General features: G+C 69.6%; 56 protein-coding genes and 1 pseudogene (2 of these 57 running past the window's edge). 27 read left to right on the top strand and 30 right to left on the bottom strand.

The window, feature by feature from the left end:
- Nucleotides 1-799 carry the 3' portion of a hypothetical protein gene (locus tag FLL47_RS23815; protein ID WP_144122783.1) on the top strand. It extends 740 nt beyond the left edge of the window, so the window shows 799 of its 1539 coding nt (coding positions 741-1539); the start codon falls outside the window, past its left edge; it ends in the stop codon at nucleotides 797-799.
- Nucleotides 800-845: 46 nt separating this feature from the next.
- On the opposite strand, the gene FLL47_RS23810 is transcribed toward FLL47_RS23815, so the two are convergent.
- Together FLL47_RS23810 and FLL47_RS23805 are read right to left on the bottom strand one after the other, a co-directional pair.
- Nucleotides 846-1325: a GNAT family N-acetyltransferase gene (locus FLL47_RS23810; protein WP_144122782.1), complete on the bottom strand. Its 480-nt coding sequence runs from the start codon at nucleotides 1323-1325 to the stop codon at nucleotides 846-848.
- Between the two features lie 242 nt (nucleotides 1326-1567).
- Nucleotides 1568-2254: a DUF899 domain-containing protein gene (locus FLL47_RS23805; RefSeq protein ID WP_222106168.1), complete on the bottom strand. Its 687-nt coding sequence runs from the start codon at nucleotides 2252-2254 to the stop codon at nucleotides 1568-1570.
- A gap of 147 nt (nucleotides 2255-2401) precedes the next feature.
- Here FLL47_RS23805 and FLL47_RS23800 point away from each other — a divergent pair, with 147 nt between their 5' ends.
- Nucleotides 2402-3250, top strand: a complete 849-nt coding sequence (locus tag FLL47_RS23800) for a TIGR02569 family protein (protein ID WP_222106167.1) — start codon at nucleotides 2402-2404, stop codon at nucleotides 3248-3250.
- A gap of 160 nt (nucleotides 3251-3410) precedes the next feature.
- On the opposite strand, the gene FLL47_RS23795 is transcribed toward FLL47_RS23800, so the two are convergent.
- From FLL47_RS23795 to FLL47_RS23780, 3 genes are all read right to left on the bottom strand, one after another.
- Nucleotides 3411-3851 carry a hypothetical protein gene (locus FLL47_RS23795; RefSeq protein WP_144122781.1) on the bottom strand — a complete coding sequence of 147 codons (441 nt, stop codon included), beginning with the start codon at nucleotides 3849-3851 and terminating at the stop codon, nucleotides 3411-3413.
- 60 nt (nucleotides 3852-3911) lie between these two features.
- Entirely contained in the window at nucleotides 3912-6095 is a 2184-nt protein-coding gene (locus tag FLL47_RS23790; RefSeq protein WP_144122780.1) for a hypothetical protein, read from the bottom strand.
- A 641-nt stretch (nucleotides 6096-6736) separates the two neighbouring features.
- Nucleotides 6737-7573: a hypothetical protein gene (locus FLL47_RS23780; protein ID WP_144122778.1), complete on the bottom strand. Its 837-nt coding sequence runs from the start codon at nucleotides 7571-7573 to the stop codon at nucleotides 6737-6739.
- Nucleotides 7574-7668: 95 nt separating this feature from the next.
- Between FLL47_RS23780 and FLL47_RS23775 the strand changes: the two genes are divergently transcribed.
- The gene (locus tag FLL47_RS23775) at nucleotides 7669-8304 is read left to right on the top strand and encodes an NUDIX hydrolase (protein ID WP_281286743.1); all 636 of its coding nucleotides are present in this window, start codon (nucleotides 7669-7671) and stop codon (nucleotides 8302-8304) included.
- Here FLL47_RS23775 and FLL47_RS23770 read toward each other — a convergent pair.
- From FLL47_RS23770 to FLL47_RS23760, 3 genes are all read right to left on the bottom strand, one after another.
- Nucleotides 8202-8696 (bottom strand): NUDIX domain-containing protein, encoded by a 495-nt coding sequence (locus FLL47_RS23770; RefSeq protein ID WP_144122777.1) that lies wholly within the window; start codon nucleotides 8694-8696, stop codon nucleotides 8202-8204. The two genes, FLL47_RS23775 and FLL47_RS23770, sit on opposite strands and share 103 nt — an antisense overlap.
- 277 nt (nucleotides 8697-8973) lie before the next feature.
- On the bottom strand, nucleotides 8974-10065 hold the full coding sequence (locus FLL47_RS23765; RefSeq protein ID WP_246158512.1) for a sensor histidine kinase: 1092 nt from the start codon (nucleotides 10063-10065) through the stop codon (nucleotides 8974-8976).
- Entirely contained in the window at nucleotides 10062-10724 is a 663-nt protein-coding gene (locus FLL47_RS23760) for a response regulator transcription factor (RefSeq protein ID WP_144122776.1), read from the bottom strand. Before FLL47_RS23760 ends, FLL47_RS23765 begins: the two co-directional genes overlap by 4 nt.
- 118 nt (nucleotides 10725-10842) lie before the next feature.
- Between FLL47_RS23760 and FLL47_RS23755 the strand changes: the two genes are divergently transcribed.
- From FLL47_RS23755 to FLL47_RS23745, 3 genes are read left to right on the top strand one after another with little or no spacing between them, the layout of a single operon-like run.
- The gene (locus FLL47_RS23755; RefSeq protein ID WP_144122775.1) at nucleotides 10843-11763 is read left to right on the top strand and encodes an ATP-binding cassette domain-containing protein; all 921 of its coding nucleotides are present in this window, start codon (nucleotides 10843-10845) and stop codon (nucleotides 11761-11763) included.
- Nucleotides 11760-13298 (top strand): DUF1349 domain-containing protein, encoded by a 1539-nt coding sequence (locus tag FLL47_RS23750; RefSeq protein ID WP_144122774.1) that lies wholly within the window; start codon nucleotides 11760-11762, stop codon nucleotides 13296-13298. The genes FLL47_RS23755 and FLL47_RS23750 overlap by 4 nt, the downstream gene beginning before the upstream one ends.
- Complete coding sequence (locus tag FLL47_RS23745; RefSeq protein ID WP_144122773.1) at nucleotides 13295-14068, top strand: ABC transporter permease; 774 nt, start codon at nucleotides 13295-13297, stop codon at nucleotides 14066-14068. The genes FLL47_RS23750 and FLL47_RS23745 overlap by 4 nt, the downstream gene beginning before the upstream one ends.
- 99 nt (nucleotides 14069-14167) lie before the next feature.
- Here the strand turns inward: FLL47_RS23745 and FLL47_RS23740 are convergent, their stop codons facing one another.
- Nucleotides 14168-15097 carry an SMP-30/gluconolactonase/LRE family protein gene (locus FLL47_RS23740; RefSeq protein ID WP_144122772.1) on the bottom strand — a complete coding sequence of 310 codons (930 nt, stop codon included), beginning with the start codon at nucleotides 15095-15097 and terminating at the stop codon, nucleotides 14168-14170.
- 106 nt (nucleotides 15098-15203) lie between these two features.
- Here FLL47_RS23740 and FLL47_RS23735 point away from each other — a divergent pair, with 106 nt between their 5' ends.
- Nucleotides 15204-15650 (top strand): Lrp/AsnC family transcriptional regulator, encoded by a 447-nt coding sequence (locus FLL47_RS23735; RefSeq protein ID WP_144122771.1) that lies wholly within the window; start codon nucleotides 15204-15206, stop codon nucleotides 15648-15650.
- Nucleotides 15651-15826: 176 nt separating this feature from the next.
- On the opposite strand, the gene FLL47_RS23730 is transcribed toward FLL47_RS23735, so the two are convergent.
- The 4 genes from FLL47_RS23730 to FLL47_RS23715 all read right to left on the bottom strand — a co-directional run bounded on the left by FLL47_RS23730 (nucleotide 15827) and on the right by FLL47_RS23715 (nucleotide 18527).
- Nucleotides 15827-16165 (bottom strand): VOC family protein, encoded by a 339-nt coding sequence (locus tag FLL47_RS23730; protein WP_246158510.1) that lies wholly within the window; start codon nucleotides 16163-16165, stop codon nucleotides 15827-15829.
- Nucleotides 16166-16475: 310 nt separating this feature from the next.
- On the bottom strand, nucleotides 16476-17153 hold the full coding sequence (locus FLL47_RS23725) for an SDR family oxidoreductase (RefSeq protein WP_144122997.1): 678 nt from the start codon (nucleotides 17151-17153) through the stop codon (nucleotides 16476-16478).
- An 80-nt stretch (nucleotides 17154-17233) separates the two neighbouring features.
- The gene (locus FLL47_RS23720) at nucleotides 17234-17824 is read right to left on the bottom strand and encodes a DUF4240 domain-containing protein (RefSeq protein WP_246158551.1); all 591 of its coding nucleotides are present in this window, start codon (nucleotides 17822-17824) and stop codon (nucleotides 17234-17236) included.
- Nucleotides 17814-18527 (bottom strand): SMI1/KNR4 family protein, encoded by a 714-nt coding sequence (locus FLL47_RS23715; RefSeq protein ID WP_144122769.1) that lies wholly within the window; start codon nucleotides 18525-18527, stop codon nucleotides 17814-17816. The genes FLL47_RS23720 and FLL47_RS23715 overlap by 11 nt, the downstream gene beginning before the upstream one ends.
- A 222-nt stretch (nucleotides 18528-18749) precedes the next feature.
- Here FLL47_RS23715 and FLL47_RS23710 point away from each other — a divergent pair, with 222 nt between their 5' ends.
- Nucleotides 18750-19412 (top strand): suppressor of fused domain protein, encoded by a 663-nt coding sequence (locus FLL47_RS23710; protein ID WP_222106165.1) that lies wholly within the window; start codon nucleotides 18750-18752, stop codon nucleotides 19410-19412.
- A 102-nt stretch (nucleotides 19413-19514) separates the two neighbouring features.
- Nucleotides 19515-19703, top strand: coding sequence for a hypothetical protein (locus FLL47_RS23705; RefSeq protein WP_144122768.1), 189 nt, complete (start codon nucleotides 19515-19517; stop codon nucleotides 19701-19703).
- 49 nt (nucleotides 19704-19752) lie between these two features.
- Here FLL47_RS23705 and FLL47_RS23700 read toward each other — a convergent pair whose 3' ends face one another.
- Together FLL47_RS23700 and FLL47_RS23695 are read right to left on the bottom strand one after the other, a co-directional pair.
- Nucleotides 19753-19950 (bottom strand): hypothetical protein, encoded by a 198-nt coding sequence (locus FLL47_RS23700; RefSeq protein ID WP_144122767.1) that lies wholly within the window; start codon nucleotides 19948-19950, stop codon nucleotides 19753-19755.
- Between the two features lie 236 nt (nucleotides 19951-20186).
- Nucleotides 20187-20720 carry a GNAT family N-acetyltransferase gene (locus FLL47_RS23695; protein WP_144122766.1) on the bottom strand — a complete coding sequence of 178 codons (534 nt, stop codon included), beginning with the start codon at nucleotides 20718-20720 and terminating at the stop codon, nucleotides 20187-20189.
- Between the two features lie 146 nt (nucleotides 20721-20866).
- Between FLL47_RS23695 and FLL47_RS23690 the strand changes: the two genes are divergently transcribed.
- Complete coding sequence (locus FLL47_RS23690) at nucleotides 20867-23506, top strand: MGH1-like glycoside hydrolase domain-containing protein (RefSeq protein ID WP_186315874.1); 2640 nt, start codon at nucleotides 20867-20869, stop codon at nucleotides 23504-23506.
- Nucleotides 23507-23535: 29 nt separating this feature from the next.
- Here the strand turns inward: FLL47_RS23690 and FLL47_RS44185 are convergent, their stop codons facing one another.
- From FLL47_RS44185 to FLL47_RS23680, 3 genes and pseudogenes are all read right to left on the bottom strand, one after another.
- On the bottom strand, nucleotides 23536-23895 hold the full coding sequence (locus tag FLL47_RS44185; protein WP_246158508.1) for a sigma-70 family RNA polymerase sigma factor family protein: 360 nt from the start codon (nucleotides 23893-23895) through the stop codon (nucleotides 23536-23538).
- An 88-nt stretch (nucleotides 23896-23983) separates the two neighbouring features.
- A pseudogene (locus FLL47_RS45215) lies at nucleotides 23984-24103 on the bottom strand (sigma factor); the annotation flags it as partial.
- A gap of 103 nt (nucleotides 24104-24206) precedes the next feature.
- Nucleotides 24207-25187 (bottom strand): hypothetical protein, encoded by a 981-nt coding sequence (locus tag FLL47_RS23680; RefSeq protein WP_144122765.1) that lies wholly within the window; start codon nucleotides 25185-25187, stop codon nucleotides 24207-24209.
- 132 nt (nucleotides 25188-25319) lie between these two features.
- Between FLL47_RS23680 and FLL47_RS23675 the strand changes: the two genes are divergently transcribed.
- The gene (locus FLL47_RS23675) at nucleotides 25320-25460 is read left to right on the top strand and encodes a hypothetical protein (protein ID WP_186315873.1); all 141 of its coding nucleotides are present in this window, start codon (nucleotides 25320-25322) and stop codon (nucleotides 25458-25460) included.
- Between the two features lie 5 nt (nucleotides 25461-25465).
- On the opposite strand, the gene FLL47_RS23670 is transcribed toward FLL47_RS23675, so the two are convergent.
- Complete coding sequence (locus FLL47_RS23670) at nucleotides 25466-25870, bottom strand: SHOCT domain-containing protein (protein ID WP_144122764.1); 405 nt, start codon at nucleotides 25868-25870, stop codon at nucleotides 25466-25468.
- A gap of 242 nt (nucleotides 25871-26112) precedes the next feature.
- Between FLL47_RS23670 and FLL47_RS23665 the strand changes: the two genes are divergently transcribed.
- The 8 genes from FLL47_RS23665 (at nucleotide 26113) to FLL47_RS23630 (ending at nucleotide 35711) form a co-directional block, all read left to right on the top strand.
- Nucleotides 26113-26832, top strand: a complete 720-nt coding sequence (locus FLL47_RS23665) for an ester cyclase (protein ID WP_144122763.1) — start codon at nucleotides 26113-26115, stop codon at nucleotides 26830-26832.
- Nucleotides 26833-27201: 369 nt separating this feature from the next.
- Complete coding sequence (locus FLL47_RS23660; protein WP_144122762.1) at nucleotides 27202-28491, top strand: ABC transporter substrate-binding protein; 1290 nt, start codon at nucleotides 27202-27204, stop codon at nucleotides 28489-28491.
- Between the two features lie 269 nt (nucleotides 28492-28760).
- On the top strand, nucleotides 28761-29567 hold the full coding sequence (locus FLL47_RS23655; protein WP_246158507.1) for a carbohydrate ABC transporter permease: 807 nt from the start codon (nucleotides 28761-28763) through the stop codon (nucleotides 29565-29567).
- The gene (locus FLL47_RS23650; protein ID WP_144122760.1) at nucleotides 29564-30487 is read left to right on the top strand and encodes a carbohydrate ABC transporter permease; all 924 of its coding nucleotides are present in this window, start codon (nucleotides 29564-29566) and stop codon (nucleotides 30485-30487) included. Before FLL47_RS23655 ends, FLL47_RS23650 begins: the two co-directional genes overlap by 4 nt.
- Entirely contained in the window at nucleotides 30484-31062 is a 579-nt protein-coding gene (locus FLL47_RS23645) for a hypothetical protein (RefSeq protein ID WP_144122759.1), read from the top strand. Before FLL47_RS23650 ends, FLL47_RS23645 begins: the two co-directional genes overlap by 4 nt.
- Nucleotides 31059-33077, top strand: coding sequence for a beta-galactosidase (locus FLL47_RS23640; protein WP_222106163.1), 2019 nt, complete (start codon nucleotides 31059-31061; stop codon nucleotides 33075-33077). The genes FLL47_RS23645 and FLL47_RS23640 overlap by 4 nt, the downstream gene beginning before the upstream one ends.
- Entirely contained in the window at nucleotides 33074-34537 is a 1464-nt protein-coding gene (locus FLL47_RS23635; protein WP_144122758.1) for an alpha-N-arabinofuranosidase, read from the top strand. Before FLL47_RS23640 ends, FLL47_RS23635 begins: the two co-directional genes overlap by 4 nt.
- 43 nt (nucleotides 34538-34580) lie before the next feature.
- Nucleotides 34581-35711 carry a Gfo/Idh/MocA family protein gene (locus FLL47_RS23630; protein ID WP_144122757.1) on the top strand — a complete coding sequence of 377 codons (1131 nt, stop codon included), beginning with the start codon at nucleotides 34581-34583 and terminating at the stop codon, nucleotides 35709-35711.
- On the opposite strand, the gene FLL47_RS23625 is transcribed toward FLL47_RS23630, so the two are convergent.
- Nucleotides 35677-36042, bottom strand: a complete 366-nt coding sequence (locus FLL47_RS23625) for an L-rhamnose mutarotase (RefSeq protein WP_246158505.1) — start codon at nucleotides 36040-36042, stop codon at nucleotides 35677-35679. The two genes, FLL47_RS23630 and FLL47_RS23625, sit on opposite strands and share 35 nt — an antisense overlap.
- Nucleotides 36043-36113: 71 nt before the next feature.
- Nucleotides 36114-38693 (bottom strand): rhamnogalacturonan lyase, encoded by a 2580-nt coding sequence (locus tag FLL47_RS44800; protein ID WP_186315872.1) that lies wholly within the window; start codon nucleotides 38691-38693, stop codon nucleotides 36114-36116.
- A gap of 445 nt (nucleotides 38694-39138) precedes the next feature.
- Between FLL47_RS44800 and FLL47_RS23615 the strand changes: the two genes are divergently transcribed.
- The gene (locus tag FLL47_RS23615; protein WP_144122756.1) at nucleotides 39139-39840 is read left to right on the top strand and encodes a hypothetical protein; all 702 of its coding nucleotides are present in this window, start codon (nucleotides 39139-39141) and stop codon (nucleotides 39838-39840) included.
- An 84-nt stretch (nucleotides 39841-39924) separates the two neighbouring features.
- On the opposite strand, the gene FLL47_RS23610 is transcribed toward FLL47_RS23615, so the two are convergent.
- Together FLL47_RS23610 and FLL47_RS23605 are read right to left on the bottom strand one after the other, a co-directional pair.
- Entirely contained in the window at nucleotides 39925-40818 is an 894-nt protein-coding gene (locus tag FLL47_RS23610; RefSeq protein ID WP_144122755.1) for a hypothetical protein, read from the bottom strand.
- 409 nt (nucleotides 40819-41227) lie between these two features.
- Nucleotides 41228-41938 (bottom strand): SDR family oxidoreductase, encoded by a 711-nt coding sequence (locus FLL47_RS23605; RefSeq protein ID WP_144122754.1) that lies wholly within the window; start codon nucleotides 41936-41938, stop codon nucleotides 41228-41230.
- A gap of 109 nt (nucleotides 41939-42047) precedes the next feature.
- Here FLL47_RS23605 and FLL47_RS23600 point away from each other — a divergent pair, with 109 nt between their 5' ends.
- Nucleotides 42048-42446 (top strand): MerR family transcriptional regulator, encoded by a 399-nt coding sequence (locus tag FLL47_RS23600; protein WP_144122753.1) that lies wholly within the window; start codon nucleotides 42048-42050, stop codon nucleotides 42444-42446.
- A gap of 103 nt (nucleotides 42447-42549) precedes the next feature.
- Here the strand turns inward: FLL47_RS23600 and FLL47_RS23595 are convergent, their stop codons facing one another.
- The 6 genes from FLL47_RS23595 to FLL47_RS23570 all read right to left on the bottom strand — a co-directional run bounded on the left by FLL47_RS23595 (nucleotide 42550) and on the right by FLL47_RS23570 (nucleotide 47611).
- A complete protein-coding gene (locus tag FLL47_RS23595) occupies nucleotides 42550-42987 on the bottom strand; it encodes a hypothetical protein (protein WP_144122752.1) in 438 nt (145 codons plus the stop codon).
- A 136-nt stretch (nucleotides 42988-43123) separates the two neighbouring features.
- A complete protein-coding gene (locus tag FLL47_RS23590; protein ID WP_222106162.1) occupies nucleotides 43124-43405 on the bottom strand; it encodes an SRPBCC family protein in 282 nt (93 codons plus the stop codon).
- Nucleotides 43406-43432: 27 nt separating this feature from the next.
- Nucleotides 43433-44962 carry an alkaline phosphatase D family protein gene (locus tag FLL47_RS23585; RefSeq protein WP_144122751.1) on the bottom strand — a complete coding sequence of 510 codons (1530 nt, stop codon included), beginning with the start codon at nucleotides 44960-44962 and terminating at the stop codon, nucleotides 43433-43435.
- Entirely contained in the window at nucleotides 44962-46071 is a 1110-nt protein-coding gene (locus tag FLL47_RS23580; protein ID WP_425457754.1) for a hypothetical protein, read from the bottom strand. Before FLL47_RS23580 ends, FLL47_RS23585 begins: the two co-directional genes overlap by 1 nt.
- A gap of 201 nt (nucleotides 46072-46272) precedes the next feature.
- Nucleotides 46273-47067, bottom strand: a complete 795-nt coding sequence (locus FLL47_RS23575) for a DUF6585 family protein (protein ID WP_144122750.1) — start codon at nucleotides 47065-47067, stop codon at nucleotides 46273-46275.
- Between the two features lie 85 nt (nucleotides 47068-47152).
- A complete protein-coding gene (locus FLL47_RS23570; protein WP_144122749.1) occupies nucleotides 47153-47611 on the bottom strand; it encodes a cupin domain-containing protein in 459 nt (152 codons plus the stop codon).
- 265 nt (nucleotides 47612-47876) lie between these two features.
- Between FLL47_RS23570 and FLL47_RS23565 the strand changes: the two genes are divergently transcribed.
- The 5 genes from FLL47_RS23565 (at nucleotide 47877) to FLL47_RS23545 (ending at nucleotide 53293) form a co-directional block, all read left to right on the top strand.
- Entirely contained in the window at nucleotides 47877-48305 is a 429-nt protein-coding gene (locus FLL47_RS23565; RefSeq protein ID WP_186315871.1) for a RidA family protein, read from the top strand.
- A 95-nt stretch (nucleotides 48306-48400) separates the two neighbouring features.
- Nucleotides 48401-51196, top strand: coding sequence for an AfsR/SARP family transcriptional regulator (locus FLL47_RS23560; RefSeq protein WP_144122748.1), 2796 nt, complete (start codon nucleotides 48401-48403; stop codon nucleotides 51194-51196).
- Between the two features lie 159 nt (nucleotides 51197-51355).
- On the top strand, nucleotides 51356-51871 hold the full coding sequence (locus FLL47_RS23555; protein WP_144122747.1) for a hypothetical protein: 516 nt from the start codon (nucleotides 51356-51358) through the stop codon (nucleotides 51869-51871).
- Nucleotides 51872-51983: 112 nt separating this feature from the next.
- Nucleotides 51984-52799 carry a YndJ family protein gene (locus tag FLL47_RS23550; RefSeq protein ID WP_144122746.1) on the top strand — a complete coding sequence of 272 codons (816 nt, stop codon included), beginning with the start codon at nucleotides 51984-51986 and terminating at the stop codon, nucleotides 52797-52799.
- Nucleotides 52796-53293, top strand: a complete 498-nt coding sequence (locus FLL47_RS23545; RefSeq protein ID WP_144122745.1) for a DUF1990 domain-containing protein — start codon at nucleotides 52796-52798, stop codon at nucleotides 53291-53293. The genes FLL47_RS23550 and FLL47_RS23545 overlap by 4 nt, the downstream gene beginning before the upstream one ends.
- Before the next feature lie 67 nt (nucleotides 53294-53360).
- On the opposite strand, the gene FLL47_RS23540 is transcribed toward FLL47_RS23545, so the two are convergent.
- A complete protein-coding gene (locus FLL47_RS23540) occupies nucleotides 53361-53900 on the bottom strand; it encodes a HutD/Ves family protein (protein ID WP_144122744.1) in 540 nt (179 codons plus the stop codon).
- 204 nt (nucleotides 53901-54104) lie between these two features.
- Here FLL47_RS23540 and FLL47_RS23535 point away from each other — a divergent pair, with 204 nt between their 5' ends.
- Nucleotides 54105-55074, top strand: the 5' portion of a protein-coding gene (locus FLL47_RS23535; RefSeq protein WP_144122743.1) for a HEAT repeat domain-containing protein. Its footprint extends 587 nt past the window's final position; the window shows 970 of its 1557 coding nt (coding positions 1-970); its start codon is at nucleotides 54105-54107; the stop codon falls past the right edge of the window.

The following is a 55074-nucleotide window of genomic DNA, read 5'->3' as shown; positions in this document are numbered from 1 at the left end:
CTTCAGCTGGTCGTGGGCCACTGCCGACGAGCCGATCTTCCCTCATCCGCTGGTCGCGCTGCCGGACGACGAGCCGAGCAGCGTACGGCTGACTTCCGGCCCCGACGGCTCCACGCTGCGGCACGAGGCAGTACTGGGCCGGCACGCCTTCGCTCTCGGCCTGGTCTGGGACCATCTGCTCGACGACGCCGGCCGGTATCCGTGGATGGATACGTTCCGCGAGCAGGCCGCTGAGGCGCACGCGCTGGTCGAGAAGACCCGCCGCCGGCGGGCCGAGCGCGACGCCGAGCGGTGGGGAGGCGCCCCACCGTCGGATCGTGTCCGCGGGCTCCCCGGCCAGGCGCAGTCCCTGGCGCGGATCGACCGCCCGCTGCTCGACCGCATCGAGGCGCTGCCTGCCACCCGCCAGCGAGAAACAGCCTGCTGGGCGGCCCGCCGCGCGATGCGTGCGGCCGGGCTGGAGCAGATCGGGTGGATCGCTGAGGCGCTCGCCGCCGCCGAGGCCGCCCGCCCACTGCCCCGATCCTTCACCGAGCAGAGCGGCGCCACCGCCTTCAGGCGGCTTCTGTCCGATCCCGAGGTGCCGCGTACCACCGTGCCGCTCCGACCAGAGCCCGGCGTGTTCGGCCGACAGGGCGTCACCGAGATGTTGCAGCAGGCCGCCGCGTTCCCCGCCCTGATCGCCCTGGCGAGTGACGATCCGCTGGCCGCCGCGATCGACGCCGTCTACAACGCGGCGACTGCCCACGGAGACGACCGCGACCGCTTCCTCGCCGACGCCCACATCGCCCTGCAATGACCCGATTCGGCCTGCAGTCGGGGTGGGTCAGTGCGCCATGCCCAGGTCAGGAGGAAACCCGTCGCGTGTAGTAGCGGACGGGATGGCCGGTGGTGAAACCCTCGGCCTCGTAGAGCGCTTGTGCTGACCGGTTGCTCTCGTCCGTCGAGAGCGTCACCCGCACCACTCCGGCCTCCTCCGCCAGGGCGACAACTGCCCGGATCAGGGCGCGGCCGACGCCGAGAAGTCGGCTCTCGGGCCTGACGTAGAGGTCGTTGAGGACCCAAACCGGAGCACGGCGTACCGAGCTGAAGGTCGGATAGATCTGAGTGAACCCGACATCGTCGGTTCCGGCCCGCGCGAGCAGGACGATTGACTGCTCTCGCGCGATTCTCTCCGCGAGAAACGCCGTCGCCTCCGCCGGCTCACCTGGCGCACCGTAAAATTCAAGGTAGCCCATGAATAGCGCCGTCATCGCGCTCAGGTCCGCCATGCCGGCTCTTCTGACGGTGACCTCTGCCGCGATCGGGCGAACCTTCGCTGCCATTGAATTCATCTATGCCTACCCTGGTTGCGACCAAAAGACACCGTTGCCGTGCAGCAGAAAAATACAGCAACCTCACAGCGCGGGAGATCGCATGTGCGCTGACGCGGTCAGGCCGGGTCGGGCGACCGTGAGCTATTTCGATGCGATCAGCCAGCCGACTTCGCGTCTCCAGCCGGTCCGGCCCGACTTCGCCAACAGTCGAGCTCAACTGACGGCGTTGAACCGGGCCGCCGGAAACGGCATCAGTCGGCGGGACCGTACAGCCGGGCCACGTCGGGCGAGTCGAGCCAGCCGCTGTACGCCGGCCCCTGCGGCCAGCCTTCGGGGGAGTCCTGCCACTCCTCCTGCCGCCCGTAGGGCAGCACATCGACCAGGGCGAACGTGAACGTGAGCTGTTCCACGCCGCGACCGCTCGTGTGCCAGGTGCGGTACACGGTCTCGCCGTCGCGCAGGAAGACGTTGAATGCGAACCCGCCACCGGGCGGTGCGTCGACGTCGGCCCCGAACGGGCTGTCGGCGGTGGAGTACCACGTCATCTTGTTGCCGACGCGTTCGGCGTAGGCGAGGGCCGCCTCGATCGGTCCCTGGGTGACGATCACGAATCGTGCATCGTAGTTTTCGAGGAAGTCCAGCCGGGTGTACGACGACGTGAGACTGGTGCAGCCGCCGCACTGCCACTGCGCGTTCGGATCGGGGTCCCACATGTGGTTGTAGACGATCAACTGCGACCTGCCGTCGAAGACATCGACGAGCCGTACCGGCCCTTCGGCTCCGACCAGGGTGTATTCGGGCACCCTCACCATGGGGAGCCTGCGTCGCTGAGCGGCGATCGCGTCGAGCTCCCTGGTGGCCGCCTTCTCGCGTGCGCGCAGCTCGTCCAGCTCCTTGTGCCAGGTGGCGGAGTCGACAACGGGTGGCAGAGCAGCCATGATCAACATCTCTTTCGTTCGCCTTGGCCAACACTGACCTTCTAGTATAGATACCCGAAGATTCCGTCAGGGTCGTAACCGGCAGCCGCGTGCCGGAGCGGGAACGCCCGGCACGATGGACTTGCGTGTCGGAGCGATGGTCAGAATGTGATCGACTCTGCCGGACCTGGTTACTACGATGCCGTGGTGCTTCGCGAGATTCCACCACCAGCGGTCATGGCAGCATTCGGGGCACGCGAGGACGCGGTGCGGTTGCCGGGCGGTCAGGGCCGGACTTGGCGTTCCGGCGACATCGTGCTCAAGCCCGGCGGGCTGGCGGCGGAGACGGTATGGGTCGCCGAGGTGCTGTCCGCGGTGACCGAGACCGCAGGATTTCGAGTGGCGCGGCCGGTACGGGCGGCCGACGGCGGCTGGGTCGTGAGTGGTTGGCAGGCCTGGCAGTTGACGCCCGGTACGCCCGATGCCCGACGCTGGGACGAGATCCTCGCGGCAGGTGAGGCTTTCCACGAAGCCATTGCCGGACTGGCGCGACCGCCGTTCCTGGATGAGCGCGACGATCCATGGACCTTCGGCGACCGCATCGCGTGGGAAGAGCTTGCCCTGCAGGGCGGTGAGACGATGGCGGAGCTGCTGGAGCCGCTGGCCCTGTCGCGACGGCCGGTGGATCTTCCGGCCCAGCCGGTCCATGGCGATCTGCTCGGCAACGTGATGTTCGCTGACGGCCTGCCTCCGGCGGTGATCGACTGGCCGGTGTACTTCCGGCCGGCGGACTGGGCGCTGGCGGTAGCCGTGGTGGATGCACTGACCTGGCATGGCGCAACGGTTGCGCTGGTGGCGCGGTGGGCCGACCGCGTCGAGTGGGACCAGCTACTGGTTCGGGCGCTCATGTACCGCATCGCCACGAACGAGGGCTGCCGTCGCGCGGGCCTTCCGGTGCGAGAACGGGCAGAGACCTACCTGCCGGTGGTCGACCTGATACTCGACCGGGTGAAGTAGCTGTTGCGGAACTGGTGTCCTGCGCCGGAAATTCGTTGCAGACATCTGCCGAGGGAGTCGGGGATTTCTTCGGCGGTCTTCTTCCATGCGAATGGTTTCGGTTCGGCCAACGCCGACCGATGACACAGCCCGCGTTCTGATTCGATGTCCTGGCTGCCGTCTAAGCCCGCGGCGAATCGCCGAGTCGGCGGAAGACCTCACCGCAGACGTCGAGGCAGTGCGCCAGAACTGTGTCGGCGGTGAGCACCGCGGTCGTGGTGAACAGGAAGACGTTGCGGTCGACGCGTTCGACCGACTCGGTCCACGCCGCGGCCGTCAGCACCTGCTCGAAGATGTCGGTGCCTGGGCGGGACAGGTCGAAGACGATGAGCATGCCGTCTTCGAAGCTGAGGTTCCACTCCCGGCCGTCTTTCGTGCCGACCGACAGATAGCCCGCCAGATCCTCCAGCACAGGGTCCTGCGGAAGGCGCGTGGCCGCCTCGGCCACTGCGGGCTGCCCGGCCAGATCCTCGCCCTCGAAGATGTCCCAGCCGCCGCTGCTGCGGTACGGCTTGACACCATCGACCGCGTAGGCCGGGCGGGATCGTCGTAACCAGCTCATGACTCTCACTATGGCTCAGGGAGGGGCCCGGTGTCGCCACCGGGCCCCCATATGAAGGAATCAGGGCCAGAAGGACCCGTTCGAACCATAGATCTTGTACGGGATCTGGTTCCGGCGCAGACAGTCCAAAAGGTCCTGCGGGACGTCCAGCGACCCGTTTGCATGCGGCATGAAGTGCCACAGCACTTCGGCCACCTGCTCCGTGTCGAGCAGATGCCGGTCCTGGTCACACTGCTTGAGGTAGTGTTTGCCACCCGGGTGAGGCGAACCGGTCTTCACCTCGTGCAACTTGCGCGGCGGGCCGGTCTCCAGGAAGTCCGGCTCACGCGCCGAGTTCGGCCTCGGCACACCAGGCATCTCGATCCGCCCGGCCCGGTTGCGCAGACCCGGCACCCCCGCCATCACCACGTCGGCGAGGTAGTCCTCGCCTGCATCCGCGCCACGCAGCCACGGTGTCGGCGTCGGCGGAGGCGTCACCGCGGTGGTCAACGCGTCCGCAAGCCGTCCCAGGCTGTTGTCGGCCCGGCGGGCCAGCCGCAGGATGACCTCGTCCGACATTCCTACACCGGTCAGCCTGCTGTAGTTGCCCAGCATGATGGTGCGGATGGTCAGCGTCTTGATGCTGTCGGAGATCTTGTCGTACTTGGCGACGAAGTGGATTACCTTGTCGAGCCGGTGGAGGTACCGCGCCACGAATTTCGCGGCCTTGCCCGGGATCGCCACCGCGTCACCGACGTACGGGACCAGGCCCATGATGCTCAGCCCGGCGCCGACCCAATCCTGGTTGATGATCCCGGCGATGGTGTCACGCAGATCTGCCAGACCGCCGAGCACCCAGCCGACCACTGGGATCAGGCTCAAACCACCAGAGCACAGGTAGCCTGCCAGCCACGCCATCGAGTCTTTGGGCGAGAAGTCACCGGCGATCAGGCCGACCACGAAATCGGTTACGTACGTCCAGGTGCTAACGCGCTCGTCCGGGATCCGTGGATCGAGGCCCTGGTCCTCGGCGTGCGCGAGCTCGTAGGCGTCGGTATTCGCGTCACCGTCGGTGTCGGAACTCAGCGGGTCTGTCAGGTACTCGCTGACCTCCATCCCGTCGCTCAGGCCGTCGCCATCGCTGTCCGGGTTCGCTGGATCCGTTTCGTAGTCGTCGACCTCTGTGCTGTCCGCGATGCCGTCACCGTCGGTGTCGGTGTCGGTCGGCGTGGTCTGCACCGGACCGCCCGGCCCTCCGACTGGCGGCGGGCGGCTGTCCGCGACGAGCGGGTTTGTGCCGCGAGCCACCTCGGCACCGTCATTGACGCCGTCACCGTCGGTGTCCGGGTTGGTGGGCGATGTGCCCCGGTTCTGTTCTTGGAGGTTGGTCAGCCCATCGCCGTCGACGTCCTCGGCACCGTCGGCGATGCCGTCGGCGTCGGTGTCGGCCTTGTTCGGCATCGTCCAGCCGGCAAGCTGGTAGATCTCGAACTTGTCGGTCAGTCCCTCGCCGTCGGAGTCGATCAGCAGTGGGCTTGAGCCGAAGCGCAGCTCAACGACGTCGACGACGCCGTCGTTGTCGTGGTCACCGCTGTAGGTGATGCCCAGGCGAGTCAAGACGTTGAACGCGTCCTGCCAGGCTGCTGCGGCATGCACGGTGGCCGGCACCGGGTTGGCTTTGACCAGCATGCTGTCCGCGGTGGCGAAGGAAACCCTGGCCGCGTCGAGATCAGCGAACGCCTCTGCTATTCCGGCCGGCCATGGCGCGGGCGGCGGGCTGGCCCTGAACGGCCCGATCGTCGCCTCAGCGTCCTGGATCGCCGCGTCGGCCATCAGCCGCACCCCGGACAGCGTCCCGACCAGCGCACGGACATGTGCCTGCTCGGCTTCGCCGTTCGGTGGGCTGGCGCCGGTCATGCGGCTTTTGAGGAACGCCTCCAGATGCTTGAGGTTGTCGTATGCCACCTCGGCATTGGCAGCGCTGTTGAACCGGGCTCCGTCGAAGTATTTGTCGCCGACGTCGGCCAGCACCGGATCGATCCGGCTATCACCGAGATCGCTACCCACATAGGGCCGCAGCGCTTCGGTCGCCTCGCTGATGTACGCGCGGGCGTCGCGGGAATACTTGGTGGTGGGGATCTTCGCGACCTCCACCTGCCATTGCGGCGTCTCAACCGCCACCGCCTCAATGCCGGACTGCGCAAGTATTGTGGCCGCTACAAAAGCGGCCAGACCTGTGCGGTGCCATCGTTTACCCAAACCCATGAAACCCTCCCCGTGTCGATGAACGAGCTGCGTTCCCTGCTCTGAGGGTCATCTGCTCCTCACTCGATCGGCACTGCCAAGTACAGATTGGAATCGCAACGATCAGTAGATCGATCTGCCAGGCAGGGCTGATCGCTGGACCGGGCACCACTAAAGGATGACCAACCGTGTCCGCAGCCCCGTTTTGAATGACCGAGTATGTCTGATTAGGACGCTCGTGTAAACCCCCGGGCCACCGGCACGGTGCACGGCGTGTCCTAAATGGTCTCTGTATCTCGGTCGAGTACGCGCTGGCAGTCGTGGGTGTAGTGTCGCCGGGCGTGGGCGATGTTGACGTGACCTGCGGCGCGGAAGGTGCCTATGGCCAGGTCGTGCAGCCCGGCGGTGACGGGGGCGCGTTGCCGGTGCGGATCAGGCTGCGGTCCTCGTCGAAGGTCGTGTCCCGTCACCCTTGTCACCGCCGCGCACTTGTTCGTCACCACGCTGCGCCAAGACCCAAAGGCGGCTGCGCCGGCCTGACCCTCTACAAGGTCATCGGCGAGATCCAGCTACTCCTCGCTACCTGGACCGGAGCCTGCCCCACCTGCCGACGAAGATCAGAACAGTTCGCCGTAAACGCCGACCACCGACCCAACAAAGCACTACTGGGCGGCCGCCGTCACCGCCGCCGTCGGTGCGCCGTCGACCGCGCCCTGCGGGGCGGCTGCCGTGTATGCGTGAGTCAGGGTGAACGCCAGGCACGGCATGAGCAGCAGCACCGGCACGAAGTAGTCCGCGGGGTAGAACGCCGCCTCGGCACCGGCCGCCGGGTCGTACGCGTGCACGATCCCGGTGCGCAGCGCCTCCCAGCCCCACTGCCACGCGGGGCTCGCCGGTTCCAGGCCGGTGAGCCCGATGAGCAGCGCCACCGGGCCGACGGTGAACGCCTGGAGCAGCCCCAGCCCGGCGACCGTGCCCGCGGTTGCCGCCGCGAGGTGATGACCCCGCCGGCGCACGGCATGCACGGCGTGGATGAGCCCGACCGCGCACGCGGCCCAGAGCAGGTAGCACAGCACCCGCCACCAGAAGTGCTCGAAGGGCACCAGCCAGGCCAGGCCGATCAGGGCTGTCGCGGCCACCGGATGCTGCCACCAGTCCGTGCCGGCTCGGCGGCCGAGCCACATCCCGGCCGGCACCGCGACGGTGAGCAGTAGCAGCGGGATCAGCGCCGGATACCAGTCCGGCCGGGCGAGGGCGATCGCCGCGCAGGTGAGCGCGGGTAGGGGTGGCCACCAGCGATGACGGCGTAGCGCGACCATGAACAGGTGCTCCGTCCGCTCGGTCAGTGCGCACTCCAGCAGGTCTGCGAGGTCGCGTAGCGGCGTGGGCGAGCGTGCCAGCAGGTCGATCAGTTCGTCGCCGTACCTCGCGCGCACCGGCCCGGGGTAGAGGCGCAGTGCGGCACGGGCGAGCACGCGCCGTGTCCGGAGTCCGATCACGAGCATCCCCTTTACTACGTTGGACGTAGTATCGAGGTGGGCTGGGGTCGTGTCAATGCGGCGTCGGGTGTGGCACCGTGAGGACCTGGCCGGCCATGGCGCTGATCACGATGCCGTTGTTCGAATCGTTGCGGCTCACGGTCGGCATCGCGGGCTTGGGGAGCGTTACCCTGCGACTCACGTCGATCATTGCGGTGCCGCCCGCACAGGATCAGGAGTCCGCCGTGTCGCTGACCTTTCGCAACGCCGCCCGCGCGATCATCCTCGACGAGGATGATCGCGTCCTGCTATGCCGATTCGTTTCCCCCCACCCGGCGGTCCCGAACGGAGCGCAGGCCGTCTGGGCTGCTCCAGGCGGCGGCATAGAACCAGGCGAGGACGGCCTGTCCGCGCTGCGCCGTGAGTTGCGAGAGGAGACCGGCCTGGTCACCACCGTCGATCCGCCGCACGTCTGGCATCAGGTAATCGTTGCCACAGATTATGCGCCCGGCTTCGACGGCATGGTCAACGACTACTTCCTCGTCCGCGCCGCCCATTTCGAGCCACACGGCGAGCTCACCGACGACCAACTTGCCGCTGATGAGCACCTGGCGGGCTTTCGATGGTGGCAACTCGCTGAGATCACCAACTACACGGGACCTGACTTGTTCTCTCCCCGTGATCTCGCCACACCGCTGACCGACTTGCTCACGTCCGGCATGCCCTCCGCCCCGGTCGCACTGGGCTTGTGACCCCGCATCGCCTCCACCACCGCCGTGCGTACGGGTTCGTGGATGAGCGCAGGCAGCTCCTCCGGCCGGAACCAACGGATCTCGTCGTGCTCATCGGGAGCGGCGTTTGTCGGTGTCCCCTCCCACCCGTCGACAATCCAGGCACTGAAGCGCACGGATTCCTCTCCGCGGCCTACCTCCAGCCGACACAGGTGGACCGCCGCGCCTGTTGTTATCTGCACGCCCAGTTCCTCGTGCATCTCCCTGGCGAGCGCAGCCATCTCTGTCTCGCCTGCATCGACGTGTCCGCCGGGCAGATCCCATACGTCCGGGTAGACAGGGCGGTTCGGACTTCGGTGGACGAGCAGGACTTGACCTTCGCGAACCAGCGCCGCGGTGACGATCCGATGCATGGGCGGGATTGTGGCATGACCAACCGACCGAGAACGTCCGCGTCTGCCTCGACGAGGTATGCCGCAGCGTCGTGAGGAACTACCCGTAAGACCTCACCAGATCATCCATAGCCCTGTGTCATGCATGTCATGAGCCCTCAGCAAGGACTGCAGACAACGCCGATCGGCGGGCTTCCACGGTCGAAGTCGGTCACCTGTCTGCGTCGCGTCGCAGCCGATCGCGACACCTCGTCAGGAATCGGTGTGTCGTCTCGGTCTGTCGGCATCCGACTGAAGATCACCGCCGTTGGCGCGCCGGATCCCCCGGGAAGGTCACCTCGATGTGCAGTCCACCTTCAGCCCGCGCGGTCGCGTGGACGCGTGCGCCGTGTGCGGAGGCGATCGCTCGGACGATGGCCAGCCCCAGGCCGTGCCCATCGTGGTGCAGCCGCTGGCGGCCCAGCCGCCGGAACGGCTCGAAGAGCCCTTCGATCTGCTCAGGTGGGACCACCGGCCCGCTGTTCTCGATGACGACCCGGGCCGTGGCGTCGTCCGCGGCGGTCGTCACCCGGACCTCGCCGCCGCCTGTGTTGTAGCGCAGCGCGTTGTCGAGCAGGTTGGCGATCAGGCTTTCGACCAGGGCCGGATCGCCGGTGACGGGAGCCTGCGCGAGGTCGGTCTGCAGCAGCAGTCCGAGCCGTTCGGCCTCCGGTCGGCGTTCGCGCACGGCCCGGGCCGTGACGTCGGCGAGCTCGATCGGCTCGTGGTGTTCCACGCCCTGTTCACTGGTGGCGAGGGTGAGCAGCCCGGCGATCAGCCGTTCCTGGTGCCGGCCCAGAGCCAGGACCTCTTCGCACGCCGCTCGCAGCGTGGGCGTGTCGGCGTCCGGGTCGGCGAGGGCGACCTGCAGCAGCGCCCGTTCGGCGGTCAGCGGCGTACGAAGCTCGTGCGAGGCGTTCGCCACGAAGTGCCGCTGCGCGTCGAACGAGTGCTGCAGCCGCTCGAAAAGGTCGTCGAGGGTGTGGGCGAGTTCGGCGAACTCGTCCTTGCGGTCCGCGATGCCCAGGCGGCGGTGCAGGTTGGTGGCCGAGATGTCACGCGCGGTTGCGGTGATGACCCGCAGCGGTCGCAGGAACCGCCCGGCGATGAACCAGCCGAGCAGCAGCGACACCACGACCATGACCGCGTAGCCGAGCGCCGACGCGCCCAGCAGCGGGTGCACTTCGGTGTTCGGTTCGACCGGGTGCGGGACGCCGCCGCCCTGGCCGGGTGCGGGTTGCGTCTGGTTCATCCCGACGAGCGGGATGGCCAGCAGCAGCGCGCCGGAGATCATGAACGGGACGGCGTAGAGCAGCGTCAGTTGCAGCTGCAGGGTGCGCCGGCGGATCACGGCTCGCCGATCCGGTAGCCGCCCTCGCGGACGGTGTGGATGACCGGCGGGTCGCCGAGCTTGGTTCGCAGGCGGCGGATCGTGGTCTTCACCGTGGTGGTGAACGGGTCGGCGGCCTCGTCCCAGACGCTTTCGAGCAGTTGCTCGGCCGACACGAGCCGGCCGTCGGCGGCCAGCAGGCACTCCAGCAGCGCGAACTCCTTCGGAGTCAGGTCCAGGCGGCGACCGGCCCGGGTCGCTGTCCTCCGGCCGGGGTCGAGGCTGAGGTCGCGGTAGGTGAGCGTCGGTGGCACCGCGTCGGCGCTGCGCCGTGCCAGCGCCCGCACCCGGGCGACCAGCTCGGTGAAGTCGAACGGTTTGGGCAGGTAGTCGTCGGCGCCGAGGCTGAGGCCGTCCACCCGCTGGGCGACCGTCGCGGCGGCGGTGAGCATCAGCACCCGGCTGCGCCCGTGGCCGGCCACGATCTGGCGGCACACGTCGTCGCCGTGCACGGCCGGCAGGTCACGGTCGAGGACGACGACGTCGTAGCGGTTGACCGCGAGCCGGGCCAGCGCGTCCGCGCCGTCGAGGACGACGTCGACGGCCATGCCCTCGCGGCGCAGACCGGTCCCGATCGTACGCGCCAGGATCTCGAAGTCCTCCACCACCAGCACCCGCATGCCCACCACCTTGCCAGGTCCCCGGTGTCAGCCCGGTGTCATGCGGTGACACCGCGCTGACACCGGCCGGGGCGTAGACCTGAGCCCGTCAGGCGACACCATCGGAGAGGAAGAACAGATGATCGTCGTGAACGGGCTGCGTAAGCGGTTCGGCCCGAAGACCGCACTGGACGGGATGTCCTTCACGGTCGCGGCGGGGCAGGTCACCGGTTTCATCGGGCCCAACGGCGCCGGCAAGTCCACCACCATGCGGGTGATCCTCGACCTGGACGCCGCCGACGAGGGCACGGCGCTGATCGACGGGCGGCGCTACCGCAGCCTGCACCGGCCGCTGACACACGTCGGGTCCCTGCTGGACGCCTCGGCGCTGCAGCCGAGCCGGACCGCCCGCAACCACCTGCTGTGGCTGGCGCACTCGCAGGGCCTGGGCGCAGGTCGGGTCGACGAGGTGCTGCAGCGGGTGGGCCTTTCCGCGGCCGCGCGGCAGCGGGCCGGCGGGTTCTCCCTCGGTATGCGCCAGCGGTTGGGCATCGCCGCGGCGCTGCTCGGTGATCCGCGCGCGCTGATGCTCGACGAGCCCTTCAACGGCATGGACCCCGAGGGGATCATCTGGATGCGCGGGTTCCTGCGGGCGCTGGCCGGCGAGGGGCGGGCCGTGCTCGTCTCCAGCCACCTGATGAGCGAGCTGCAGGACACCGCTGATCATGTCGTGGTGGCGGGCCGGGGTCGGGTCATCGCCGACGCCACCGTCGCCGAGCTGCGCGCGGCGGTCTCCGACGGGCGGGTCGTGGTGCGTACGCCGTCGGCCGACGCGGGCGTGGCGCTGATCGCGGCCGGTGCGTCGGTGATCGCCGCCGACGGTGACACCCTGACCGTCGTCGGTCTGGCCGCGCAGGACGTGACGGCGGTGCTGGCTGGGAAAGGTGTGCCGTTTTCGGAGGTGTCGGCGCATCGGCCGAGCCTGGAGGAGGCATACGTCGAACTGACCCGCGACGTGGTCGAGTACCGGGCCGGCGACGCGCCGGAGGGGGTCCGATGAGCGCGGGGTTCGGGCGGCTGCTGCACGCGGAATGGACGAAGTTCCGCACCGTACGCGGCTGGCTCTTCGGGGTCGCGGCCGCCGCCGCGGCAGTCATCGGCTTCGGCGTGCTGCCGGGCATGAGCGGCAGCTGCCATGATCACGCGTGCAGGCTGCCGACCGGACCGGACGGCACCGAGGTCACCGACAGTTTCACGTTCGCGCACCGGTCGCTGACCGGCGACGGCAGCATCACCGCCCGCCTCGCCTCGCTGACCGGGATACTTCCCCCGGACCCGGGCGACGACCAGCCCCAGGGCGAAGGCCCGTCGCACGGGCCGGCGACGCCCGGCCAGGGCCGGCCGGGCCTGGTCCCGTGGGCCAAAGCAGGCCTGATCATCAGGGCCGGGTCCGCGCCCGGCGCCGGCTACGCGGCGGTCATGCTCACCGGCACGCAGGGCGTACGCATGCAGCACGACTACATCCACGACGTAGCCGGGCCGGCCGCCTCCGCCGACGCCCCGCGCTGGCTGCGCCTGACCCGGACCGGGGACACCGTGACCGGGCAGACCTCGGCCGACGGCAGCACCTGGACCCAGGTCGCGACGGTGCGGCTGCCCGGCCTGCCCGCCACCGTGGAGGCAGGCATGTTCGCCACGTCGCCGCAGTACACCGAGTCGACCAGCGAGGTGTTCGGTCTCACCGGTGCAGGTGGCGGCCCCACCCGGGCCACCGGCAGCTTCGACCGGATCGTGGCGCAGGGCGGCTGGAGCGCGGGCACGTGGCAGCCGGACAAGATCGGCGGCCCCGACGACGCGCCACGCCACGGCGCCGTCGTGGACGGCGACCAGGTCACCATCACCGGATCCGGTGACCTCGCGCCGGCCGTGTCCGGCGCGGCCGGACTGGGCACCACCATCACGCAGACGCTCGTCGGCACGTTCGCCGGGCTGATCATCGTCGTCGTGATCGCCACCATGTTCGTGACCGCCGAATACGGGCACGGCCTGATGCGTACCACCATGGCGGCCAACCCGCGGCGGGGCCGGATCCTGGCCGCGAAAACCGTGGTCATCGGCACCGTCACCTTCGTCACGGCCCTGGCGTCGGCGGCGACGACCGTGACCGTCGGGCGGCGCGTGCTCGAGGCCAACGGCGTCTACGTGCACTCGGTGTCCGCGCTCACCCAGGTCCGGGTCATCGTCGGCACAGCGGCGCTGCTGGCGCTGGCGTCGGTGCTGGCCCTGGCGCTCGGCGTGATCCTGCGCCGCAGTGCCGCCGCCGTCACCACCGCCGTGCTCGGCATCGTCATGCCGTACCTGCTGGCCGTCAGCGTGCTGCCGGCCACCGCAGGGCAGTGGCTGCTGCGGGTGACCCCCGCTGCCGCCTTCGCGCTGCAGCAGAGCACCCTCGAGTACCCGCAGGTGATCAACATCTACACGCCGGTGAACGGCTACTACCCGCTGCCGCCCTGGGCGGGCCTGGCCGTGCTGTGCGCGTGGACCGGCCTGGCGCTCGGCGTCGCCGCAGCCCTGCTGCGCCGGAGGGACGCGTGAGGACCGCACTGCACGCCGAGTGGACGAAGCTGCGCACCTCACCGGCAACGATATGGCTGCTGCTGGCCGCGGTCACGCTCACCGCCGGTGTCAGCGCCGCAGCAGCGGCCACCATCCCCTGCAAGACGGCTGCCTGCCTCGGCGACCCCGCCCAGATCAGTCTCACCGGCGTCCAACTTGGCCAGGCCGTCGTCGTGATCCTCGCAGTGCTGGCCGTCAGCGGCGAACACGCCACCGGCATGATCCGCACCAGCCTGACCGCCGTTCCCCGGCGGAGCACCCTGCTGGCGGCCAAGGCCGTCGCAGTCACCGGCGTGACCATGGTGACCGCCACGGTCGCCGTCGGCACCTCGGTCCTGGCCGGGCGGCTGCTACTGCCGGGTAGCGGATACACCGCCGCACACGGATTCACACCCCTGTCACCGACCGACGGGCCGACGCTGCGCGCAGCGGGCGGGTCCATGCTCTACCTGTGCCTGATCGCCCTGCTCGCCGTCGGCGTCGCCACCGTCGTACGCGACACCGGCGCGTCCATCGGCGTCATGCTGGCACTGCTCTACCTCGTACCCATCGTCACCCAGGCGCTGACCGACCCCGACTGGAAACGCCACCTCCAGCAGGCCACACCCACCGCTGGGCTGGCGATCCAGGCCACCCGGCACCTGGACACCGTGGCGATCCCACCGTGGCACGGACTCGCGGTGCTGGCGGCATGGGCCGCGGGAGCGCTGCTCGCCGCAGCCGTCCTGATACGAACCCGGGACACCTGAGCCGGTAAAGAACCTCGTTGAGAACGTCGGGTCAGCTCGAGCCGCCACCCGCTCGAGCTGACCCGGCCGGCCAGCCCGGTGCCGGGTGGGCCGCGCTCATCACTGCACCGCCTCGGTCGGCCGGGGATAGCGGGTGCCGTTGAACGTGACCCGCAGCGTGTACACCGACGCGCCGGCGGTGATGAACAGGTGGTTGAGTTTCGGGCCACCGAAGGTGAGGTTGGAGACGGACTCGGGCAGCAGCAGCTTGCCGATGAGGGTCCCGTCGGTGTCGAAGCAGTGCACCCCGTCCCAGGCTGCCGCCCAGATCCGTCCCTTCTCGTCGACACGCATGCCGTCGAAGCGCCCGAAATCGCAGGTGGCGAAGATGTCGCCGCCGGTGAGACGTCCGTCGGCGGTCACGTCGAACACGCGGATGTGGCTGGGTTGCTGCCGGGTGTCGACGATGTACAGCTGCTGCTCGTCGGGGGAGAACGCCAGCCCGTTGGGGCGGCAGAAGTCGTCGGCGACGATGCTGAGGTCACCGGTCGCCGGGTCGAGGCGGAAGACGTAGCAGGCGTCACCGAACTCGCTGTCGCCGCGGTTGCCCTCGTAGTCGCCGCCGATGCCGTAGCTCGGGTCGGTGAACCAGATCGTGCCGTCGGCCCGGACCACGACGTCGTTGGGGCTGTTGAGACGCTTGCCCTGGTAGCGGTCGGCGAGCACGGTGACGGTGCCGTCGTGTTCGGTCCGGGTGACGCGCCGGTTGCCCTGCTCGCAGGTGATCAGCCGGCCCTGCCGGTCGACGGTGTTGCCGTTGGCGTACCCGGAGCCGTGCCGGAAGACGCCCACAGCGCCGGTGGTCTCGTCCCAGCGCAGCATCCGGTCGTTGGGGATGTCGCTCCACACCAGGTAGCGGCCCGCGGGGAAGTAGGCCGGACCTTCGGATTTGCGGGCGCCGGTGTGCAGGCGTTCGACGACGAAGTCGCCGTCGCAGGTGCCGAACCGCTGGTCGATCAGCTTGAACTCGGCCGGGATCGTGGGGTTCATGCTCGTGACTCCTCTGGATGATGTTCGACTTGAGCCTAGTCTCACCGATCCTGGTATGGTCAACGGGCGCGTTGTATGGATCACATTCGGAGGAGGCGAGATTCGTATGGTGGACGAGGTCGACCGCAAGTTGCTCAAACTGCTGCAGGAAGACGCGACACAGTCCTATGCCGTGCTGGGCAGGGCGGTGGGCCTGTCTGCGGGTTCGGCCCATGACCGGGTACGCAAACTGCGCGAACGTGCAGTGATCCGCCGTACGACCATCGACGTCGACCCGGCCGCCGTCGGCCAGGGCGTGTCCGCGTTCGTGATGGTCAACGCCAACGTATGGGTGGGCGACCAGCCCACCCGCGACGCGCTGCTGGCCATATCCGGCATCCAGGAGGCGCACATCGTCGCCGGAGCCGCCTCGCTGCTCGTGAAGGTCCGCACCGCGACCACCGAAAAGTTGCAGGCGACGCTACGCGAGATCTTCGCGGTGGACGGCGTGACCGGCACCGAGACCATCGTCGTCTTGGAGAGCTGCTTCGAACGACCGGTCGACGTGAGGTAGGAGATCGCTCTGCCAGGACGCCGAGGCAACCGCCCAGGTAGCGGCCATCAACGAGGGGCTGTGACCAGCACATCTGACGCCATGCCCGCTCCGAGGCGGCCGGCAGCTGATGAACCGCTCGCCCAAGCCTGAGCGCCACGGCGTCTCACGGGGGACACCTGTCGGCGCCGGTGACGTCAGGTAGACGTCAGGCAGAAGGGGTGGCCAGCAGGATCCAGCAGTACCCGCCAGCGTCCGTCGCCGGGCTGATGGTCCGGTTTGGCCGCGCCGAGTTCCAGGGCCAGCTCTTCCACCGCATCGAGGTCGTCAGCGCGGAAATCCAGGTGGAACTGTTGTGGTACGTCCTGACCGGGCCACTGCGGAGCCCGGTATCCGTCAACCCGCTGGAACCCCAGATCACAGCCGGAGTCGTCCGTCAGAGCGACGAACTCGTCCGTACTGAACAGTTCGCGCATCCCGGTCAGTGCACCGTAGAAGCCCGCCAGCGTCTGCGGGTCGGCACAGTCCAGAGTCACCCCTCGCAGTACAGCGCCTGGCACCATTCGCTCCTTAGCGTCCGCGCGTCTGTCCCCGTGAGCCGCCGCTGCACGCGATCACCGGCCACTGCGACACCGTACTCGCCACATCCACCGCTGAAGTAGCGGTTTACCGCTGCCTCAGCGCAACGGGTGGCTGTGACCGGCGCTTTCGATACACGCCCTCGTACTCCAGCCGGCGCTTGGTCTGCCAGCCGTAGCCCTGGAAGGTCTTGGAGTTCGCTGTTCGCGACAAAGCCCGAACTTGCCCTGGCCATGGTCGACGCCGCGACGTCCGGCCGTCGTGGAGTTACCGGCGGGGCATGGGCAGTACCGACACCTCCGGAAGGCACGCATCGTCGCGCATGTCCAGGACGGTCAGCACGACTGATGCGAGCGTTGCCGGCTGGATGCAGTCGGCAGCGCGGTACGGCCTGCCAAACTGGGCTCGTACCGTCTGCAGCAGCTCCGTCGCCGTGCCGCCCGGGTAGATCGTGGTCACCCGCAGCCCGTTGCGGGCTTCTTCCGCACGCAGCGAATCGGCCAGCTCGCGCAGCGCGGCCTTGCTCGCTGTGTAGGCCGACCACCGAGGCACGGCATGCAGGTTCGGCGCGGCGTTGACGAACACGACGTGGCCGACCGCTTCGCGCAGCGCGGGTAACAGGGCGCGCGTGAGTTCGGCGGCGGCCACGACGTTGACGGCCAAAGTCTCCGACCACATCGAATACGACGTCTCTTCGACGCTCGCGACGTCGGCGACTCCTGCGCAGTGCACCACCGCGTCCAGGCGACCGAGCCCGGCCAGTGGCTGAGGCAGGTCGGCCGGGTTTCGCAGATCAAGCAGCACCGGGCTGGTTCCTGGTACACCGCCGCACACCTGATCGAGTCGTGCAGCGTCTCGGCCGGCGGCCATCACATGGTAGCCGCGGTCCGTCGCGGCCCTTACCACGGCTGCGCCGATACCGCCGGTCGCACCCGTGACCAGCATCGTCCTCGCCACCCGGCTGATCTTTCCACACTCGCCGTATCCAGGCACCGCGGCGACGACGGAGGTCGTCTGGCCGGTGCTCAGCCGGTGCGCAAGCTACGCATGGCGCGGTCGTGGAACAGCTCGGTGAGGCGCGGCAGCGCCGCGAACATCCGGCCCCGGTCGGTCCTCTTGATCGGACGGCCGGCCGGAAGCGGCACGCGATCTCGCATGACCCGGTACTCCCGGCGCTCCAGTTCGTACCAGAGGCCCTCCTCCTCGGTGCCGGTGACGCGGTCCCAGGCGCACTCGGCGACGTGGAGGAACTCCTGGCAGTCGGCGACGTCGTTGCCCGTCGCGGTCACGGCCGTCGCGGCGGGCACGTCGGCGAGGCTGTCGGGGTCGGCGAGCGCGGCCTCGTACACCGCGCGGCCCTGCACGAGCAGCCAGTTGCGGAAGTAGAGGAACACGTCGTCGGAGTCGAACCCGCCGTTGATCAGAAAGCAGGCTGCCCGGAGGTCCTCGCGGTACGCCTCGTGTTCGAAGCGGTCGTGCAGCTGCGCGAAGTCGGCGATCTCAGCCGTCGGCAGCCAGCTGAGCGTCCTGGCCACGATCGCGGGAACACCGGACCAGTCCCCGCCGCAGCGGCGCCGGGCACCCCCGATGACGTTCCAGAAGCCGTCAACGTCCATCGCCGTCACGGGGTGTCAGCATGGCCCGGCCGGCGGCTCTCTCCTCGGCCGACGCCAGCCAGTTCAGGTACCACGCTCCGAAACCGACGGGTTCGTCGCCGTCGCCGAGCATCGGCGCCAGGTCATGCTCGTCGCACCGGTGGTCCCACCACATCTGCCCACGGGCCGGTCCGGTGACCACCAGCCAGGCCCGCTGCGCGCAGCCGTAGTGCACCAGGCAGATCGCACCGCTGTCCATCCCCGGCTCGGCGAGGACCGCGTACAGCCGCTCCTGCCACTGCTCCATGGCGGTGTCGAAGTTCTCGATCTCGTCGAATGCCTCCTCGTCGGGGCACTCGTCGGCCAACCGGTCCAGGATCTCGCCGTACGGGCGGTCCACCTGGAACGGCACCTTGACCAGGTCGTGCCGGGTCATGTCGGCGCCGTCGCCGTGCCAGCGCCAGGAGCCCGAGTCGTCGCGCCGGACCGGAAACACGCCGTACGCCGGACCGGCGCCGCCTGCCGAGACCTGGGTCAGGAACGTGCGGTAGTCCTCGGGCAGGCTCACGCCGAGGTGCCGCTCCAGGTCGTCGAGCTCGTCGGCGCTGAGCGGGGGTTCGAGGCGCATCTGGTGGTCTTCGGCGCCGAAGATCGCGTCGCGGTGGGGATGGCGGCTCAGGGACTCGACGCGTTCGCGTGCGCCGGACCAGTCGGTGTGCTGCATGCCGGCCTCTCGGGGCGTCAGTCGGACAGGGGGATGGCGGGGCGTACCAGCATCTGGTCCAGGTCCTCGGCGTCGTCCAGTGCCGTCCAGCGATCCCACGTGATTTCCACGCGCGCATCATGCCCCGACCCGCCGACATCGCGCGGCCCGGCAGGCTCCACGGCTTGCGGCTACCGACGACTAGAGGACCCAGCCGGGCTGCGGCCGTGGCACGATGTCGCGGTGGATCACGCCCTGACGCCTTCCGCAAACCATCTCCTCAAGCATCTGCGTGCCCGTTTTCCCGGGCGGGAGGCGATGGTGCTGGGTGCGCCGGACGGCCCGATCCACCGCCGTGTCCCCGGCTTCCATGTGATCCGGCTGGGCCCGGCACCGGGGGAGTACGGCTGGATCCACGTCACCGCGGGCCTGTGGGAGGCCACTCAGCACCATGGTCACGCGCTGGAGTTCGTGCTGCACGCACCGGAGGCATCGGACCGGCACGTTCAGACGCTGGCGATGTTGTCCTACTATCACGCGTCCGGTGGGAGTTTCGCGCTGGACCACGGCCACACCGTGCCCATCGGGCGGCCCTGGGTATCCGGCTCCGCCTGCGACCACATTCTGGTGAGCCTGCCCTACCCCTGGGGCCCTAGTTTGGAGGACTGCCAACTGCCAGACGGTGGGCACATCCGGGTGCTATGGCTGCTGCCGATCACCAAGGCCGAGCGGCAGTTCAAACGCGCCAACGGGCTGGAAGCGCTGGAATCACGCCTGGAGCAGGCCGGGATCGTGCCGACCGACCCGCACCGTGCATCAGTCGTCGACTCGCCGGGCCTGCTGCGCCGCGTCACGAGCCGTCTGCGAAGAGGACCAGCGTCCGACCCGCATCCATGGCGATCATGATCCGGGCTGGGCGGATGGACGACGCCGGTGACGTCGGAGTCGGTGGGTCGGCGCCCACCCGGTCAGGAGCAGCGGCGTGATGCTGCTCGGATGGGATGTGCGTTGAGCAGGCGTCGGTATGTAGCCCGCGGTGTCCCCGGCGGTTACCGGATTTGGGACAACCGAGCCCGTCGCTGGTGGGGCGAACTGTACGAGCTGTGCCCCGACGAACTGCTCACCGAGCTCAACGGTGAGGCGAACCACGAGAAGATCACTGCGCTGCTCAAGCGCTACCGGGCGCAGAAGCGCTGAAACCGGTTCTGCTGCCGTCGGACATGATCTCGAGTCTCGGGGCGAGCCGTCAGTCGCGCCTGGCGCGGCGGGAGCTGCGCTCGAAGTCGTCGGCGATCAGCACCGTGGCGACCAGGCCGGCGACGACGATGCTCAAGAACCACGTGGCGTCGTCGGTCAGCCAGGCTGTGAACGGTGCATACGCCGCCATCAGCAGGAACGCGGTCCACAGACCGCGCCGCTGCACAAGGCTCAGAAATCCAGTCATCGGGAAAGGGTGCCATCGTCGTATTACGATCGCGGACACTCTTTCGGATGATTCTGCGGTCAATCAGGTTTACCGGCCGGGCTCGACGGCAACAGCTGGGGGGCAATCGGTCAGGCGTCGGCGGCCAGGAGGGCCACTCCGGCAATAGCTCGCGCAGCCGCGGCGCCGAAATCCAAGTCCTGGCAGAGCGGCGGCCGTCGTGAACCGGCCGCATCGCCAGGGCCCTGGCAGTGGCGTCACGATCGCGGGTGGACAGGTGGCGGTGCGGCGAACACCGCCACAGGTGGATCGTCGGGGTCGTAGCGGTCCGACAGACCTTCGAAGGCCATGCCGGCCTTCTCGGCGACTCGGCGTGAGGCCACATGATCAGCGTGGATGAGCGCCACCAGCCGGTCGATGCCGTTGCGCCGGGCATGGGCCATCACCCCTAGCGCGATCTCAGTCGCGTAGCCATGCCCCCAATGGGGTCGGGCCAGGTGCCAGCCGACCTCGTGCTCCCCGGCGGGGCCGTTGACCGGGCGCACGCAGACGTCACCGACGAACACTCCATCGCGGGTCGTGACGGCCCAGAATCCGCAGCCCGGGCCGCGGTCGGCGACCGCCTGCCAGCGTGGAATGTCGGCGACGATGACTTCGACGTCGCGGGGTGGTTCGTCGCCGGTGAAGCGGCAGACCTCAGGGTCCGACCACATCGCGAAGGCTGCGGCGGCGTCGGCGTGGTCGAATGGCCGGACCGATAGCCGCTCGGTGCTGAAGACGACGGTGGACATCAGGGAAGGCTACGGGCAGCTGCCCGCCGGGCTCCGGCGCACCTCGTGCCCGGCGTATCGGGAATCTGGCGAGCCATCGGTGAACTGCGGGATCGGGAAGATGTGAATCCGTGATGTCGTTGTCGGTCATCGCCGATGATGGCCAAATGACGTCGAAATCTGAGTTAACCTCTGAAAAGGGTCGACTTGCCGAAGCCGATTCCGGTGCGCTGCCGTGGCGGGCCTGGGGGCCGTACCTGTCCGAACGCGCCTGGGGCACGGTGCGCGAGGACTACAGCGCGACCGGCGAGGCCTGGTCCTTCTTCCCACACGAGCACGCCCGGTCGCGGACCTACCGCTGGAACGAAGACGGCATGGCCGGCATCTGCGACGACGGCCAGCGGTTCTGCTTCGCGCTCGCGCTCTGGAACGGCCAGGACCCGATCCTCAAGGAACGCATGTTCGGCCTCACCGGCGCGGAGGGCAATCACGGCGAGGACGTCAAGGACTACTGGTGGTACGAGGATTCGACCCCGACCCACTCCCACATGAGCTGGCGCTACCACTACCCGCAGTCGGCGTTCCCGTATCGGGAACTGGTCGAGGTCAACGGCCGCCGGGGCAAGCACGAGCCCGAGTTCGAGCTGCTCGACACCGGTGTCTTCGCCGACGACCGGTACTGGTCGGTCACCGCCGACTACGCGAAGGCGTCCCCGACCGACATGTGCATCGTCGTGACGGTCGCCAACCGCGGGCCGGACGCGGCGACGATCCACGTCCTGCCGACGCTGTGGTTCCGCAACACCTGGGCCTGGGGCCGGCCCGGTCACGACGCGGTGCCGACGATCACCGGAGGCGGTGGCCGCCTCACCGCCGAGCACGAGGACCTGGGCACGATCGAACTGCTCGGCGACGGTACGCCGACGGCGCTGTTCTGCGACAACGAGACCAACACCGAGCTGCTGTGGAACGTGCCCGGCCGGTCGGCGTACCCGAAGGACGGCATCAACGATCACGTCGTCCGTGGGGCCGACACCGTCAACCCGGCGATGACCGGTACGAAGGCGGCGTTGCACTACGTGCTCGAGGTCCCGGCCGGTGAGTCGCGCCGGATCCGGTTGCGGCTGGCACAGCCCGCCGAAGACTCCACCGACCTCGGGGCGGGATTCACGAAGGTCATGGCCGACCGGCGGGCCGAGTCCGACGCGTTCTTCGCCGACCTGATGCCGGCCGGGACGACCGACGAGGAGGCTCGCGTCGTCCGCGGTGCGATCGCCGGCCTGATGTGGGGCAAGCAGTACTACCGCTACGACGTCGGCCTGTGGCTGGGCGGGGACCGGACCACCCTGACGCCGCCGGCCGAGCGGTTGAGCGGGCGCAACTCCGCCTGGTGGCACATGGCCGCCGCCGACGTCATCTCCATGCCCGACCCCTGGGAATACCCGTGGTTCGCGGCGTGGGACCTGGCGTTTCACTGCGTCGCGATAGCCCGCGTCGATCCGGCGTTCGCCAAAGAGCAGCTGCTCCTGCTCGTCCGCGACTGGTACATGCATCCCGAGGGTCAGATCCCCGCGTACGAGTGGGCGTTCGGTGACGTGAATCCGCCGGTGCACGCGTGGGCGGCACTGCGCGTGTTCGACCTCGACGGCGGCCGTGACTTCGGCTTCCTCGAACGGATCATGCACAAGCTGATGCTCAACTTCAACTGGTGGGTCAACCGCAAGGACGCCGACGGCGACAACGTCTTCGAGGGCGGTTTCCTCGGCCTGGACAACATCGGCCCGTTCGACCGGTCCGCGCCGCTGCCCGTGGCCGGCCGGCTCGAACAGTCCGACGGCACCGGCTGGATGGCGATGTACGCGGCGAACCTGCTCGAGATGGCCGTCCGCCTCGCCGTGCAGAACCCCAGCTACGTGGACATGGCGACGAAGTTCTTCGAGCACTTCGCGTACATCGCCTCGTCGGCGCGGACGCTGTGGAACGAGAAGGACGGCTTCTACTGCGACACGATCCGGATCGGTGGCGGAGAGCCGATCCCGATGCGGGTGTTCTCGATCGTCGGCCTGATCCCGCTCGTGGCGACGGTGACGTGGCGGGAGGGGACGTTCGGGCAGCTGTCGGAGCTGGTCGGCCGGGTCAACTGGTTCCTCGAGCACAAGTCGGCGTACGCGGCCGTCGTCGGCGAGCACCGGACCAGCGGATCCGGTGACCGGCACCGGCTGCTGTCGATGGTGACCATGGACCAGCTCGGGCCGATCATGTCCCGGATGCTCGACGAGGCCGAGTTCCTCAGCCCGTACGGCCTGCGCAGCATCTCGCGCATCCACGCCGCCGAACCGTTCGTGGTCAACCTTGGTGGACAGGACTACAGCGTCGACTACGAACCGGCCGAGTCCACGATCGGCGCGTTCGGCGGCAACTCCAACTGGCGCGGGCCGATCTGGATGCCGGTGAACTACCTGCTGATCGGCGCCCTGAAACAGTTCGGAGACTTCCTGGGGGACTCGGCGACGTTCGAGTATCCGACCGGGTCCGGGACCCGGCGCCGACTCGACGAGATCGCCGACGACCTGTCCGAGCGGATCATCGACATCTTCCTGCGGGATCAGGACGGCCGGCGGGCGCTCTACGGCGGGACCGAGCTGCTGCAGACCCACCCGGACTGGTGCGACCGCCTGATCTACCCGGAGTATTTCCACGGCGACAACGGCGCGGCGCTCGGCGCGTCGCACCAGACCGGCTGGACCGCGCTCGTCGCCGACCTGATCCTCGGCCGCCGCCCGGACCGCCGCCCGCACCTTCGCTGACGACCCTGAACGGGAGGGGGTCGTCGGCGTCAGGCGTCCTGCCCGGGTCGGCGACCCCCTCTCACCTGCAGGCCCAGCTCGCTGACCTGGCCGAGGTGCCGCAGCTTGTCAGGATTGACGATCGAGTGGATCGTCTGGACCCGCCCGTCGATGATGCCGAGCACAAGGACACCGACGAGCCGGTCCTGCGCGTCGAACGCCATGGCGCCCGGCTCGCCGTTGACCTCGATCAGCTGGATCCGCGCGCCGAAGCGCGCCAACGCCGACATCCCGGCCGCCATGGTCCGCGCCACCCGCTGCCTGCCGTCGACCGGCCGACCCAGCGCGGGCACCTTGCCACCGCCGTCGGCGTGCAACCTCACGTCCTGTGCCAGCAGTTCCTCCAGCACCCGCAGGTCGCCCTGCCCGGCGGCGGCGAAGAAGCTCTGCGCCAGTTCCTCTCGCTGCCGCCGAGAGCTCGTCGCGCTGCAGCGTCTGATGCGTGCACAGGAATGCCTCCTGCACCACGTCCTCGGCCTCGCTGACGCTGCCGAGCATCCGGTAGGCGATGGCGAGCGCCGTGGGACGCAGCTCGCCGTACAGCTCCGAGACGATCATCTGACCGAGCCGTGACGTGCCCTCGGCCTACCGGACGGCCGCACACCCGCCCGGTGGACCGGCGACCTGGCCGGTGGTGCGAGCACACCCGCCCGGCGGCCTGTTATGCCAGCTCGGGCAGGAAGGCGGCCAGGGCGCTGGTGGCCAGCGGCACGAAGGCGCTCAGCGCGGTCAGCGGCGAGCGCAGCAGTGACACGTCCAACTGCAGCAGTCCTTCCCATCGCTGGCGCTGCTCGTCCCATGCGGCATCGACGGCCAGCGTCGACGGGATCGGCGCGATCGCCTCGACCGCCAGGGTGGCCCGGGCCCGCCATGCGGCGAGCATCGGCACGGTCACCAGCAGCAGAACGAACGCGAACGCCGCGCCGTAGAGCAGCACGTGCACAGACGGGAAGGGATCTGGACCGTCCTTCTGGGGCGGGAACGCCTCCAGCGTGACGCCGCGCATGGCTCCGGTGGTGACGATGGCGGCGACGACGGCGAGTGCGAAGGCCAGCACACAGCGCGTGATCACCTCCCACAGCGCGAGGAGCTGCTGCAGCGGCGCATACAGCGGCGACGGCTCGGTTTGTGCCGGGGCGGGTTCGGCCGACACCCGCTCGATCTCCAGGCCGAGGTCACGGGTGCGCGCGTGCACCAGCCACACCTGCGCCAGCCATGGCACCAGGGCGAGCGCGCCGATGGCGACCAGGCCGGAGGTCCGCACGGTGACGTAGCCGATCGGCACCGGCTCACGCCGCGCGGCCACGGCGAGCGCGGCCAGGGTGACTCCGGTGGCGGCGACCGCCACGAAGAGCGCCGCCAGCCAGGTGAACACCGTGATACGCCGCCGGCCGGCCGGATCGGCCTCCCGCCGGCTCTGTCGCAGCTGGGCCACGCCGCGCGAGCCGACGACGAGGAACAGCAGCAGGCTGGCGGCGCCGACCCCCCGCCAGAGCAGCCAGCTCGTCGAGCCGGTCACCGCATGGCTGTGCGCGGTGCCCGTGTCGGCACGCCAGCCCAACAGCGGCACCGCAGTGACCAGCACCGCCACGGCTGCCAGGGTGTTGACCGCGGGCGCGAACGGCGCGAACTTCGACGACATGGCCGATCCTCGGGTCAGCGCGACATGACTGCCGGTGACTTTACGGTCTGCCGTCCACAGTGGCCATCCGTCATCGGAGCCGGTGCACCCGGACGATCGTGGCAAGGCCTTGCGCGCATCGAACTCGGCCGCATGTTCGAGCAGGTCACTTACCTGTACGAGCACGAACTCGCCGCGACGAACGAGGTGCCGGGCGTGACGGCGTTGTTCGTGCCTGCCCGGCCGGAGCCGGTCGCGATGTCGTCCACCGCCGTGCGGGCTCTACGAGGCTGAAGTGCTCAGGACGCCAGCGCTTTGGCCTTGAGGGCATCGAACTCGGCCTGGGTGATCGCTCCCGTGTCGAGCAGGGACTTGGCCTGCGCGATCTGGTCGGTGGGCGACATGCCCGTGCCGACAGCGGAGCGGATCTGCGCGTCCATCTGCTGCTTCATGGCCTGCTGCTGCTTCAGACTGCGCTCGGCCATCCCTCGGCCACGCACGATGACGTAGAGGAGGATGCCCAGGAAAGGCAGGAAGACGAGCAGGATGACCCACAGTGCCTTCACCCAGCCCGATATCGCGTGATCTCGGAAGAGGTCCGAGAAGATCATGATCAGCAGCCAGAACCAGATCACGAACAGGAAGAACTCGAACATCCAGAGAAGAAAGTCGCCGTTGCCGAACGACGACTGAGCCAAGGTCATCATTTGCTTCCCCGGACGTCGAAGGTCAATGACCCGGAGGGCTGTCGTCACCGGGTCCTTTCCACGCTATGGCACATCCGGCAACCATGTGACCAAACGGCTCAGAAGGGCCATTTCTGCGGCTGGTGCGGGCTGGCGAGCCGCCACACGGGAGGGTCGCCCCGGCGCAACGGCATAACCTGGGGAGAGGCCGCGTATCGGCCAAGGTGCGCGGTCCCGGAGCAGGAGCAGGGAGGCACACCATGACATTCATGCAGATCATCGACTGCAAGACCGAACGTCCCGATGACCTCAACCGGCTCATGGACACGTGGGTCGCGCAGACCGTCGGCAAGCGAACGGCCACCCACACGCTCATCGGCCGCGATCGCGACGATGCCGGCCACTACCTCGAGATCGTCGAGTTCCCGTCGTACGAGGAGGCCATGCGCAACTCGCAGCTGCCGGAGACCAGCCGGATCTTCGATGAGATCGTGGCGCTGTGCGGTGAGCCGCCGACCTTCACCAACCTGGACGTCATCCGCGACGAGCAGCTGAACAAGATGAACGCCCGGGTGTTCTTCGATCTGATCGCCTCCGAGGGCCGGCTGGAGCTGCTGCCGGACCTGTTCGCCGACGACTACTTCGGCCACGACCCCGCCGGCGAGGGCGAAACGGTCGGCATCGACGCACTGCGCGCACAGGTGGAGGGCTACCGCCGCGGGTTCGACTGCCAGTTCACCGTCGGGGCACAGGTCGCCGAGGGCGACGAGGTGGCCACCCGGTGGAGCTGGGCGGGAATGCACCACGGCGAGTTCCGGGGCGTGGCAGCGACGGGCCGGGAGTGCACCATGACCGGCATCGCGATCTTCCGGTTCGAGGACGGCAAGGTCAAGGAGGCGTGGTGGAACTGGGACAACCTGAGCCTGTACCGGCAACTCGGCCTTGTCCCGGAAGCTTCACCTATGCGAACCCAGTCATGAACGAGCGGGATCGAGCGCATCTTCCGGGGGAACTGCGGGACCGTCGGTGCGGGTATCCGTGAATGGCCGAGCTGGGAGAAAGTGCGTCCACCGACATTGGCGGACGTGCAGGCACCCGAGGCTGTTGGAGTCCTACCGCGAGCGCCGTCGGTGGCTGACCTTGATCCGATGCGTGCTCGGGGGGCGTTCGTTTCTGCAACGTTCGGGATACATCACACCTTGACTCCAGTCAGGGCGTTTATGTCCTTACGGGCCGCTCTTGTGTAAGACATAGGCCTTCACTACTGTGGGCCAGCAAGCGCTTTCCGGGCGGCGTGGCAGATTCGGCGGCTGCCCTCGGGAGCCGTGCGTCCAGAAAGGACACTTTTTATGAAACGATTCAAAATCGCTATGGCGGCTGTCGCGAGCGCGGCGCTGCTGCTCGCCGGTTGCGGCGGCGAACCCGAGGGGCCGAGCTCCGACTTCGATCCGAACGCACCGGTCACCCTCGATCTCGCGTTCTGGGGCAACGACACCCGGGCCGGCTTCTACAAGAACGCGATCGCGAAGTTCAACGAGAAGTACCCGAACATCACCGTCAACTCCACCTTCCTGCCCTTCCCGGAGTTCTGGGAGAAGCGCCAGATCGAGGCCGCAGGCCGTGACCTGCCCGACGTGATGCAGTTCGACTACGCGTACCTGCGCCAGTACTCGCAGAACAAACTCCTGCTCGACCTGAAGCCCTACCTGGGCAAGTACATCAAGACCGACGGGTTCGCCGAGTCGACGCTGGGCATCGGCGTCGTCAACGGCGTGACGACCGCGCTGCCGATCGGCACCAACGCGTGGGCGATGTTCACCAACACCGCTCTGATCAGCAAGTCCGGTGCCGGTGCGTACACGGGCGGTACGTCGTGGGACGAGTACGCGACGTGGATGGGCTCGGTGACGAAGGCCGGCGGCGGTTCGGTCTGGGGCGGCACCGACCCGACCGGACGCATCCAGAACTTCGAGATCTCCCTGCGGGCCAACGGCAAGAACCTGTTCGACGACGCGGGCGCGCCGCAGTTCACCAAGGCGGACCTGGCCGACTTCTGGGGCAAGGGCGCGCAGGTGCGGGGCACCGGCGCGACGATCCCGACCAAGCGCCTGCTCGAGGTGGCGCCCAAGTCCGGCTTCGGCGCCGGTCTGACGACAAGCGAACTGACCTGGGACAACTTCGGTGCCGGCTATGCCGGTGACCTCGGTGCCGCCGCGAGCGGTCTGGCGCTGACCGCCCCGCCCGTGACCAAGGCCGGCGCGAAGGACCTGTACCTCAAGCCGTCGATGCTGCACGCCATCGCGGCCAACAGCGAGCACCCGGAGGCGTCGGCGCTGCTGGTCGACTTCCTGGTCAACAGCCAGGAGGCGGGTGCCGTGTTCGGCACCAACCGGGGGCTGCCGGCGTCCTCGACGCACCTGGCCGGGGTCAAGCTCGACCCGCTCTCCCAGAAGATCCTCGACTACGAGACCTCGATCAAGGAGCGTCTGGGCCAGGCGCCGCCGGTTCCCGTGGTGGGCTACGGCTCCATCGAGGAGAAGTTCCGGCAGCTGGGCGAGGAGCTCGGCCTGGGCACGGTCACCGTCGAGCAGGCGGTGGACCAGTTCTTCAGCGAGATGGACACGATCCTCAAGAAGTAGGCGGGTGGCTCTGATCGCGCGCCCACGTCGGACCTGAACGAGCGGAGAACATGGTGACAGTCCCTACTTCTGCGGGGACGCCGACGGCGCGTGGCTCCGGCCGCACGACAGATCGTCGTGCGGCCGCAGCGCCCCACGCGCAGCAGCCGCTCGAGCCGGGGCGCCGCACCTCCGGGGGCGCTGCTGCGGCGGCACGGCGCGAAACGATCGCCGGGTACGGATTCCTGGCTCCGTGGCTCGTGGGGTTCTTCGGCCTCACCGTCGGGCCGATGGCCGTCTCGCTGTACCTGGCGTTCACCCGGTACGACATCTTCACCCCGCCGGAGTGGGTCGGGTTCGGCAACTTCGTACGGATGTTCACCGACGATCCGGTCTTCCTGCGTTCGGCGAAGGTGACCCTCGAGTACGTGCTCATCGGCACGCCGGTCAAGCTGGCCGCGGCGTTGGCGATCGCGCTGCTGCTCAACTCGATCACCCGCGGCTCGGGGTTCTTCCGATCGGCGTTCTACACCCCCAGCCTCATCGGGGCCAGCGTCTCGGTCGCGATCGTGTGGCGGGCGATGTTCGCCGGCGACGGCCCGGTCGACAGCTCGCTGCAGGTTCTGGGTATCGAGCTGGGCGGCTGGGTCGGTGACGTCGACCTGGCCATACCGATGATGATCATCCTGGTGGTCTGGCAGTTCGGCGCCCCGATGGTCATCTTCCTGGCCGGGCTCAAGCAGGTCCCCACCGAGCTGTACGAGGCGGCGCAGGTGGACGGCGCCGGCCCGGTCCACCGGTTCTGGAAGGTGACCGTGCCGATGCTGTCGCCGGTCATCTTCTTCAACCTGCTGCTGGAGACCATCCACGCCTTCCAGGTGTTCGGGTCGGCGTTCATCATCTCCAACGGCTCGGGCGCCCCGGGCGGCCAGCTCAACTTCATCACGATCTACATGTACAAGCGCGGCTTCGCCGACATGCAGATGGGCTACGCGGCGGCGATCGCCTGGATCGTCCTGGTCGTCGTCGCGATCATCGCAGCGATCATGTTCCGGACCGCCCGGTCGTGGGTGTACTACGCGGGAGACAATCGGTGACCACCGTCGAGCACGTCCAGCCCGGACACGAGACCGCCGAGATCACGGCACCTGACGCCGGTCCGGTGCGGCGCCGCGGGCGCCGCCGCGGCCTGGCGAGCACGATCGTGTGGTATCTGCTGCTGCTCGTGCTGGCCGCAGTCGTGCTCTACCCCCTGGTCTGGCTGTTCTTCGCCACGCTCAAGCCGTCGAGTGAGTTCGGCCGCAACAGCGGTCTGCTGCCGTGGGCGCCGACGCTGGACAACTACGCCCGGGTCTGGGACGGCATCGCGGGCATCCCGCTGTGGCGCTACGCTCTCAACTCGCTGATCGTGGCGTCCCTGGCCGTGGTCGGTACGCTGGGCTCCAGCGCGCTGGCCGGATACGCCTTCGCCCGCGTGGCGTTCAAGGGCTCCGGGATCTTCTTCGCCGCGATGATCGGAACGCTGCTCCTGCCGTTCCACGTGATCATCATCCCGCAGTACATCATCTTCAACCAGCTGGACCTGCTGGACACCTACGTCCCGCTGCTGATCGGCAAGTTCCTCGGCACGGAGGCGTTCTTCGTGTTCCTCATGGTGCAGTTCATCCGCAACATCCCGCGGGAACTGGACGAGGCGGCCCGCATCGACGGCGCCGGACACCTTCGCATCTTCTGGTCGATCATCGTGCCGCTGCTGCGACCGGCGCTGGTCACGGGCGGGATCTTCAGCTTCATCTGGACCTGGAACGACTTCCTCGGGCCGCTGATCTACCTCACCTCACCGGAGAACTACACCCTGCCGATCGCGCTGCGCCTCTACAACGACGCGACCAGCACCTCCGACTACGGCGCCACCGTCGCCGCGTCCCTGCTGTCCCTGATCCCGGTGCTGCTCTTCTTCCTGATCTTCCAGCGGATGCTGATCCGGGGCGTCGCCACCCAAGGCCTGAAGGGATGAAAGCCAGGCTTTCGACCGGTGAGGGCTTCGCGCTGCTCGGCGAGGTGCTGCTGACGGGCATCGTCGTCGGGCTGCTCGCACTGCCGGTGCTGACGCTGCCCGCTGCGCTGGCCGCCGGCATCGGCCACCTGCGGCGCTACGTCGACGACGAGGGATCCCCTCTCGCCGCGCTATGGCGTGACGCCCGGGCGGCCGCCGCAGGTGGTGCGGTGCTCGCGCTGGCAGCGCTGTTCGCAGCCACCGCAGCCGTGCTCGCGATCGGACTCGCGGGCGCCGACCCGACACCGGCGGGCGCTGTGATGGCGGTCGTCGGCTGGCTCGCCCTCGGCGTCATCGCGACCGCCGTCGTGATGGCGGCCGGAGCGTGGACCCGCGACGGCGGATGGCGGTCCGCAGTCCGCGGGCTGCGCGACCAACTGGACGCCGACCTGGCGGCGGCCCTGCACATATTCGTCGCAGTAGCCCTCACCGCAGTGCTGACCTGGCAGTACCTGCCGCTGCTCGTCCCGTCGCTCGGCGTGGTCGCGTTCGCGGTCGTCGCCGTGCAGCACCGCTCGCGCGGACGCGTGCCGTGACCGCGGCACGTGACCGGCGCCGGGCGCTCGGCGGGGTGCTCTACGGCGCCGACTACAACCCCGAGCAGTGGCCGGCCGACGTCTGGCCCGAGGACGTCGCCCTCATGCGACAGGCAGGCGTGACCTGCGTCAGCGTCGGCATCTTCGCCTGGGCGAGAATCCAGCCGACCGAGCAGAGCTTCGACTTCGCGTGGCTCGACCGGATCCTCGACCTGCTCCATGACGGCGGGATCGGGGTCAACCTCGCCACCGCGACCGCGTCGCCTCCACCGTGGGTCAGCAACCGCTACCCCGAGATCCTGCCGAGCGACGAGAACGGCGCGCGCTTCTGGCCGGGCAGCCGGCAGCACTTCGCGCCGTCGTCACCGCGCTACCGCCAACTCGCCGGGCGGCTGGTGCGCCGGATCGCCGAGCGGTACGCCGACCACCCGGCCGTGGTCCTGTGGCATGTGGGCAACGAGTTCGGCTGCCACCTGCCGATGGACTTCTCCGACGCCGCCCGCGACGCGTTCCGGGACTGGCTGCGCGACGCGTACGACGGCATCGACGCGCTCAACGACGCCTGGGGCACCGACTTCTGGTCCCAGCGCTACCACGACTTCGACGAGGTCTTCCCGCCGCGTAAGGCGCCGTACAGCCGCAACCCGGCGGCGATGCTGGACTTCCGCCGGTTCACCTCCGACATGTGGCTGCAGTGCTACCTGGCGGAGCGGCGCATCCTCCGTGACGCCGGGGCCGGCCAGCCGATCACCACGAACCTCATGGGGCCGTTCAAACCCGCCGACTACGCCCGGTGGGCGCCGCACCTCGACGTGATCGCCGACGACTGCTACCCGGATCCGGCCGACCCGCACGCGGTGCGTCACGCGGCATTCCAGCGCGACCTGATGCGCAGCCTCAAGCCGGGCGTGCCGTGGCTGCTCATGGAGCAGGCGGCCGATGCCGTCAGCTGGCGGCCGTTCAACCTGGGCAAGCGCCCCGGCCGGCTGGCCGCGGAGACCGCCCAGTGCATCGGCCGCGGCGCCGACGGCATCATGTTCTTCCAGTGGCGGCAGTCCCGCGCGGGCAGCGAGAAGTTCCACTCCGCGATGCTGCCGCACGCGGGCACCGGCACCCGGACGTGGCGCGACGTCGTGACACTGGGCGAGACCATCGCCGCCCTGCCCGCGTTGCCGCCACCCGGGCGCGACGCGCGGGTGGCACTGGTCTTCGACTGGGAGAACTGGTGGGCCGTCGAGGAACGGGACCACCCGACCACGCTGGACTACCTGGAGCTGGTCCGCCGCTGGTACCGGGCACTGCACCGCCGGCATCTGATGGTCGACATCGTCGCCGCCGAACGCGTCGACGACGGCTACGACCTGGTGATCGCGCCCCAGCTGTACCTGCTGCGGGAGGCCGGCGCGGCCACGCTGGCGTCGTTCGTCGAAGGGGGCGGAACACTGCTGGTGACCCCCTTCTCCGACATCGTCGACGAGCACGACCGGTTCCGTCCCGGCGGCTTCCTCACCCAGCTCGGCCCACTGCTCGGCATCCGCCTGACCGACTTCGGCGTGCTCGTCCCGCCCGGCGGCGTCGGCGTGGGGGAGCGGACGGCACCGTTCACCGACGCGCGCGGCACCGCGGTGGGCACACTGCTGGCCGAGGAGATCCACGCCGTCGACGCCGAGGTGGTGGCTGTGTTCGGCACCGGGGCGCCGGCCATGACCAGCCGCACGGTGGGCACCGGCCGCGCGCTGTACCTGGCGACGATCCCCGACGAGCAGGGTACGCAGCACCTGGTGGACGGACTGATCGAGCTGACCGGGGTCCGGCCGGTCGTCGAGGGCCTGCCGCCTTTCGTCGAGGCGGCCCGGCGGGGCGACCTGGTCACACTCGTCAACCACGGCGAGCGATCCGTGACGATCGCCGTCGGCGGCACCGACGTGCTCGCCCACGCCGAGGTCCGACACGTCGTTCTGGAGCCCGACGGCTTCGCCTTTCTGCATGTGCCCACCTCAGAGGAGTCACCGTGATCACCGTTGGGGAAGGTGCCCGGACCCACCGTATCGACCGGCGGATCTACGGCCAGTTCGCCGAGCACCTGGGTCGGTGCATCTACGAGGGACTCTGGGTCGGCGAGGGCTCGCCGATCGCCAACCGCAACGGCATCCGGTCCGACGTGGTGGCGGCGCTGCGTGCCATCAAGGTCCCACTCGTGCGGTGGCCGGGAGGCTGCTTCGCCGACGAGTACCACTGGCAACGCGGCATCGGGCCGCGGTCCGAGCGTGCCACGATGATCAACTCGCACTGGGGTGGGGTCGTCGAGTCCAACGCCTTCGGCACCCACGAGTACTTCGAGCTGCTCCACCAGCTCGACGCCGAGGCCTACATCACGGGCAACGTCGGCAGCGGCAGCGTCGCCGAGATGCGGGACTGGGTCGAGTACATCACGCTCGACGGCACCTCCCCGATGGCCGACCTGCGCAAGCGGCACGGGCGCGAGCAGCCGTGGCGGCTGCCCTACTTCGGCGTCGGCAACGAGAACTGGGGCTGCGGCGGGCACATGACACCACTGCACTACGCCAACCACTACCGGCAGTACCAGACCTATGTGCGCCGGTACGGCGAGCACCCGATCTACAAGATCGCGTGTGGGCCGAACAACGACGACTACGAGTGGACCGAGGTGCTGATGGCGACCGCCGGCTCGCTCATGGACGGGCTGAGCCTGCACTACTACACGATCCCGAGCGGCGACTGGGAGGCCAAGGGATCGGCGACCGACTTCGGCGAGCGCGAATGGTATGACACCATCGACCGCACCAGGAAGATGGCGACCCTGCTCGAACGCCACTCGGCCATCATGGACCGGCACGACCCGGCCAAGCGCGTAGGTCTGATCGTCGACGAGTGGGGGACCTGGTACGACCCGACCCCCGGCACGAATCCCGGGTTCCTGCACCAGCAGAACACGATCCGCGACGCCGTGGTCGCGGCGCTGAACTTCAACATGTTCCACCGGCACGCCGACCGGGTCCGGATGACGAACATCGCCCAGATGGTCAACGTCTTGCAGGCGATGCTGCTCACCGACGGCCCCGACATGATCAGAACACCGACGTATTGGGCGTTCGATCTGTACACCGACCACCACGACGCATGGTTCGTCGACGCCCGACCCGCGCCGGGCGACGCGCCCGGCACGATCGGCGCACACGGCGACTACACGGTCTCGTGGAAAGACGACGCGCACACCATCTCCGTGACCAACGCGGGCCTGGACGCCGACATCGCGGCCGACGTCGAGCTGCCCGGCCGCGTCGCGACCGTGCACCGCGCCCGGATCCTGACCGGCCAGAGCGCTGCCAGCCACAACACGTTCGACGCTCCGGACACGGTGCAGCCCGCCGACTTCGAGGAATACCAGATCGAGGGATCGCGGCTGCGCTTCACCGTGCCCCCGCGGAGCATCGTCACGATGCGGGTCGCCTAACGTGCCGCCGACCGTCACCGAATCACCTGGAGGAGGAACCGGCGTGCGGAGATTCGACGTCGCGATCGTCGGCACCGGCGCCGTCGCCGCGCTTCACGCCGAGGCGCTGAGCGGGCTCGCCGGCCGCGCCCGGGTCGTCGCGGCAGTCGACGTCGACGAGCAACGCCGGACGCAGTTCGGGACACGCTTCGGCGTCCGGCGGCTGCACCGTGACCTCGACGAGCTGCTCGCCGCCGGGCCACCCGACATCGTCGTCCTGTGTACCCCGCCCGGCCTGCACGCCGAGCAGGCCATCACGTGCCTGGACCGCGGGATCACCGTGCTGTGCGAGAAGCCGCCGGCGTTGAGCCTCGCCGAACTCGACCGCATCACCGCGCACACGGCGGCCGACGGCCCCTACTTCGCGACGGTGTTCCAGCAGCGCTTCGGCAGCGGCGGGCTCGCACTGGCCGGCCTGTGCCGCGACGGCGGATTCGGCAGACCGACCGCCGCCGTCTGCGACACCCTCTGGCACCGCCCCGACGAATACTTCGCGCTGCCGTGGCGCGGCCGGTGGGAGACCGAGGGCGGCGGACCGACCATGGGACACGGCATCCACCAGATGGACCTGATGCTCGCCGTCCTCGGGCCGTGGTCCGAGGTGGTCGCGATCGCGGCCCGCCAGGCCCGGCCGACGGCGACCGAGGACCTCTCCTGCGCGCTCGTCACCTTCGAGAACGGGACGATCGCCACCGTCGCCAACAGCCTGGTGTCGCCCCGCCAGACCAGCTACCTGCGCTTCGACTTCACGCAGGCGACCGCCGAACTGACCCACCTGTACGGCTACCGCGACGCCGACTGGGCGGTGACCGGCGCCCCGGGCCACGAGGAGCGGGTCGGCACGCTGTGGACGTCCCGGCTCACCGGCGTCGACAGCGGCCATGCCGCGCAGTTCCGGCACGTTCTCGACGCGCTTGAGGCGTCCGTGCCACCGCCGGTCACCCCGGCGGACGCGCGGTCGACCATGGAACTCGTCGCCGCCGTCTACGCGTCCGCGTTCACCGGCCGCAGGGTGCGGCGCGGTGAGATCGGCCCCGGGTCGCCGTTCTACGAGCGGATGGCCGGCACCGGCGCGCCATGGCCCGCCCCGGCCGAAGCCGTCACGGGGCCAGGCCCAGTTGCCGGTCCAGGTTGAACACCTCAGGCAGGACCTGCATGGCATGGTCGGGCCGACCGGACTCGAAGAACTCCGCCATCTCGGCCTGCCAGCGGGCGTTCACGTCGGTCGCCTCCATCGCGGCCTGTGCCGCGGCGAAGTCGTCGGTCAGCAGCACGCCTACCAGCAGCCCGTCGTCGCGGAGGAACAGCGAATAGTCGTGCCAGCCCGCGTCGCGCAGCGCGTCGAGCATCTCCCGCCACACGGGGGAGTGGCGGCGCCGGTACTCCTCAAGGCGATCGGGCTTGACCTGGAGCGTGAAGCAGATCCGGTGCATGGCATACCTCGTGGTGGGGTCTGGAGACGACATGAAACGTACTGACTCGTCGTCGCGGGCCGGCCCCGGTTTTCCGAGACCGGCCCGCGACGACGTCAACAGGGTCAGGACAGCATGCGAAGGACAGTGCCGGCCTGGTACGTGAGCGCCGTTCGGGCTGTCGCCGAGACTCCTCGCCCACCCAGGTGCTGCACGAAGCGCCGTAGCGCGCCGGCCGCCGCATCGGCACGGCCATCCCTGGCATGGCGGTCCGCCTGGGCCAGCAACGCGCTGAGCCCGTGCGCCTCACGCGCGGTCACGTCCCCGCTCGCCACGTATCCCTGCAGGGTGTCGCGCAGGGCGTCCACGCTGCCCGGAGCCCAGTGATCGGGCACCGGCACGCGCGCCCAGTCGACGTCCGAGCCGAGATAGAAGCTCGGGTACGCAGGCTGGTTGTAGGACGTCTGCTGCCGGGCCACGTCGGCCCGGTACTGCGGGTCGTGCATCAAGGTGAACATCTTGCGGTCGGTCACCTCGGTGCTCAGGTGGATCCGCAGCGCGGTGCTGTCCGCCGTGCGCAGGAGCAGCTCCTCACGCCAGTCGCCGAAGACGTCCGCGACCAGCGCGGGATTGCCCTTGGTGCCGTTGTTGGCCAGGGTGCCTTCGGCGCTGAGCAGACGGCCGCGCCGCCAGTCGTCGACCGTCGGCGTCTGCAGGACCGTGGTGGCCGTGCCGTTGACGACCTGGGTGGTCATGTCGGCCGCCCAGCGGATACTCATGTTCGTGCCGGGCGTGGTGGGCGCCAGCAGGTCGCCGTGCGCTGAGAACAGGCCGATGCCCAGGTCGGCGGCGTTGGGCGGCATGGCGGGCCATACCTCCAGGCCGGGCACCGCGGGGTCGACGTCGCCGACCATGCCCCGCCCCGTGTCCCGGCCGGTGTAATCCCCGAAGATCACTTCACCGGTGCGGGCGTCACGCAGCGTGTGTCCGTACGGGGCGAAGGTTCCGCCCTCGTGGACCATGTAGGTCTCGAGTCCCGGCCGGTTCGGGTCGATGTCGGTCACGTGCAGCGCGTCGCCGTGGCCCAGGCGCACCACCGCGCCCGGGTCGGCGCTGCCCGGCGGCAGCGGCGCGAACGAGCTGTAGAGCAGGCTGCCGTCGTCGTCGATGGTCGCCCCACCGTAGACGATCTCCTGCTTGCCGTCGGCGTCCACATCGGCGACGCTGAGCGAATGCGCTCCCTGCGTGGTCAGCGTGGCGAACTCGGGATCGGTGCCGTCCCGGCCGTGCGGGGAGTCGTTGAACGGGTTGCTCATCGGCACCCAGCCGCTGTCGACGTACCAGTCCTCGGTCAGGCGCTTGCCGTTCCAGTGGTAGGCGACCAGGGTGGTGCGGGTGTAGTAGCCGCGGGCGAACACGGCCGAGGGACGCCTGCCGTCCAGATACGCCACCGTCGCCAGGAACCGGTCCACGCGGTTGGCGGGCTCGATGCGCGCCATCGCGTAGTCGCCCCACCGCAGGCCGTCGTCGTGACGGCCGGGCTTGTACCGGATCGTCTCCAGCTCGCGGCCCGTGGCACCGTCGAACACGGTCAGGTATTCGGGGCCGTCCACGATGAAGCCCTGGAACGCCCGCAGAACGTTGCGGGTGCTCCGAGCGGGGGCGTACACGTCGATGAAGTGGTCGGCGAGCGCTCGTGCGTCCGCTGCGGACAGCGGGTAGCTGTACGCGGGCGCAATGCCGAAGGCCTGCTCCAGGGTCGCCGGCCACTTGCCCGCCACCACCTCGGGGTTCTTGTGCCAGCCGAGGAACATGTCGACCACGTGGTCGTAGTAGCCGGCGGCGCTGAGGCGGTAGTCGTCGTCGTGCGAGTACCCGGCCGCGCGGTCCTGGCGGGGCATGGTGATGTACCGCTCGGAGGCGACGCTGCCGTCCGGCCGGTACCGGATGACCTTCGTGCCCGGCGCGGTCTTGAGCATCGTCTCGGCCCGGCCGTCGCCGTCGAAGTCGTAGACCAGGAACTGGGCGTAGTGGGCTCCGGCGCGGACGTTGACGCCGAGGTCGATCCGGTGGAGCAGCGTGCCGTCGAGGGTGTAGGTGTCGATGTAGACGGGGCCGGTGTAGCCCACCTGGGAGACGTCCTTGGAGTTCGACGGGTCCCACTTGACGACGTACTCGTACTGCCCGTCGCCGTCGACATCGCCGACGCTGACGTCGTTGACCGAGTAGGTGTACGCCTCGCCGCTCGGGGTGACGCCGTCGGCCGGCTTGCGCAGGGGCAGGTCGTGGTAGCCGCTCGACCAGGGCGAGACCGCATCGCTGAGATCGACTTCGGCGTCGCCGACGACGGCGGCGACCCGGTACGTCGATCCGGCCGTGGCGTCCCGGTCGAGGTAGTTGGTGCTGTCGGTGACCGTCGCGATCCGCTGCCCGTCCCGGTACACGTGGAAGGCGGGGCCGGTGAGGCCGGTGTCCGTGTGGCCGGCGACCTCGTGTCCGCGCAAGCGCCAGCTCAGGAACGTGCCGTCGGTGGTGGCAGCGGCGACCAGGCCGCGGTCGAGGCGTTCGAGTTGGACGGCGGGGATGCCGTGATGCGGTTCGCGGTCGCCGGCGGACGCGGCCGGCCCGGTGAGGATCATTGTTGCCGTGCAGGTGACGGCGATGACGGCGTACGGGATGGTGCGGGGTCGGGTCCGAGGACTCATGCGTGATCTCCTCGTCGAGGTGGCGCTTCCGTTGCCGTGGGGACGTGTGGTGCGCTGGCCGGAAAGCGCTTTCAGGGTCTGAAACGTTACAACTATCGATCATCTTGAGTGCGATGTCAAGCGCCGGGCGCGCCACATTGCGGCTGCGGTTTGCCCCGTGTTCTGCCGCCTCTTCGGGTGCTGCTCGGATCGACTGCGCGGCCGAGGACGCGGAGATCTCCGCCTGGGTCATGCCGGCGTTCCGCAACGCAACAGCTCCCTGGCCGGTCGATGGCAACGGGCGACTCGCCATGGTCGGTCCGGCAAGAACCGTTGCTCTGTTGCGGCCTCGGCCCCTTCCGGTAGCGTGCGAAGTGACATCGATGAATGTTCAACAAATTGATCTGCGCTAGATCGGAGAACCTGCATGAACAAACACAGGCGTGTCTCTCTCGCCGTGGCAGCGATGGGATTGCTTGCCGCGCTGAGTGTGGTCAGCCCGGCCGGCGCGGCGGGAATCGCCACCGGACAGACCCTTGGCGTCGGCGACAGTCGATGTACCGACCGTGTCCAGTCCGACAGCGGGGCGAGGTTGACCGGGTTCTTCGCCAACGGCACCGGCGAATGGACAGCGCTGCGGTCCGCTACCGTGGGTGGTCCGGAGACCGTGGTCTTCCGGGCTCCCGCGGGTTCGCCGAGCGGGACACAGACGCCGATCGACCAGACGATCGCGCCAACGGCGTCCGGCACCTTCTTCTACCGGGCGTGCGTCAGTGTCGACCGGATCATGAAGGTCAGCGTTTTCAGCGTGACCCACTACCAGATCTCGCTCACCTCGACCGGCCCCAACGTGGTGACCGATATCGGCCCGGAGACCGCCGCGTTGTCACTGAATGCCCAGGCCTGCGGAGACCGCACCCCCGTGTCGTCCGGTGACACGATTCGGCTCGTCGGCACCGGAACCGGCCGGACCGGCTGGATCATCTCCGTCACCGGCTCCACCAACAACTATGAAGGCAACTGGGCGGTCCTGTACACCGCCACCGACGGTGGAATCGATCAGACCTTCGTCCTGGATCCGGAGATCACCGAAGTGACGGCCTGCGCGGGCGGCGGTGTCACCGGAAGCAGGGACTCGGTGTCGTTCGAACTGTCCATCATCAGCTGACTGCGGCCCGGCATGTGGCAGCGCGTCCGCCGCGGACGCGCTGCCACATGCCGGGCGACGAGGACGTCTGAGGACCGTTCCGGGTCACTCCCGGTGTGGCGAGGGCGGCCGGTCTGCGTCGTGGTCCGGCTGGGCCTGCGCGACGGGTGCGGAGCGACCCGTCGGCAGGGCGAACAGCTGCATCATCAGGGCGACAGCCGGAGCGCCGATCGAGGTGAGGGTTGCGAAGGTGAAGTAGCCGAGGGTGATCGGTTTGTCGGGATCGAATTTCGTCGTCTGAATGGCGATCACGCCGGCGACCATCACGCCCAGAACGTAGATGTAGGCGGTCGCCAGCACCGTGATCTCCGACGTCTCCGTGCGCGGGCGCCTGATGTACTGGTGCACCAGCGACCGCAGCAGCAGCAGGACCGTGATGCCTTCAAGGATCGGCAGGTAGTAGTAGTTGATGATCGTCGGGAGCCACCCTGGCAGCTGCTCAGAGAGTTCGCTGCCGACGTCGTCGACGTAACCGCCGACCGTGGTCGACAGGTAGAAGATCACGATGAAGCCGACGAAGTACGTCGCGAACAACGTCGCCCGGGTGGCGCGCCGCGATTCGTGATCGTACTGGTCGATGAGCCAGCACAACCCGCCGAACATGCTCAGCACACCGAGTCCCAGCAGGCCGCCGGCGGACAGGAGCAGGGTCCGGCCGCGCATGCAGACGGTGTCGCCGGAAGCGACACCGAACAGGAAACTGGCCATCAGCAGTGCGAGGAACGACCCGACCAGCAGGACCAGCGCCTCGGTGCGCCGGCCCGGCTCGACGCCGCTCGGCAGACGAGAGGGCTGGGGCTGCACGCTGATCAGGACGATCATCCCGGCGAACACCAGACCCGCCAGTACGCCGGCCAGCTGCGAGTTCAGCGGCGCCGTCGTCAGCGGATTCCAGTCGTAGGTGCAGGCCTCTGCCATCTGAGCCGTTACCGATTCCATAGTTGGTCGATCACATCGTCCCGATTCGGCTTCTTACGCTAGCGCCGGGCATCCGGGGCTGATCGGGGTTTGCCCCGACACGCCGGTCGCGTGCCGTCGAGCGGCATCTCGACGGCACCCGACCGGTCCCGCCTACGCGGGCGGGCAGTCCGTGACGAACATGTGCCTGTCGCTGTCGGCCATGTGGCGGGCGACACGAGACACCGGTCCGCCGGCAGCGCGTACAGCTTCCTTCGACAGTGCCCGGCGACCGCCCGGAGCGTGCTCAGCCGCGGTAGGTCTCCAGCAGCCGCAGCCAGACTTCGCCAAAGGTGGGGAAGGCGGTAGTGGTCGCAGCCGGCCGCCTCGTGAGCCGGCTCGGTTCGTGGCCGGGCTGTCGAGGCTTCTGGCGCGGTGGCCGTCGATCCCGTCAGCTTCCGGAGACACGCTGCGGGTAGCGGGTGCCGAGGTCCGCGGCCAGGGCGGCTTTGGCCTGCACACTGGCGTCGTCGACGAGTACCTCGTGCTGGTCGGCTTCGATGCCGTCGAGCGCGGCGCGCACGACGTCGGCGGGGTCGTTCTTGGCGATGTCGTGGCCGGCCATCATGTCCGTGTCGGTGGATCCCAGGTGCAGGCCCGTCACCAGCGTGCCCTGGCCCGCGAGTTCCATCCGGATGCCGTTGGTGAGACTCCACTGCGCTGCTTTGGCCGCGCCGTAGGCGTTGGCGCCGTCGTAGGCCAGCCACGACATCGCCGACAGCACGTTGAGGATCGCCCCACCGCTGTTGGCGGCCAAGACAGGGGCGAACGCCCGGACCATCGTGAGCGTGCCGTAGAAGTGCGTATCCATCTCCAGCCGGATCTGCTCGAGCGCTCCGGTGACAAGGTTCTGGGAAGTGAAGACGCCGGCATTGTTGATCAGAAGTGTGACGTCCGTGGCGGTCGCGGCCGCGGCGGCGACCGACGCGGCGTCCGTGATGTCCAGACGCAGCACCTGGACACCCGGCAGGTCGACGAGAGCGGGGTTGCGTGCTGTCGCGTAGACCTTGGTCGCTCCCCGCTCCAGCAGCTGTTGGGCGAAGTGCCGGCCGATGCCACGGTTGGCCCCGGTGACGAGTGCGACGGAACCCGAAATCTTCATGGATACCTCCTGGTAGATCGAGGTTGCGAGCCGTTCGGGAGCTACGCTAAGACCTGACGCTGACGTCAGAGACAAGACAAGTGACCCGGTTCACGAGGAGCTGGCGCGGATGCGCATCGGCGAGCTCGCCACCAAAGCGGGCGTGAGCGTACGGGCGCTGCGGTACTACGAGGAGCAGAATCTCCTTGCCGCAGTACGCAGTCCCAGCGGCCAGCGCTGTTACCCGGACAGCGCGCTCGACCGGGTCCAATGGATCCGGCAGTTGTATGCCGCAGGGCTGTCCAGCAAGAAGATCGTGGAGCTGCTGCCGTGCCTCGACACGGGCGTCAGCACACGGGCCACCGTCACCCTGCTGGCAGCCGAACGAGATCGCATCCAGGCCCAGATCGCCAGCCTGGTGGACATGCGTGACAAACTCGACACCCTCATCGCGGCGGCACGAACCGGGGCAGGTGATCCCGGAGCAGGAGGAGGACCAGGCCGCCGCGCGGGCGATCGACAGGCTTGAGCAGTTCCGGGCCGCGGCGATCCGCTACGCCGAGCGAGAGGTCAGATACCAGGCCACCGTCGACGTCGCCATGTTGAAGATCCGGCTACGCGATCCGGCATGCCTAATCCCTGATCCAGACGAATATGTCCCAGCCGAATCCGCTGAGGGCGATGGCCGGCACGACAACGCTGACCGCCGTGGCGGTCAGGGACAGCCACCGGCCACGGTCCTCGCCGGTCAATGCATGAACAAGCGATCCGGCGGCGAGGACAGCACCGAGCACCCAGCCGTGCAGCATCACGTACAGCTGCGACGGCATGAACAGCCAGGTGAAGGGGTTGAGCAGGGAGGACCCGAAGGGCACGAGATCCTTGGGATCGTGCATCTCGTGCGTGAGCTCATAGTGACCGAGTCCCAAACGGATCCGGCTGACGGCGTACAGCACCAGCACGAGAGCATAGAGAACTCCGAGTCCCCACTGCGCGATCGCCAGGCTGGTGCGCACGCGGGGCGCACCGGCCAGCCGGATCACCGACGCCGTGCTTCCTGAAGCGAGCACTGCTGCTCCCTTTCTGGTGGTAGCCGCAAAGTCGAAAGGCAGCTGCTGCGGTTCCGAGAGCGAGTCGCAGCAGCTTATCCGATTTACGGCAGACACCGCCTCAGGCAACGCGTAGACGATCAGCCCGGCAGGTTCCTCACGAGGCGATCAGGTCGTCGATCTGGTTGATCGCGGTCGAGGAGCCCTCGACGATGCCCATGTCGAGGACTTGCTGCAGCTGCTCGGCGGACTCGTAGGTGCTCACGTACGTCGCGCGGGTGCCGCCGCCGTGCGCGGCAAAGGTGTAGACGTTCTTGGAGACGGGCAGCTTCGGGTTCGGGTTGAAGTCAAGGTCGGCGAAGCCGTCGTCGAAGGACAGGCTTCCCGGCTCGTCGACGGCGGTGACGAGCCAGTAGCCGGCGTGGTTGCATGTTGTCAAGGTTGCGGGACACGCCCCGCCGGGCCGTCACGGGTTGCGCCGGTATTGTGCCGCCGAGCCCTTCGACGCCGGGTCCTCGTACGCCCCGGCCCGGCCGCGGTCGACGTGCCAGCTGGTGAGGGTGCTGACGGCGGCGTTCGGGCTGGCGCGGTCGCTGACCACCCGTAACCGGGTCGTCCACCGCTGCGGCGTCACCTCGTACAGGTCGTATCCGTACCGGTTGCCCTCGAAATACTGCAGGTGCGGGTTGGCCTGGCCGAGCCGCGGGCCGTTGGTGGCGTTCCAGCTCGCCGAGTACGCCCCCGAGGTGGTCGAGTGCGCCACGAACTCGGTGCCGATGACCGGGGCGGACAGGTTGTCGAAGTCGGGGCGCACGTCCTGCACGAAGGCGCTGTGCCAGTCGCCGGTGATGGTGACGAAGTCGGCGATGCCCTGCTGCTGTGCGTACGTCAGCAGTTCGGTGCGCTCGGCGCGGAAGCCGTCCCACTGGTCGGTGAACAGGTAGCCGCCGTCGGGGTTGCGCTGCTGGCTCAGGAAGATCGAGTTGACCCAGCAGTGCCAGCCGCCGCTGCGCTGGGAGACCCGGTCCTTGACCCACTGCTGCTGCGTCGCGCCCAGGATCGAGCCGCCGGTGACGTTCTGCTCGGTGCGGTACTGCCGCAGGTCGAGGATGACCAGCTCGAGCAGGTCGCCCCACTGCCGGTGGCGGTAGATCCGCGGGTCGGGCAGCGCGGTGTCGGAGCCCTCCAGCCGCAGCGGCAGGTGCTCGTACCAGCCCTGGTAGGCGGCCGAGCGGCGGGCCACGAAGCTCGCCGCGCCGCGCGAGCCGGAGTAGTCGTTGACGACCTCGTGGTCGTCCCAGGTCAGGTAGAACGGGTGCGCGGCGTGCACATCGCGCAGCAGCGGATCGCCCTTGTACAGCGCGTGCAGCCTGCGGTAGTCCGTCAGGGTGTACGCGGTGCCCAGCTCCGAGCCCTCGTACACGTAGTCGCCGAGGTGCACGACGAAGTCGAGGTTGGTGTCGGCGGCGATGTCGCGCATGCCCGGGTACTCGCCGGACTGGTAGTTCTGGCAGTTCAGCGACGCGAACCGGACCAGGTTCACCGAGCCGACGGGTGCGGTCCTGGTGCGCCCGACCCGGCTGTACTGGCCGAGCGCACGGAACCGGTAGTGGTAGCGCTGCCCGGGGGCCAGCCCGTCGACGACGACGTGCAGGCTGTGCCCGAGCAGCACCGAGGCGGCGACCGAACCGGACGCGACCACGCTGGTCATGGCCGCGTCGGTGGCGACGCTCCAGTCGACCTGCACGATGTCGGGCAGCGGCTGCACGTCGGCCAGGGGGTCCGGGGCCAGCCGGGTCCACAGCACGACGCTGGTCGGCAGCGGGTCGCCGGAGGCGACGCCGAGGGTGAACGGCGCCGGGTCCCAGCTCGCGCCCAGTGCCGCGGCGGCGGCGTAGGCGGCCTGCGGGCCGAGGTCCCGGGCGAGCGGCCAGGCCGCGGACAGCGCGCCCGCGCCGACGGCGGCCTGCAGCAGTTGGCGGCGGTGCAGGGCCATCAGGCTCCTCCGGGCGAGACGCTGAGGGACAGGGAGTCGGCGTAGCCGTCGTTCGAGGTGCCGCCGGAGCGCAAGAACAGCAGCTCGACCTGTGCGGTGCGGCTGCCCACGGGCACGGTGCCGGTCGCGGTGCGCGCCAGCAGCCCGGTGGTGTTGGCGCGCTGCGCGGCGGTGACCGGGCCGAGCACGACGGTGGACAGGGTCTGCCCGGCGGCGTTGCGGAACGCCACGGACAGCTGCGCGGTGTCGTTCTGGTCGGCGTACCCGCCGAGCCAGGCCGCCACGTCGTAGCGGGCGGTGCCCGCGTCGATCGCGGCGGTGCCGGGCAGCGTCACGCTCTGCCCGACGCGGCTGCGCGCGGACGTGCCGCCGCCGAGGAAGTTCGCGCCGCGGTCGGCCGGTCCGGGGCTGGACGCGGTCGGGTAACCGCTGGTGCCGTAGGTGATGACGGCCGTGCCGCCCTCCAGATGGGTCCAGCCGGGAATGGACGCCGTCGTGCCGCCGCTGCCGCCGGGGCCGGCGTCGCCGCCCGGGTTCACCAGAAGGTTCGCCTCGGGCGTGGACAGGGTCAGCCACAGGCTGTCGGCGTAGCCGTCGTTGGAGGTGCCGCCGTCGCGGGTGAACAGCAGCAGCACCCGGGCGGTGCGGCTGCCCGGCGGCACGGTGCCGGTCTGGGCGCGGCGCAGCAGGCCGGTCGTGCTCGCCCGTTCGGTGGCGGTGACCGGGCCGAGCACGACCACGCCGAGTGGGCGGGCCGCGGCGTCGAGGAACTCCACGGACAGGCGTACGCCGTCGTCCTGGCCCGCATATCCGCCCAGCCAGCCGCCGACGTCGAACAGCGCGGTGCCCGCGTCGATCTGCGCCGTCATCGGCAGCGTGAGCTGCTGCGTCAGCCGGGTGCGCGGCGAGTCGCCGCCGCCGAGGAAGTTCGCCCCGCGGTCGGTCGGCCCAGGGCTGGACGCCGTCGGATAACCGCTGCTGCCGTACGCGATGACGGCCGCCGTGCCCTCGATGGTGGTCCACCCGGGGATCACCGGGGTCGGCGTGCCGGCACCGCCGGTGCCGACGTCGGCGCCCGGGTTGGCGATCAGGTTCGCTGTCTTCACCATGCCTCCTGACGGGATCGCCAGCAGCGTGCAGGCGTCCCCTGTCGTGGCGGCGACGCACGCATGGCGACCGCGTGAACGGCGGTGATCGCCGGCCGTAATCGTGCGGTGATCGCGACGGTTCGCCGCGCCTCGCCTGTTCGTGCTCGTCGCCGGTTGCGTTGCGCTGCTGCGGGCGGCCGGTAGTGGGTCCCGCCCGTGCTTTCAGGACTTCTTGCGCTGCGGCTGCGTGGACGTGCCGGACGGGTCCGGCTGCTGCAGCTCCTGCCAGTGCCCGAACATGTGGATCAGCACGGTGAGTTCGGGAACCGCGTTGAGCAGCTGTGAGACGACCGGCTGGCGGGCATCGGTCCAGATCTTCAGGCGGGTCTTTCCGGCCTCGATCCTCGTGACGGCGTGCCATGGCACCAGCGACTCGCGCCCGCGCACCCCCTCGGCGGCCAGCGTGATCGGACCGAAGACCGCGGCACCGGTCTTGCGCAGCTCCTCGACCTTGAGCGGGAGTTTGAGCGCGGAGATTTTCGCGTCGACGAACGACACGATCTCCGGCAGTTCTTTGTACCGTGGCTTGGCCAGGTCGACGACTTCGCCGCTGTTCAGGTCGAGGCGGCACTGCGGCACCTCGGTGTACGCGGTGCCGAGATTGACGACCCTGGTCCAATACCGCAGGTGCGCCACGTCGTGCCAGGTCACCAGCGAGGTCACCGTTCCGCGGGGATCGACGGTCAGCGTCCCGCCGGTGTACAGGTGACGCCACGTGTTGGCCTTGCGCCAGGTGACCAGCCCGCCGATCGCTGCCACCGCGAGCACGCCCAGTCCCATCGCGACGACCGCGCCCGCACCACCCGAGGCGGCCAGCAGAATGCCTCCCAGCGCGGCGAAGCACACGACGATGGCGATGTCGGCGGCCACCGCGGACCGGTAGCGGCCGTGCTGCTCACCCAGGCCGGCTTCGGCCACGGCCTGCTCGATCGAGCGTCCACCCGCACGACTGTCCATGTGCAGATCATGCCGTGCATATGGTCACTCATCAATGGGTGAACGTGTGCCAGGTCTGCGGTGATCCGATCGAGCCGCCCGAACTTCAGTCCGGGACCCTGATCGGGTCGCCGGTGTTGGAGATGAACACGACCAGCAGCTTTGCCGGCTCCGTGCTGCTGGTGTTCTCGGTGAGCACGTGGTGCGCCCCCGGTTCCTCGACCCAGTTCTGGCCCGCGTGGTACGTCTGCACCGGCTGGCCCTCGATCTGGCTGCGCACGGTGCCGTCGAGGACGTACGCGTAGACGAACGCCTGACCGTGGCGGTGCGGGACCGCGCGGGAGCCGGGTGGGAAGTCCACGATCGCCGAGGTGAACGTCTTGCCCGGCACATTCGGGAGTGCCTGTTCGAGCAGGACCGTCACCGTCTCCTCCGGCGGCTCCTGCCAGGTCACGGCGGCGACCGCCACCCGGTCCGCCGGATGTTGCGGCGTGGGCGTCCCGGCGATGACGGCAACCGCCATGCCGACGGCCAGGACGGCACCGGACATACGCATCCCGATCATGACTGTTCCCCTCGGCCGTCGGTGGTCGGATTGATCGGCTTCCCTCCGCCGGGCCGATGGACACTCGCGGTGACGGCCGCCGTCGGGCCCGCCGACCCAAGTGGAATTGTCCTACCTCCGCCCTCCGGAAACACCGCGGACCTGGGATTCGACCGCGGTCCGGCGGCCGTCCGCCCGTCGTAGATCTTGACAGGAGGGCATGTCGACGAGGGGACAGCGATATGATCAACAGCGCTCACCCCCGCGTGCAGTGGGAGGAACGGAGATGAACCCGATTCGGGCAGAAGACATCAAGGGCCTCATGTTCATCAACCCGGAAGGCCTCTACGACCCGCGGCCGAATGCGTACTCGCACCTGGCGGTCTATCCAGCGGGCTGGAGGGTGATCCTCCCCGCCGGACAGGGCGGCGAGACCGCAGACGGGGCGCTGGCGGACGACTTCGCCACCCAGCTCAGGCAGGCCCTGAAGAACACCGAGACGGTACTGGCCGCGGCGGACGCCAAGATGTCCGACGTGGCGAAGTTCAACCTCCTGGTCGTCGACCACAGCAAGGAGAAGTTCACCGCCATCAGGGAGGAGTTCGCCAGGGTATGGGGTGACACGAAGCCGCCGTGGACGTTGATCCCGGTGCCCGCGCTGGCGCTGGAAGGCATGCTCGTCGAGATCGACGTCATCGCCGTCGTACCGCACTAGGCCGGTCCCGGCGATCCCCGCCGTCGCCCGCCCATCCTGCTGGGTGGGCGGGGCGTTGCGGCATCGATCACCGTGATCTACGTTCGACTGCGGACATGACGGACGTACGCATTCAGGTGCTCGGCCCGGCCGGCGCCTGGCGCGGCGGGCAACCGCTGGACGTCGGCCCGGCCGGTCAGCGGGCCGTGTTCGGACTGCTCGCCCTGCACTGCGGTCAGGCGCTGCGCCGTGACGACCTCATCGCCGGCCTGTGGCCCGACCGGCCGCCGCCGCCGAGCGCCGCCAACGTGATCCAGACCTACGTGCTGCGGCTGCGCCGGGTGCTGGAGCCCGACCGGCCGCCCCGGGCCGCGGGCACGGTGCTGCGCAAGGCCGGCGACGGCTACCGGCTGTGCCTGCCGGCCGCCGCCGTGGACCTGCTCCGCTTCCGCGACCATGTCACCGCAGCTACGGCGGCGCAGCAGCAGGGCCGCCACGACGACGCCGCGGCGTCGCTGGCCCAGGCGCTGCGGCAGTGGCAGGGCGCACCGCTTGCGGACATCCCGGTGCTCGCCGACCATCCCAGGCTCGTGGCGCTGGCCGTCGAGCGGCATGAGGCGCTGGCCAGATACGGCGAGCTGACGGTCGCCGCAGGCCGTCCCACCGACGGGCTGCCCGCGTTGGAGGAGGCAGTGGCCGGGCAGCCGTTGAACGAGGCCTGGCACGCCCAGCTGATCATCGCCTACCAGGCTGCGGGACGGCGCGGCCAGGCGTTCGCCGCCTATCACGACATACGCCGACGGCTGGCCGAGGAGCTCGGTGTCGATCCCGGTGCCGAGCTGGCCGCCGCGCACACTTCGCTACTGCACGACACGCAGGTGCCGCCTGGCCTGGCCGTGGTCCCGGCGCAGCTGCCCGCTGACGTCCACGCCTTCACCGGCCGGGCGGGGGAGCTGGCACGACTGGACCGGCTACTGGCCGAACCGGCCGCGGTCCCCGCGGTGGTGGTGTCCGGTGCGCCGGGGGTGGGAAAGACCGCGCTCGCGGTGCACTGGTCCCACCGGATCGCGCCCCGGTTCCCCGACGGACAGCTCTACCTGAATCTGCGCGGATTCGACCCCGGCGGTGTCGCGATGGCACCGGCGGACGCAGTACGCCGAGCCCTCGACGCGCTGGGCGTGCCCGCCGAGCGGCTGCCCGCCACGACGGATGCCCAGGCGGCACAGTACCGCAGCGTGATCGCCGGGCGCCGCATGCTGATCGTGGCTGACAACGCCCGCGACCCGGCACAGGTCCGGCCGCTGCTGCCCGGCACGCCCGGCTGCCTGCTGCTGGTCACCTCGCGCCACCAGCTCGCCGGGCTGGTCGCGGCCGACGGAGCGCACCCGCTGACGCTCGAACCGCTCGCCGCGGACGACGCCCGGCAACTGCTGACGCGGCGGGTCGGCGCCGCGCGGTCGGCCGCCGAGCCCGCCGCCGTGGCCGAGATGCTCGACCGTTGCGGCGGGCTGCCGCTGGCCATCGTGATCCTCGCGGCCCGTGCCGCGCTGAACCGGCACCTGCCGCTGTCGGCCGTCGCCGGGCAGCTGCGCGGCGACGACGGCCGGCTCGACGCGCTCACCACCGGCGATCCGGACACCGACCTGCGGGCCGTGTTCTCGTGGTCCTACCACGCCCTGGCCCCGCCGGCGGCGCGGTTGCTCCGGCTGCTCGGGCTGCATCCAGGGCCGGAGACCACGGTCCCGGCGGCGGCCAGTCTGACCGCTTGGACGCTCACCGAGACACGCCGGCAGCTGGGCGAACTGGTCCGGGCGGGACTGGCCGGCGAGCCCTTGCCGGGCCGGTACCTGCTGCACGACCTCGTGCGTACCTACGCCGCGGAGGTCGCCGCCGGGTCCGAGCCGGCCCCCGGCCGCGACGCCGCCCTGCTGCGGATGCTCGACCACTACCTGCACGCGGCGTACGCCGCCGAGCAGCTCACCCAGCCCCGACCGGACGACCCGCTCGGTTTGGCACCGCCGTCGGCGGGGGCCGCACCGGTGGACCTCGCCGATGCCGAGCAGGCGCTGGCCTGGCTGGACGCCGAGCGGGCCGTCCTGGTCGCCGCCGTCGAGCGGGCCACCGCGGTGTCACCCGGGCGGGCGTGGCGGCTGGCCCGGACGCTGGCGACCTATCTGGACCGTCGTGGCCACTGGGCCGATCTGGCCACGGTACAGCGGCTCGCCGTGTCAGCCGCCCGGCGCGACGGTGCGCCCCGGGCGCAGGCCGTGGCACACCGGTCACTGGCTCGGGCGTACATTCGGCTGCGCCGGATGGACGAGGCGCAGGCCGAGCTGCGGCAGGCAGGCGAGCTCTACCGTGAGGTCGGCGACTTGACGGGGCTGAGCCGGATCGAGCTGGACCTGTCACTGATGTGGGAGCGGCAGGGCGGTCTCCGGCAGGCCCTGGACCATGCCCGACGAGGGCTGGAGATCTTGCGTGCCGCCGGTGACGCGCGTGGTGTGGCTCGCGCCCGCAACGCAGTCGGCTGGTGCCATGCGCTACTGGGCGACCATGCGGCGGCACTGGACCACTGCCGGGCCGCGCTGGCCGGTTTGGCGGAACTCGGCGACCGTAGCGGCGTCGCCTCGACGCTGGACAGCATCGGCTACGCCCACCGTCATCGCGGCGAACACGACCAGGCCGTCGACGCGTTCCGGCAGGCCCTCGACATCTACCGCGAACTCGGCGACGGTCACCTCGAAGGGCTCGTGCTCAGTCATCTCGGCGACGCCCTCGCCGCCGGCGGCGACGGCACGGCCGCGCGTTCGGTGTGGCGTCAGGCGCTGGCCCTGCTCGACCACCTCGATCCGCCGGAGGCGGCGCAGGTCCGGCTGAGGCTGGCCGACGGGCGTGCCGGCACGCGGCGCTGACAGCCAGGCGCCGGTACCTGAGGGCCGCGTCCAGTCGCGGTCCAGTCGCCGTCCAGTCGCCGGTGACAGGATCGGGACTCGACCGGCATCGCCGTGCGGGAGCGACTCCCGGCCGGGCCGCGGCTGTGCATCCCCTCCGGACAGCAGAGGAGAGCATTGATGAAGTCGTTCCTGAGGCGCTCGGCCGCCAGGTCGCTACTGGTGGCGCTGGCCACTGTCGGCGCCCTGGTCCTGCCCGCCGCCGCCACGCCCGCGCAGGCGGCGTGGGGCCCGGCGCAGCCGGTGACCATGCAGATCCGCCACTACTACCCGACCGGTGGCAGCATCCAGATCGGCTGGGTGGAGGGCACCGTCCAGTTCGACGACGGCGGCAGCGCACTGCACTACAACCTCACCGTCTGCCGGCAGTCCAGCTACATGCTGCCGTACCTGACGATCAACGTGAACATGTACTACGTGGGCGGGCGCAAGTACTCCACGTTCGTCACGAACGTCTACCCGAGCTACACCGGTAATGCGACCGGCCAGCCGTGCTACTCGTCGACCGGCACCGCCTCCGGCGAGTTCACCTCGGCGAACTTCACCAACGTCGAGTTCCTGGTGTACGGCAGCACGTTCGAAGGATCATCGCACGTGGTCAAGAGCCAGGACCGGGTCCTCTACAACCCGTACTGAGCCCGTCGCGGGGACGACGTCCCCAGGGACTTGAACACGTTCAAGTCCATGCGCTAGCCTCCGAGGTGGTACTTGAACGTGTTCAAGTACCACCTCGGGGAGGAGTGGCCGGATGGCCCCACTGGTAAATTCGATCATCATGCTCGGCATGCTGTTGCTGATGCCGCTCGGGCTGCGGCTCGTCGACGGCCCCGGCCTGGCCCTGCTGGCCAGGTGGTGGCCGGTCGTCGCCACACCGGCCGCCGTCGCGTTATGGCTGCCGCGGGGAGCGCTCGCCACCGGCCTGTGCGTGCCATACGCCCTGATGACCCTGCTGCTCGCGGGGCTGGCGGCCGTGCGCCTGGCGAAACGGCGCAGCCTGGCATCGGCGGAGGTGGCGGTGCTGACCGCACTGGCCGCGCCGACCGTCGCCGCGAGCGCGCTGCTCGCCGAGCGCGCCGGGCACGAGCTGTTCGGCTTCGACCTCGGCATCCTCGCGCTGACCGTGCCGCACCTGCACTTCGCCGGCTTCGGGGCCGCGCTCATCGCGGGCCTGGTCTGCCAGACCGTGGACAGCCGTGCCGCCCGAGCCGCCGCCTGGTGCGTACCGGTCGGCACGCTGCTGGTGCTCGCCGGATACTTCGTCGACGACACCGCCGAACTCGCCGGTGCGGTCGTGCTCACCACCGGCATGTGGCTCGTCGCCTGGCTCACCTGGCGCAACGTCCGTACCCGCAGCGCAGACCGGACGACCCGGACGCTGCTCGCCGTCGCGGCCGCGACCCTCGCGGTCACCATGCTGCTGGCGCTGAGCTGGGCGCTGGGCGAGGCCACCGGGTTGCCGCACCCGTCGTTGGCCTGGATGGCGGCCACGCACGGGCTGGCCAACGCGCTCGCCTTCGCGCTGTGCGCGCTGGTGGCGTGGCGGCGGATGGGGGTGCGGGCATGACCGGATTCAGCTACGCGGAAGTCGGCGCCACGCGCGACGACGTGCTGCCGCGCGGCTACCACCACCTGCGCTACCGCGCCCGCATCGGGGACGCCTCGGCGATGGCCGCCGCGACCGACGCGGTGCTGACCTTCGCGCCGCAGCGCGCCGCCGGGGTGCGCATCGACGCCGCCGGCCCGCGCGCGGTCGAGGGCCTCGCGGTGACGTCGGGACTCGGCATCGGCTCGCTGCGCATCGCCGCGCCGTGCCTGGTGGTGTGGGTGGAGGAGGGGCCGCGGCGGGCCGGTTTCGGGTACGGAACGCTGGCCGGACACCCCGAGTGCGGCGAGGAGTCGTTCGTGGTCGAGCTCGTCGACGGGCAGGTCTGGTTCACGATGACCGCGTTCAGCCGCCCCGCCCGCTGGTACACCAGGGCCGCCGGTCCGCTGGTCGTCGGCTTCCAGCACGCGTACGCCCGGATGCTGGGTCGTGCCCTGCGCCGCCTCGTCGGCTGACCGATGACGTCCGCGCCACGCCCGGATCGGGACCGGGCGTGGCGCGAGGGCGCCGGGCGATGGTGGCTCAGGGCAGGTCGATCAGCGCCACGCTCGCCGCGCCCAGCGGCTGCAGCGCCGTGACCGTCGCGCGGTTTACGAGTGCAGCGTCCGGCATGACCGCAGGATGTCCGTCGACGGACACGGACCCGCGTACCACGACGATCGCCGCCGGGCCGGTGACGGTCAGCTGGTCGGTGACGTCGATGATGCGGACCGAGCCCCGGTCACCCGCCCGCACGATGAGGTTGAGGTCGGTGATCGGCCCGCCCGGCAGCGTGCATGCGGTCCGGGCCCCGCCGTCGAACTCGAACGGTTCCAGCGGTCCGATGTCGTGCACGGCACCGTCGACGGTCAGGCGCATGCCGGCACCGGTGAGTACCGTGATCACGCGCCGGTAGCCCGGGAAGGCCGAGAACGGGCCGTCGCTGCCGACGTCGGCGATGCTCAGCCGCCACCGGAAGTCGTCGACACCACCGGGGTAGACGGCGATCTCCCGGGTGACTCCGCCACCGTTGCGCCACGCAACGGCGACGCGGTCCTCGGCCGGCAGCATTGTCACGCCCATGATGACCAGGCTATGCCGTCCAGCGGGCGGATGCGGCGAATCGCATCGGGCTTCGATTCAGCGGCGGTCTCCGATGCGTCCGGCCTGTGCTCGTGGCCGGGTCGACCTCGCCGACCGATATCCGCTGGCGTGCCTACTCCTCTCCTCCGCAGAATTGCGGACGTCACCGTGGACCGGCCGCGGCGGCGCCCACGGGGGTACGTGATGACGATCGGCGCACGACTCAGACGCTGGCTGCTGAAACCACCCCAGCCTGCGGCCTCCGTCCCGGATCCCGGCCATCTGCCGCTGCCTGCCGAGCCGGCGCGACCGGCGCAGTCGCTCTGCGATCTCCGCGCTGACCCGGACGGCGTCGCGACCGGCTACTACAGCGCTGCCCGCAACGGCGACGGTGCTCGGCACGCGACGGCGCTGCAGACCCTGGCGGCTGCGTCGGGCAGCTGGTGGGCACGGTTCGACGAGGCACTGCGCAAGAAGTCGTGGTGGGAGCAGCGCTGGTCGCAACAGGCCGCGAGCGCACTCGCCGAGGACACCGCAGACCTGGTCACCCTCGTCGGCGCCGGCTGCCACCACGACGGGCGGCTGCGCGAGGCCGCAGCGATCCGCCTCGCCGAGCACGGCCACCCGGCAGCGATGGCCGTACTCGCCCTGCGCTGCGCCGACTGGGCGCACCCGGTACGCGAGGCCGCCCGCACTGCGCTCAGCCGTCAGCTCACCGACGACCTGGACATCGTACGGTTGCGGCTGACCGCCGACCTCGCGCTCACTCTGCAGGCCCGCAAACACGGCGGCTGGCTCATGGAACAGATCGAGCGGCTCGTGCCCCGACTACCCGACCACGGACTCGCGGCGTTGCTGTCCACCGCACACCCACGACTGCGCCAAGCCGCATACCGCATCGCCATCGCCGACGGGCGCATCGATGTGCCCCGCCTGCTCACCGCGGCGTTCACCGACCCCGATCTCGGGGTACGGCGGATCTGCGCCGACGCGGCGATGGCCGCCCACGCGGACCTGTCCGTACTGCGGACTCTGCGTACCAGCCGTACCGGCAGCATCCGCGCCGAGGCGATCCGACGCCTGTCCCGGGCGGGGGAGTTCGACGCGGACGCGGCCCTGTCCGACCGCCACCCGCAGGTGCGCGAGATCGCGTACGCAGCGCTCCGCCGCCGCG

The organism is Catellatospora sichuanensis, assembly GCF_007483665.1.
In the GTDB taxonomy this organism is placed as follows: Bacteria; Actinomycetota; Actinomycetes; order Mycobacteriales; family Micromonosporaceae; genus Catellatospora; species Catellatospora sichuanensis.
The sequence above is the reverse complement of the archived record's forward strand: the minus strand, read 5'-3'. Positions and strand labels throughout refer to the sequence as shown.

Excerpts from the sequence above, each read along its gene's own strand:
- FLL47_RS23810 (WP_144122782.1), bottom strand. The coding sequence starts at position 1,325 with ATGGCAGCGAAGGTTCGCCCGATCGCGGCAGAGGTCACCGTCAGAAGA.
- FLL47_RS23805 (WP_222106168.1), bottom strand. The coding sequence starts at position 2,254 with ATGGCTGCTCTGCCACCCGTTGTCGACTCCGCCACCTGGCACAAGGAG.
- FLL47_RS23795 (WP_144122781.1), bottom strand. The coding sequence starts at position 3,851 with ATGAGCTGGTTACGACGATCCCGCCCGGCCTACGCGGTCGATGGTGTC.
- FLL47_RS23790 (WP_144122780.1), bottom strand. The coding sequence starts at position 6,095 with ATGGGTTTGGGTAAACGATGGCACCGCACAGGTCTGGCCGCTTTTGTA.
- FLL47_RS23775 (WP_281286743.1), top strand. The coding sequence starts at position 7,669 with ATGGCGCTGATCACGATGCCGTTGTTCGAATCGTTGCGGCTCACGGTC.
- FLL47_RS23770 (WP_144122777.1), bottom strand. The coding sequence starts at position 8,696 with ATGCATCGGATCGTCACCGCGGCGCTGGTTCGCGAAGGTCAAGTCCTG.
- FLL47_RS23760 (WP_144122776.1), bottom strand. The coding sequence starts at position 10,724 with ATGCGGGTGCTGGTGGTGGAGGACTTCGAGATCCTGGCGCGTACGATC.
- FLL47_RS23755 (WP_144122775.1), top strand. The coding sequence starts at position 10,843 with ATGATCGTCGTGAACGGGCTGCGTAAGCGGTTCGGCCCGAAGACCGCA.
- FLL47_RS23750 (WP_144122774.1), top strand. The coding sequence starts at position 11,760 with ATGAGCGCGGGGTTCGGGCGGCTGCTGCACGCGGAATGGACGAAGTTC.
- FLL47_RS23740 (WP_144122772.1), bottom strand. The coding sequence starts at position 15,097 with ATGAACCCCACGATCCCGGCCGAGTTCAAGCTGATCGACCAGCGGTTC.
- FLL47_RS23735 (WP_144122771.1), top strand. The coding sequence starts at position 15,204 with ATGGTGGACGAGGTCGACCGCAAGTTGCTCAAACTGCTGCAGGAAGAC.
- FLL47_RS23725 (WP_144122997.1), bottom strand. The coding sequence starts at position 17,153 with ATGCTGGTCACGGGTGCGACCGGCGGTATCGGCGCAGCCGTGGTAAGG.
- FLL47_RS23720 (WP_246158551.1), bottom strand. The coding sequence starts at position 17,824 with ATGGACGTTGACGGCTTCTGGAACGTCATCGGGGGTGCCCGGCGCCGC.
- FLL47_RS23715 (WP_144122769.1), bottom strand. The coding sequence starts at position 18,527 with ATGCAGCACACCGACTGGTCCGGCGCACGCGAACGCGTCGAGTCCCTG.
- FLL47_RS23700 (WP_144122767.1), bottom strand. The coding sequence starts at position 19,950 with ATGACTGGATTTCTGAGCCTTGTGCAGCGGCGCGGTCTGTGGACCGCG.
- FLL47_RS23695 (WP_144122766.1), bottom strand. The coding sequence starts at position 20,720 with ATGTCCACCGTCGTCTTCAGCACCGAGCGGCTATCGGTCCGGCCATTC.
- FLL47_RS23690 (WP_186315874.1), top strand. The coding sequence starts at position 20,867 with ATGACGTCGAAATCTGAGTTAACCTCTGAAAAGGGTCGACTTGCCGAA.
- FLL47_RS23680 (WP_144122765.1), bottom strand. The coding sequence starts at position 25,187 with ATGTCGTCGAAGTTCGCGCCGTTCGCGCCCGCGGTCAACACCCTGGCA.
- FLL47_RS23675 (WP_186315873.1), top strand. The coding sequence starts at position 25,320 with ATGTTCGAGCAGGTCACTTACCTGTACGAGCACGAACTCGCCGCGACG.
- FLL47_RS23670 (WP_144122764.1), bottom strand. The coding sequence starts at position 25,870 with ATGACCTTGGCTCAGTCGTCGTTCGGCAACGGCGACTTTCTTCTCTGG.
- FLL47_RS23665 (WP_144122763.1), top strand. The coding sequence starts at position 26,113 with ATGACATTCATGCAGATCATCGACTGCAAGACCGAACGTCCCGATGAC.
- FLL47_RS23660 (WP_144122762.1), top strand. The coding sequence starts at position 27,202 with ATGAAACGATTCAAAATCGCTATGGCGGCTGTCGCGAGCGCGGCGCTG.
- FLL47_RS23655 (WP_246158507.1), top strand. The coding sequence starts at position 28,761 with ATGGCCGTCTCGCTGTACCTGGCGTTCACCCGGTACGACATCTTCACC.
- FLL47_RS23645 (WP_144122759.1), top strand. The coding sequence starts at position 30,484 with ATGAAAGCCAGGCTTTCGACCGGTGAGGGCTTCGCGCTGCTCGGCGAG.
- FLL47_RS23625 (WP_246158505.1), bottom strand. The coding sequence starts at position 36,042 with ATGTCGTCTCCAGACCCCACCACGAGGTATGCCATGCACCGGATCTGC.
- FLL47_RS44800 (WP_186315872.1), bottom strand. The coding sequence starts at position 38,693 with ATGAGTCCTCGGACCCGACCCCGCACCATCCCGTACGCCGTCATCGCC.
- FLL47_RS23615 (WP_144122756.1), top strand. The coding sequence starts at position 39,139 with ATGGGATTGCTTGCCGCGCTGAGTGTGGTCAGCCCGGCCGGCGCGGCG.
- FLL47_RS23610 (WP_144122755.1), bottom strand. The coding sequence starts at position 40,818 with ATGGAATCGGTAACGGCTCAGATGGCAGAGGCCTGCACCTACGACTGG.
- FLL47_RS23605 (WP_144122754.1), bottom strand. The coding sequence starts at position 41,938 with ATGAAGATTTCGGGTTCCGTCGCACTCGTCACCGGGGCCAACCGTGGC.
- FLL47_RS23600 (WP_144122753.1), top strand. The coding sequence starts at position 42,048 with ATGCGCATCGGCGAGCTCGCCACCAAAGCGGGCGTGAGCGTACGGGCG.
- FLL47_RS23585 (WP_144122751.1), bottom strand. The coding sequence starts at position 44,962 with ATGGCCCTGCACCGCCGCCAACTGCTGCAGGCCGCCGTCGGCGCGGGC.
- FLL47_RS23580 (WP_425457754.1), bottom strand. The coding sequence starts at position 46,071 with ATGGTGAAGACAGCGAACCTGATCGCCAACCCGGGCGCCGACGTCGGC.
- FLL47_RS23575 (WP_144122750.1), bottom strand. The coding sequence starts at position 47,067 with ATGGACAGTCGTGCGGGTGGACGCTCGATCGAGCAGGCCGTGGCCGAA.
- FLL47_RS23570 (WP_144122749.1), bottom strand. The coding sequence starts at position 47,611 with ATGATCGGGATGCGTATGTCCGGTGCCGTCCTGGCCGTCGGCATGGCG.
- FLL47_RS23565 (WP_186315871.1), top strand. The coding sequence starts at position 47,877 with ATGAACCCGATTCGGGCAGAAGACATCAAGGGCCTCATGTTCATCAAC.
- FLL47_RS23560 (WP_144122748.1), top strand. The coding sequence starts at position 48,401 with ATGACGGACGTACGCATTCAGGTGCTCGGCCCGGCCGGCGCCTGGCGC.
- FLL47_RS23555 (WP_144122747.1), top strand. The coding sequence starts at position 51,356 with ATGAAGTCGTTCCTGAGGCGCTCGGCCGCCAGGTCGCTACTGGTGGCG.
- FLL47_RS23550 (WP_144122746.1), top strand. The coding sequence starts at position 51,984 with ATGGCCCCACTGGTAAATTCGATCATCATGCTCGGCATGCTGTTGCTG.
- FLL47_RS23545 (WP_144122745.1), top strand. The coding sequence starts at position 52,796 with ATGACCGGATTCAGCTACGCGGAAGTCGGCGCCACGCGCGACGACGTG.
- FLL47_RS23540 (WP_144122744.1), bottom strand. The coding sequence starts at position 53,900 with ATGGGCGTGACAATGCTGCCGGCCGAGGACCGCGTCGCCGTTGCGTGG.